The 57671-nt window shown below is 32.0% G+C and carries 64 protein-coding genes (2 of these 64 only partly in view); 41 read left to right on the top strand and 23 right to left on the bottom strand.

From position 1 onward, the window contains the following. From murI to hemG, 6 genes are all read right to left on the bottom strand, one after another. On the bottom strand, positions 1-110 hold the 5' portion of the coding sequence (gene murI / locus GFV01_RS05630; RefSeq protein ID WP_160565480.1) for a glutamate racemase. It extends 712 nt beyond the left edge of the window; the window shows 110 of its 822 coding nt (coding positions 1-110); the start codon lies at positions 108-110; its stop codon lies beyond the left edge, outside the window. 28 nt (positions 111-138) lie between these two features. Further along, positions 139-1272: a radical SAM family heme chaperone HemW gene (gene hemW, locus GFV01_RS05625; protein WP_160565478.1), complete on the bottom strand. Its 1134-nt coding sequence runs from the start codon at positions 1270-1272 to the stop codon at positions 139-141. Positions 1273-1625: 353 nt separating this feature from the next. Next, on the bottom strand, positions 1626-2363 hold the full coding sequence (locus tag GFV01_RS05620) for a uroporphyrinogen-III synthase (protein ID WP_105297371.1): 738 nt from the start codon (positions 2361-2363) through the stop codon (positions 1626-1628). Between the two features lie 6 nt (positions 2364-2369). Further along, entirely contained in the window at positions 2370-3011 is a 642-nt protein-coding gene (locus GFV01_RS05615) for a DUF4271 domain-containing protein (protein ID WP_158254223.1), read from the bottom strand. A 24-nt stretch (positions 3012-3035) separates the two neighbouring features. Continuing rightward, positions 3036-3911, bottom strand: a complete 876-nt coding sequence (locus GFV01_RS05610; RefSeq protein WP_105297373.1) for a carbon-nitrogen hydrolase — start codon at positions 3909-3911, stop codon at positions 3036-3038. A gap of 68 nt (positions 3912-3979) precedes the next feature. After that, positions 3980-4519, bottom strand: a complete 540-nt coding sequence (gene hemG, locus GFV01_RS05605) for a menaquinone-dependent protoporphyrinogen IX dehydrogenase (RefSeq protein ID WP_160565476.1) — start codon at positions 4517-4519, stop codon at positions 3980-3982. Positions 4520-4673: 154 nt separating this feature from the next. Between hemG and GFV01_RS05600 the strand changes: the two genes are divergently transcribed. Then, positions 4674-5300 (top strand): hemolysin III family protein, encoded by a 627-nt coding sequence (locus GFV01_RS05600; protein WP_160565473.1) that lies wholly within the window; start codon positions 4674-4676, stop codon positions 5298-5300. Positions 5301-5307: 7 nt separating this feature from the next. Beyond that, positions 5308-5907 (top strand): dephospho-CoA kinase, encoded by a 600-nt coding sequence (coaE, locus tag GFV01_RS05595; protein WP_160565471.1) that lies wholly within the window; start codon positions 5308-5310, stop codon positions 5905-5907. Here coaE and GFV01_RS05590 read toward each other — a convergent pair. Next, on the bottom strand, positions 5900-7114 hold the full coding sequence (locus GFV01_RS05590) for an RsmB/NOP family class I SAM-dependent RNA methyltransferase (RefSeq protein ID WP_160565469.1): 1215 nt from the start codon (positions 7112-7114) through the stop codon (positions 5900-5902). The genes coaE and GFV01_RS05590 overlap by 8 nt on opposite strands. A 130-nt stretch (positions 7115-7244) precedes the next feature. Here GFV01_RS05590 and GFV01_RS05585 point away from each other — a divergent pair, with 130 nt between their 5' ends. From GFV01_RS05585 to GFV01_RS05570, 4 genes are all read left to right on the top strand, one after another. Then, complete coding sequence (locus GFV01_RS05585) at positions 7245-7949, top strand: alpha/beta hydrolase (RefSeq protein WP_160565467.1); 705 nt, start codon at positions 7245-7247, stop codon at positions 7947-7949. A gap of 117 nt (positions 7950-8066) precedes the next feature. Next, positions 8067-9032 (top strand): PorP/SprF family type IX secretion system membrane protein, encoded by a 966-nt coding sequence (locus tag GFV01_RS05580; protein ID WP_160542301.1) that lies wholly within the window; start codon positions 8067-8069, stop codon positions 9030-9032. Positions 9033-9048: 16 nt separating this feature from the next. Further along, positions 9049-9573, top strand: a complete 525-nt coding sequence (gene idi, locus GFV01_RS05575) for an isopentenyl-diphosphate Delta-isomerase (protein ID WP_160565465.1) — start codon at positions 9049-9051, stop codon at positions 9571-9573. A gap of 19 nt (positions 9574-9592) precedes the next feature. Beyond that, positions 9593-10003 carry a secondary thiamine-phosphate synthase enzyme YjbQ gene (locus GFV01_RS05570; protein WP_160565463.1) on the top strand — a complete coding sequence of 137 codons (411 nt, stop codon included), beginning with the start codon at positions 9593-9595 and terminating at the stop codon, positions 10001-10003. A gap of 45 nt (positions 10004-10048) precedes the next feature. Here the strand turns inward: GFV01_RS05570 and GFV01_RS05565 are convergent, their stop codons facing one another. Genes GFV01_RS05565 through GFV01_RS05555 form a run of 3 tightly spaced genes read right to left on the bottom strand, consistent with a single transcriptional unit; the run spans position 10049 to position 12466 of the window. Beyond that, positions 10049-11287 carry a hypothetical protein gene (locus tag GFV01_RS05565; RefSeq protein WP_160565461.1) on the bottom strand — a complete coding sequence of 413 codons (1239 nt, stop codon included), beginning with the start codon at positions 11285-11287 and terminating at the stop codon, positions 10049-10051. Positions 11288-11298: 11 nt separating this feature from the next. Then, positions 11299-12018 (bottom strand): iron-sulfur cluster repair di-iron protein, encoded by a 720-nt coding sequence (gene ric, locus GFV01_RS05560; protein WP_160565459.1) that lies wholly within the window; start codon positions 12016-12018, stop codon positions 11299-11301. Between the two features lie 7 nt (positions 12019-12025). Continuing rightward, on the bottom strand, positions 12026-12466 hold the full coding sequence (locus GFV01_RS05555) for an Rrf2 family transcriptional regulator (RefSeq protein WP_160565457.1): 441 nt from the start codon (positions 12464-12466) through the stop codon (positions 12026-12028). Positions 12467-12829: 363 nt separating this feature from the next. Here GFV01_RS05555 and GFV01_RS05550 point away from each other — a divergent pair, with 363 nt between their 5' ends. From GFV01_RS05550 to GFV01_RS10275, 22 genes are all read left to right on the top strand, one after another. After that, entirely contained in the window at positions 12830-13219 is a 390-nt protein-coding gene (locus tag GFV01_RS05550; protein ID WP_105297385.1) for an Rrf2 family transcriptional regulator, read from the top strand. A 48-nt stretch (positions 13220-13267) separates the two neighbouring features. Then, positions 13268-14743, top strand: coding sequence for a nitrate/nitrite transporter (locus GFV01_RS05545; protein ID WP_160542295.1), 1476 nt, complete (start codon positions 13268-13270; stop codon positions 14741-14743). A gap of 34 nt (positions 14744-14777) precedes the next feature. After that, positions 14778-16133, top strand: a complete 1356-nt coding sequence (locus tag GFV01_RS05540) for an MFS transporter (RefSeq protein WP_105297387.1) — start codon at positions 14778-14780, stop codon at positions 16131-16133. Positions 16134-16149: 16 nt separating this feature from the next. Continuing rightward, complete coding sequence (locus tag GFV01_RS05535) at positions 16150-17205, top strand: respiratory nitrate reductase subunit gamma (protein WP_160565455.1); 1056 nt, start codon at positions 16150-16152, stop codon at positions 17203-17205. 47 nt (positions 17206-17252) lie between these two features. Next, positions 17253-19475, top strand: coding sequence for a molybdopterin oxidoreductase family protein (locus GFV01_RS05530; RefSeq protein ID WP_160542292.1), 2223 nt, complete (start codon positions 17253-17255; stop codon positions 19473-19475). Positions 19476-19485: 10 nt separating this feature from the next. Next, the gene (locus GFV01_RS05525) at positions 19486-20055 is read left to right on the top strand and encodes a 4Fe-4S dicluster domain-containing protein (RefSeq protein WP_105297390.1); all 570 of its coding nucleotides are present in this window, start codon (positions 19486-19488) and stop codon (positions 20053-20055) included. 14 nt (positions 20056-20069) lie between these two features. After that, complete coding sequence (locus tag GFV01_RS05520) at positions 20070-20576, top strand: Rieske (2Fe-2S) protein (protein WP_105297391.1); 507 nt, start codon at positions 20070-20072, stop codon at positions 20574-20576. A 4-nt stretch (positions 20577-20580) separates the two neighbouring features. Beyond that, complete coding sequence (locus tag GFV01_RS05515; RefSeq protein WP_105297392.1) at positions 20581-20853, top strand: hypothetical protein; 273 nt, start codon at positions 20581-20583, stop codon at positions 20851-20853. Continuing rightward, entirely contained in the window at positions 20846-21829 is a 984-nt protein-coding gene (gene moaA / locus GFV01_RS05510; protein WP_160565453.1) for a GTP 3',8-cyclase MoaA, read from the top strand. The genes GFV01_RS05515 and moaA overlap by 8 nt, the downstream gene beginning before the upstream one ends. 38 nt (positions 21830-21867) lie before the next feature. Next, on the top strand, positions 21868-23061 hold the full coding sequence (locus GFV01_RS05505) for a molybdopterin molybdotransferase MoeA (RefSeq protein WP_160565451.1): 1194 nt from the start codon (positions 21868-21870) through the stop codon (positions 23059-23061). Beyond that, positions 23049-23372 (top strand): winged helix-turn-helix domain-containing protein, encoded by a 324-nt coding sequence (locus GFV01_RS05500; protein WP_160565449.1) that lies wholly within the window; start codon positions 23049-23051, stop codon positions 23370-23372. The genes GFV01_RS05505 and GFV01_RS05500 overlap by 13 nt, the downstream gene beginning before the upstream one ends. Before the next feature lie 2 nt (positions 23373-23374). After that, positions 23375-23941, top strand: a complete 567-nt coding sequence (locus GFV01_RS05495; protein ID WP_160565447.1) for a molybdenum cofactor guanylyltransferase — start codon at positions 23375-23377, stop codon at positions 23939-23941. Then, positions 23938-24168 (top strand): MoaD/ThiS family protein, encoded by a 231-nt coding sequence (locus GFV01_RS05490; RefSeq protein ID WP_160556462.1) that lies wholly within the window; start codon positions 23938-23940, stop codon positions 24166-24168. Before GFV01_RS05495 ends, GFV01_RS05490 begins: the two co-directional genes overlap by 4 nt. 20 nt (positions 24169-24188) lie before the next feature. Next, positions 24189-25274, top strand: a complete 1086-nt coding sequence (moeB, locus tag GFV01_RS05485; protein ID WP_160565445.1) for a HesA/MoeB/ThiF family protein — start codon at positions 24189-24191, stop codon at positions 25272-25274. Positions 25275-25286: 12 nt separating this feature from the next. Then, positions 25287-25724, top strand: a complete 438-nt coding sequence (locus GFV01_RS05480; RefSeq protein WP_105297399.1) for a molybdenum cofactor biosynthesis protein MoaE — start codon at positions 25287-25289, stop codon at positions 25722-25724. Between the two features lie 4 nt (positions 25725-25728). After that, entirely contained in the window at positions 25729-26418 is a 690-nt protein-coding gene (locus GFV01_RS05475) for an MOSC domain-containing protein (protein WP_160565443.1), read from the top strand. Positions 26419-26449: 31 nt separating this feature from the next. Beyond that, positions 26450-27709 carry an alginate export family protein gene (locus GFV01_RS05470; protein WP_160556468.1) on the top strand — a complete coding sequence of 420 codons (1260 nt, stop codon included), beginning with the start codon at positions 26450-26452 and terminating at the stop codon, positions 27707-27709. Positions 27710-27726: 17 nt separating this feature from the next. Then, positions 27727-28635 carry a bifunctional molybdenum cofactor biosynthesis protein MoaC/MoaB gene (gene moaCB, locus GFV01_RS05465; protein WP_160556470.1) on the top strand — a complete coding sequence of 303 codons (909 nt, stop codon included), beginning with the start codon at positions 27727-27729 and terminating at the stop codon, positions 28633-28635. Positions 28636-28650: 15 nt separating this feature from the next. Next, positions 28651-29415, top strand: coding sequence for a molybdate ABC transporter substrate-binding protein (gene modA / locus GFV01_RS05460; protein ID WP_105297402.1), 765 nt, complete (start codon positions 28651-28653; stop codon positions 29413-29415). A gap of 4 nt (positions 29416-29419) precedes the next feature. Next, positions 29420-30097: a molybdate ABC transporter permease subunit gene (gene modB, locus GFV01_RS05455; RefSeq protein ID WP_160565441.1), complete on the top strand. Its 678-nt coding sequence runs from the start codon at positions 29420-29422 to the stop codon at positions 30095-30097. An 8-nt stretch (positions 30098-30105) separates the two neighbouring features. Continuing rightward, complete coding sequence (locus tag GFV01_RS05450; protein WP_160565439.1) at positions 30106-30762, top strand: ATP-binding cassette domain-containing protein; 657 nt, start codon at positions 30106-30108, stop codon at positions 30760-30762. 154 nt (positions 30763-30916) lie between these two features. Continuing rightward, entirely contained in the window at positions 30917-31129 is a 213-nt protein-coding gene (locus GFV01_RS10275; RefSeq protein WP_160556474.1) for a hypothetical protein, read from the top strand. Positions 31130-31278: 149 nt separating this feature from the next. Here the strand turns inward: GFV01_RS10275 and GFV01_RS05440 are convergent, their stop codons facing one another. From GFV01_RS05440 to GFV01_RS05420, 5 genes are all read right to left on the bottom strand, one after another. Next, entirely contained in the window at positions 31279-32061 is a 783-nt protein-coding gene (locus GFV01_RS05440) for a GIY-YIG nuclease family protein (RefSeq protein WP_160565437.1), read from the bottom strand. Between the two features lie 55 nt (positions 32062-32116). Further along, positions 32117-33379: a Y-family DNA polymerase gene (locus GFV01_RS05435; RefSeq protein ID WP_160565435.1), complete on the bottom strand. Its 1263-nt coding sequence runs from the start codon at positions 33377-33379 to the stop codon at positions 32117-32119. A gap of 1 nt (position 33380) precedes the next feature. Continuing rightward, entirely contained in the window at positions 33381-33797 is a 417-nt protein-coding gene (locus tag GFV01_RS05430) for a LexA family transcriptional regulator (protein WP_105297408.1), read from the bottom strand. A gap of 279 nt (positions 33798-34076) precedes the next feature. Next, positions 34077-34730 (bottom strand): response regulator, encoded by a 654-nt coding sequence (locus tag GFV01_RS05425; protein WP_160556480.1) that lies wholly within the window; start codon positions 34728-34730, stop codon positions 34077-34079. Between the two features lie 308 nt (positions 34731-35038). Beyond that, on the bottom strand, positions 35039-36085 hold the full coding sequence (locus GFV01_RS05420; protein ID WP_160556483.1) for an alpha/beta fold hydrolase: 1047 nt from the start codon (positions 36083-36085) through the stop codon (positions 35039-35041). 660 nt (positions 36086-36745) lie between these two features. Between GFV01_RS05420 and GFV01_RS05415 the strand changes: the two genes are divergently transcribed. From GFV01_RS05415 to GFV01_RS10170, 12 genes are all read left to right on the top strand, one after another. Beyond that, on the top strand, positions 36746-37261 hold the full coding sequence (locus GFV01_RS05415; RefSeq protein ID WP_160556484.1) for a ClbS/DfsB family four-helix bundle protein: 516 nt from the start codon (positions 36746-36748) through the stop codon (positions 37259-37261). Between the two features lie 824 nt (positions 37262-38085). Next, positions 38086-38238 (top strand): hypothetical protein, encoded by a 153-nt coding sequence (locus GFV01_RS05410; protein WP_160556486.1) that lies wholly within the window; start codon positions 38086-38088, stop codon positions 38236-38238. Between the two features lie 222 nt (positions 38239-38460). After that, positions 38461-38637 (top strand): hypothetical protein, encoded by a 177-nt coding sequence (locus GFV01_RS05405; protein ID WP_160565433.1) that lies wholly within the window; start codon positions 38461-38463, stop codon positions 38635-38637. Positions 38638-38749: 112 nt separating this feature from the next. After that, positions 38750-39013: a hypothetical protein gene (locus tag GFV01_RS05400; protein WP_160565431.1), complete on the top strand. Its 264-nt coding sequence runs from the start codon at positions 38750-38752 to the stop codon at positions 39011-39013. Between the two features lie 576 nt (positions 39014-39589). Next, positions 39590-41515 carry a type VI secretion system Vgr family protein gene (locus GFV01_RS05395; RefSeq protein ID WP_160565429.1) on the top strand — a complete coding sequence of 642 codons (1926 nt, stop codon included), beginning with the start codon at positions 39590-39592 and terminating at the stop codon, positions 41513-41515. Positions 41516-41558: 43 nt separating this feature from the next. Further along, entirely contained in the window at positions 41559-42626 is a 1068-nt protein-coding gene (locus tag GFV01_RS05390) for a DUF2931 family protein (protein WP_160565427.1), read from the top strand. Between the two features lie 3 nt (positions 42627-42629). After that, positions 42630-43739 (top strand): DUF2931 family protein, encoded by a 1110-nt coding sequence (locus GFV01_RS05385; RefSeq protein WP_160565425.1) that lies wholly within the window; start codon positions 42630-42632, stop codon positions 43737-43739. 34 nt (positions 43740-43773) lie between these two features. Further along, entirely contained in the window at positions 43774-44874 is a 1101-nt protein-coding gene (locus tag GFV01_RS05380; RefSeq protein WP_160565423.1) for a DUF2931 family protein, read from the top strand. Then, the gene (locus tag GFV01_RS05375) at positions 44874-46505 is read left to right on the top strand and encodes a phospholipase effector Tle1 domain-containing protein (RefSeq protein WP_160565421.1); all 1632 of its coding nucleotides are present in this window, start codon (positions 44874-44876) and stop codon (positions 46503-46505) included. The genes GFV01_RS05380 and GFV01_RS05375 overlap by 1 nt, the downstream gene beginning before the upstream one ends. Then, on the top strand, positions 46483-47250 hold the full coding sequence (locus tag GFV01_RS05370; protein WP_160565420.1) for a hypothetical protein: 768 nt from the start codon (positions 46483-46485) through the stop codon (positions 47248-47250). The genes GFV01_RS05375 and GFV01_RS05370 overlap by 23 nt, the downstream gene beginning before the upstream one ends. After that, a complete protein-coding gene (locus GFV01_RS05365) occupies positions 47238-48884 on the top strand; it encodes a DUF4280 domain-containing protein (protein ID WP_160565418.1) in 1647 nt (548 codons plus the stop codon). The genes GFV01_RS05370 and GFV01_RS05365 overlap by 13 nt, the downstream gene beginning before the upstream one ends. A gap of 328 nt (positions 48885-49212) precedes the next feature. Beyond that, entirely contained in the window at positions 49213-49338 is a 126-nt protein-coding gene (locus GFV01_RS10170) for a hypothetical protein (protein ID WP_255448945.1), read from the top strand. A 31-nt stretch (positions 49339-49369) separates the two neighbouring features. Here the strand turns inward: GFV01_RS10170 and GFV01_RS05360 are convergent, their stop codons facing one another. The 8 genes from GFV01_RS05360 to tssD form a co-directional block, all read right to left on the bottom strand. Then, positions 49370-50446: a PKD domain-containing protein gene (locus GFV01_RS05360; protein WP_160565416.1), complete on the bottom strand. Its 1077-nt coding sequence runs from the start codon at positions 50444-50446 to the stop codon at positions 49370-49372. Between the two features lie 651 nt (positions 50447-51097). Further along, the gene (locus tag GFV01_RS05355; RefSeq protein ID WP_160565414.1) at positions 51098-51904 is read right to left on the bottom strand and encodes a hypothetical protein; all 807 of its coding nucleotides are present in this window, start codon (positions 51902-51904) and stop codon (positions 51098-51100) included. Positions 51905-51914: 10 nt separating this feature from the next. After that, positions 51915-52469 (bottom strand): imm11 family protein, encoded by a 555-nt coding sequence (locus GFV01_RS05350; RefSeq protein WP_160565412.1) that lies wholly within the window; start codon positions 52467-52469, stop codon positions 51915-51917. A 14-nt stretch (positions 52470-52483) separates the two neighbouring features. Next, on the bottom strand, positions 52484-53029 hold the full coding sequence (locus GFV01_RS05345; RefSeq protein WP_160565410.1) for an imm11 family protein: 546 nt from the start codon (positions 53027-53029) through the stop codon (positions 52484-52486). 15 nt (positions 53030-53044) lie between these two features. Continuing rightward, on the bottom strand, positions 53045-54073 hold the full coding sequence (locus GFV01_RS05340; RefSeq protein ID WP_160565409.1) for an AHH domain-containing protein: 1029 nt from the start codon (positions 54071-54073) through the stop codon (positions 53045-53047). A 1-nt stretch (position 54074) separates the two neighbouring features. Continuing rightward, entirely contained in the window at positions 54075-54434 is a 360-nt protein-coding gene (locus tag GFV01_RS05335; RefSeq protein WP_160565407.1) for a DUF4280 domain-containing protein, read from the bottom strand. A gap of 13 nt (positions 54435-54447) precedes the next feature. Continuing rightward, a complete protein-coding gene (locus GFV01_RS05330; RefSeq protein ID WP_160565405.1) occupies positions 54448-56391 on the bottom strand; it encodes a type VI secretion system Vgr family protein in 1944 nt (647 codons plus the stop codon). Positions 56392-56439: 48 nt separating this feature from the next. After that, complete coding sequence (tssD, locus tag GFV01_RS05325; protein WP_160565403.1) at positions 56440-56832, bottom strand: type VI secretion system tube protein TssD; 393 nt, start codon at positions 56830-56832, stop codon at positions 56440-56442. Between the two features lie 313 nt (positions 56833-57145). On the opposite strand from tssD, the gene GFV01_RS05320 reads away from it, so the two are divergent. Next, positions 57146-57671, top strand: the 5' end (the start) of a protein-coding gene (locus GFV01_RS05320; RefSeq protein WP_160565401.1) for an NACHT domain-containing NTPase. Its footprint extends 1298 nt past the window's final position; 526 of the gene's 1824 nt are visible here — the first part of the coding sequence; the start codon lies at positions 57146-57148; the stop codon falls past the right edge of the window.

Genomic DNA, 57671 nt, shown 5'->3' with positions numbered 1-57671 from the left:
CCGTAATAAATTAGACTTTCATGAGGTAACAATCGTTTTATTTCCTTCGCAATAGTAAGTCCTCCCATTCCGGAGTCAAAAATACCAATAGGTCGATCTTCTTCTTTCATTGATGCAAAAATAAGTGTTTATAATTTATTAATCAATGAAAAAAAATTGGGCAATAATTCCATCCGTAAAAAATAAAGATTCCGGATGAATGGTTACTATTTGATTGGATATTCTTACTTTTTTAGTTGCTTCCAGTTTCTTTAGTTCTTTATAAAAGTGTTTCATCAAAGAAGATGAAAATTCTTTCTCCAATTCATCGATATTGATCCCCCAGAGGGTACGTAGTCCCAACATGATTTTTTCATTAAAACGATCTTTTTCACTAATTACCTCTTCCTCATGGTTGAGTATATTATTTTCGATTGCTTTAAGGTATTTTATATTATGGGAAACATTCCAGCTTCTTTTATCTTTTCCATTATAAGAGTGGGCAGAAGGTCCTATTCCCAAATAAGGTTTATTTTTCCAATAGGAAGTATTATGTTGAGAAAAAAACGTTTCTTTACCAAAATTTGAAAATTCATATTGGATATACTTATGCTCAATTAATTTATTTCTAAGCATTTCAAATTGAATCGCTTGTTTTTCCTCATCAATAGGTGGAAGTTTATTTTTTCTGATTTGAGCTTCAAAAGCGGTTTTTGGTTCAACTGTAAGCGCATAGGATGAAATATGAGGAATTCCTAGAGAGATAGCTTTTTCAAGAGTATACATCCATCTTTCATGGGTAGTAGTTTGTGCCCCATAAATCAAATCTATCGTAATATTATTAAAACCAATATCTTGAGCGGATCGAATAGATTGAATTGCTTCATCCGCATTGTGGTTTCGATTCATAAATTTGATATCCTCATCAATAAAAGATTGGATCCCGACACTTAGTCGATTTACAGGAGTTTGATTTTTGAGGAAGTGAAGATATTCTACAGATAAATCATCCGGATTTGCCTCAAAAGTAATTTCCTTTGTTTCAGACATATCGTAATGTTCCTTAATTATAGTAAATAAGTATTCAAGTTCTTTATAATTAAGGATTGAAGGAGTTCCACCACCAAAATATATGGTCTTAATGGGGCTAATCAATTCATTTTTTCTTAAAATCAATTCTTTACCTATAGCTTGTATCAATTGTGATTTGTAGTTGAATTGAGTTGAAAAATGAAAATTACAATAATTACATTTTTTTACACAAAAAGGAATATGAATATAAAGTCCCGACATAGTAAAATCATTGCAAAGATATTACAACTCAAGGAAATGTTGAATCATTTTAATTAATTTAACTTGTATTAATAAATTTTTTTAAGCAAATGATTACGTCATAATATTTGATAAATAGTATAATGAAGATTAAATTAAGTTATAAAAGTAGTAAGTTAAAAAAATGTGTATTATCAATGAATGAGTTTTATTAGTGTCGTAAGCTAAAAAGGTAAATGTGCCTTACAAGTATTTAAATAGGGAACAAGTAATGCAAAGTTAATATGTAAGTAAGAACGAAAATAAATTTTATCTATACAGTAAAAAAAAAGCTCAAATTTAATTTTAAATTTGAGCTTTATATATTTTATAAATTATTGTAAAAAATCATCCAAAGCTTTTGCCATTGATGGACTTTCTTTGGTTGGTGCAAAGAAGTTAACAGTTAATCCTGCTTCTTCAGCAGCTTGTTTGGTGGAATGACCAAATATACCGATACTTATGGAATCTTGTTTAAAATCTTTATAATTATCAAATAAGGATTTGATACCGGAAGGACTAAAAAATACTAAAGCATCGTATTCTTTAATATCTTTAATTTGTGAAGCCACATCGCTACTTACTGTACGGAAAAGTATAGCTCGGGTATAATCTACTCCTGATTTGTCTAATGCATCAGGGATATCCTGGTTAAGCACATCAGAAGTTGGTAAAAGATATTTTTCATTTGGGTTCTTCTTCAAAAGAGGAATCATATCTTCCGCCTCTTTCTCTCCAAAATAGATTTTTCTTTTTCGGTATACAATATATCTTTGAAGATATAAAGCAATAGCCTCAGATTGACAAACATATTTCATGGAATCAGGTACCGTAAATCGCATTTCATCGGCCAGTCTAAAAAAATGATCGATCGCATTGCGGCTGGTAAATATGATTGCGGTAAAATTAGAAAAATCGATTTTTTGTAATCTAACATCTTTTGCATCAGCGCCTTGCACATGGATAAAAGGACAAAAATCAATTTTTATTTTATGCTTTTTTTCAATGTCAAAATATGGTGAACTATCGCCAGCGGGCTTTGATAGAGAGATTAAAACGGATTTTATTTTCATAATAAATTAAAATTTATCTCCTAAAAACACTAATTTTAAAACATATAGTGCCGGTAAGATTTCGAAAGCGCAAAGGTACAAAAATTCATAATAACCAGGAAGTTTTATTTGATTTTTAATGAAGAACATCAGCCAAATCCATTCTGTAACCAGTAAAAATGATAGCGTTCCTACCACAAGATAAGGAGCATATTGAACCGAAATATCTGTATAATATATTGTAAAACAAAGTAGTATTGTAATAAACAATTTGATAAACAAAAAGATAAATCGATTATTATAATTAATCTGATATTCTTTGTTTTTTCCTAATATCAAAAGAAAGCCGTTTCCTAACGTATAAGAAGATACTTGATATATGGTTAAAATTACAAATAATGAGATTAATTTTAAAGCTTCCGTATTATAAAATGGAATTACTACCGTAAAAAAAGGAAGAAGAGTTAAAGCCAAAATAACCGTATAAACAAAACTACATATAGCAACATACAAAGTAAAATTCTCATTTTCGGTAGGTATGGACCTAAAACGGAAAATGGGTTCATCTTTAGGAATTAATAAAAATCTCGAAATAATCAATAATAGTAAAGATCCTAAGAGAATAAAATTTACCAGATTGTCCCCTAAAGGTATTTTTGTTATTTCCAAAATTTAGATGATTTATTCTATAAATTAATCTTCATCAATAAAACGTTTGGTAATAGGAGAATAAGAGTCAATACGACGATCTCTTAAAAAAGGCCAATGCACTCGGTAACTGTCAGATTGTTCGGTTTCAATTTCCACGACCATAACCTCTTCATTTTCATGAGAAGCTTGTTGTAAAATAGTGCCGAACGGATTAGAAACAAAAGATCCACCCCAAAATTTCATAGCGCCGTCTTGTTCATATCCCACACGATTAACACTTACTGTATGCACTCCGTTGGCAATAGCATGACTTCTTTGAATGGTTTGCCATGCATTATATTGTTCGATGTTGGTGTCTTCATCTTGAGTAGAAGCCCAACCAATAGCTGTAGGATAAAATAGAATTTCAGCACCCAATAAAGCCGTAATACGAGAAGCTTCGGGATACCATTGATCCCAACAAATTAATACTCCAATTTTAGCATATTTGGTCTGAAAAACCTTGTATCCTAAGTCACCCGGAGTAAAATAAAATTTTTCATAATAAGCAGGATCATCAGGAATATGCATTTTGCGGTATTTTCCCAAATATTGACCATCGGCATCAATAATTGCAGTAGTATTATGGTATAATCCTTTGGCTCTTTTCTCAAAAAGAGAAGCAACAATGACAACATTTAATTCAGCCGCTATTTTTCCCAATCGGTCCGTAGTGGGGCCGGGAATAGTTTCAGCTATTTTAAAATTATCGTAATTTTCAACATCACAAAAATACAGGGATGTAAATAACTCTTGAAGACAAACTATTTGAGCACCTTGTGAAGCTGCTTTTTTAATTCCTTCAATTGCTTTCTCTATGTTATTCTCAATATTATTGGAACAGCTGGATTGTACCAATCCGATTTTTACTTTTGCCATTACTTAAAAATATATTTTCAAGGTTTTTTCACTTACAAAAATAAGTTATATTTTATAAATTATAGTGCTCAAATGGCATCAATTTGAGAATTAAACTCGTTGGCAAAAGTTTTAACCTGTTTCCAATCTGTGTATTCAATTACGGTTGAAGAATCTGTAGGACCTTTAGTCATTGTCATAATAAGCTGAATCATGAGCCTGTCGAAAGTTGAATAGGCAGGATAATTTAATAAGCCACCAAATAAACCTATAAGGTTTGGTTTCCATTTAATTTTATTTAAAAATTTTTTAGCGTATGGATTATTTTCAACCAATCTTCTTTCTTTATTTCTCGATATTAAACTTATTGAGAAAAAAGCATTTGGCATCGAATTTAGTTCTTGAGAATGAGTATTGATATATTTTTTTACTTTATTTCTGTGGAATCCATACCGAATACTAGCCCCGATAATTACACCATCAAAGTTAGAAAGAGAGGGAATTGGATCATTAATTGATACTATAGTTACCGTCGCCTTTAAATTAGCTGCAATGAACTTGGAAATTTTAATGGTATGACCATCGGTAGAAGAATATATAATCAAAACTTTTTTTTCTTTTGATGACATATGACAATAAAGTTTTTAGTGACTGCAAAATTACTCATAATAAATGTAATAGCCGGTATGTATGAATAAAGCTTTTATGAATAAGAAGTGTTAAAAATTACAAAATTAAATTTCAGATAAATATATTTAGTAACTTTGTTAAAAGTTAAAGGTAATGACTCAAATAGCCAGAGATAAACAAGAAATTTTAAATACTATTTCGCATGGAATGGGAATTATATTGGGTATTGTCGGACTAATATTTCTATTAGTAAAAAATAATAATAGTAGTTTATACAGTACCTTAAGCATTTGGACGTTTGGTCTTTCGCTCATCATCTTATATACCTCTTCAACCATCTATCATTTTTTTGTGAATGAAAATTGGAAGAAAAAAGCACGCGTTTTAGATCACATGAGCATATTTTTACTGATTGCAGGAACATATACGCCGATTTGTCTGATCACATTGGAAAAAAGTTCGGGATGGACGCTTTTTACTATCGTTTGGACTATAGCAGCTTTAGGTATTATCATGAAAATTTTTTTGACCGGTAAGGTTGATAAGTTATCTTTACTTCTTTATTTGGTTATGGGTTGGCTTTTGGTGTTCGACATAAAGAATATCGCAAATTCAATGACTTTTCAGGCTTTGCTTTTTTTAGTTCTGGGAGGAGTTTTGTACACTCTGGGAACTATATTTTATGCAAGGGATAAGATGCCTTATGCTCATTTTATATGGCATTTATTTGTTTTAGGAGGAAGCGCATCCCATTACGCTATGGTATACTATATTATATAAATTATTAATGAAAATAGTTGGATTAACAGGAGGAATGGGGGTAGGAAAATCGACGGTAGCCAAATTATTTGAAGATTTTGGTTTTCCGGTGTTTAATTCCGATACAAGAGCAAAGGAACTAATGGTTGAAAATGATGAGCTCAAAAGGAATATAATTTCACTTTTAGGTCAAGAGGCTTATGAAGGAGACACATTAAACCGAAAATATATAGCAAAAAAAATCTTTACCGATAAAGAACTTCTTAAAAAGCAGAATCTTTTAGTTCATACTGCTTTGCAACACGACTTTCAGTTATGGAAAAGTAAACAGAATGCCCTATTTGGAATCAAAGAAGCAGCCATTTTATTTGAAAGTGGTTCTTACAAAGATTGCGATTTTACGATAGCTGTTACTTCTCCCGATTCTCTACGGATGCAAAGAATACTATCCAGAGATCATTTATCCGAAACTGAAGTTAAAGAACGTATTCAACATCAATGGCCTCAGAGTAAAATTGTAAAATTATCCACCTTTCATATAAATAATGATTCGGATTATGAAAATTTAAAAAATCAGGTCATTCAAACCGTCAATATCTTAAAAAGTAAATGCAAACAGACTAGCTAGTTCGGACGATTTTAGCCATATAAAACCCATCAAAACCACAAACGGATGGCATCAATTTTTTCTCTTCAATCAACTGATAATTGGAGTTTTCTTTCAAAAAGTTTTCCACTTGTAAAGAATTCTCAGATGGTAAAATGGAACAAGTTGCATAAACTAAGATTCCGTCTTTTCTAACAAGTTTGGAATGGTTTTGCAAGATTTGTCTTTGTTCCTCTCTAACACGGCTTATAAACTCTTCATTTAGTTTCCATTTAGCATCCGGATTACGTCTCAAAACACCCAAACCGGAACACGGAGCGTCAATGAGTACTCTATCTGCGCTATTTTCAAGTCTTTTTAATGTTTTAGAATCTTCAATAAATTTAGTTTGTATATTGTGAGCACCATTTCTGCGAGCTCTTTGTTTTAACGTTTGCAATTTCCATTCATGAATATCCATGGCAATAATTTGGCCTTTGTTTTCCATTAAAGCAGCAAGTTGTAAAGTTTTACCACCGGCTCCTGCACATGAATCGATAACTCTCATCCCGGGTTTTACGTCAACAAATTCTCCCACTCTTTGTGAAGACGCATCTTGAATTTCAAATAAACCGTCTTTAAAAGCTTGTGTTTTGAAAATATTTTTCTTCTCTTCCATTATAAGAGCATTTTTGTATCCCCTGATAAAATCAACGGTTATATTTTCTTCACTCAAAACGTCTTTAAGTTCTTCAGCTGTGATTTTAAGAGTATTAGCTCTTAAGATGGTTTGTGCCGGAACGTTTAAAGCTTTTATTTCTTGGCTCCATGAATCGCCCAATTCTGATTCCAACACTTTTTGCATCCATTCAGGAATAGAATATTTTATGGCTAGAGTGGGAAAAGGAAGTTTAAAACGATCCTTTATCTTTTTTATATATACTTTTTCGAATTCAGGAAAAGGTTGAAGCTCAATTTTACTACGGAGTAAATACGTGGCGATTATACTATCTATAGATTCGGGAGATAGCTTCTTATTTGCAAAAAATTCCAATTGGTTTTTCCAGCGTATAATCTCATAAAATGATTCAGAAACAAAGCCACGGTCTTTGCTGCCCCATTTTTTATTGAATTTCAGAGTTCTTTCCAGCACCTTGTCCGCGTATTTATTTGGCTCGAAAAAACTTTCTTCTAAGGCTTTATGTAAACCTATTATTAAATTTCTGTGTAACTTTATCTTTGGAATCATTTCGTATGAAAATATTTGCAAATATATAGGTTAATTATAACATGTATCAATAGTTAAGCTAATGCATTGCACAATAAAAAATACATTTGTATTATAACAGTAATTACTTAACTACAAAATAAATAAAACTATGAAGGTATATTTCATTCCGGGATTAGGGGCAAAATGTCAATGTTTCAAGTTCATTAAGCTACCTGAAGGATTTGAAAAAATATATATTGAATGGCATCTTCCTGAAAAAAATGATAGTTTATCTACTTATGTCCGAAAGATGTCAGAAAAAATAGATCAATCCGAGCCTTTTATATTAGTCGGCTATTCTTTTGGAGGCGTCATTGTTCAAGAAATGAATAAGTTTATGAAACCTGAAAAAACCATACTGATAGCAAGTATGAAAGATAAAATCCAAATTCCTGAATTATTCAAAATCTTAAAGAAAATTAAATTCGCAAAATGGTTTCCCATGAAATTTTTTACCGGAAAGAAAATGCTTTCATATGCATTTATGAGATCCGTTTATTTTAATACGATACCATCCAAAAAACAAAAAAGAAATCAAATTAAGTTAGAAGAATTTATGGTAGATTTAAATTCAGAGTACTTTAAATGGTCCATTGATCAAATTATAAATTGGTTACCCGAAAAAGAATGTGAAAAAATATATCAAATTCATGGAACAAAAGATATTATTTTTCCATTTAAGAAGATACATACCAGTTATGCTACTACCCAACAACCCCATCTTGAAATCGTAGAAAAAGGATCCCATCTTTTAGTATTGGAATTACCAAAAAAAGTGAATAAAGCATTAGAAAATATAATATTAAATGAATAAATAATAAAAATTGATGAAAAAAAATTTAAAACTTTAGTAATACGTAAAATATTTCTTTTTTTAGTAAGTTTGTACAATATATAAATGTTTATTTAGATTCTAATTTAATAATTGCTAATGAGATCATTTCGACTTTTTTTATTTTTAATGCTATCATTTTTTCTAACTAAAGTAAAATTATATGGTCAACAAAGTATCCCTTTTGATCAACAATATCTTTTGTCGGATAAAGTGTTGATTAATCCGTCGTATACAGGATCTACTGATGATATTGTATTAAAAGCTACGTATCATCAACAATTTAGCAATTTTAATGAAAGTCCGAATACCCAAACCATCAGTACCCATTTCAATGCTTTTGACAGGGTAGGATTAGGGGCTTACTTTTTTAGGGATGAAAACGGTCCGATTACACTAACAGGAGCTAATATTTCTGGAGCCTATCATATTCCTTTAACGGATGAAGAGAACAGATCGGAAAGTCAGTTTTCATTCGGTACTTCGTTCAGTTTTTTTTCACAATCATTTGAATATTCCAAATTGAGACCCGAAGATGCGAATGATCCTCTATTATATGGTGATAAATCTGTATTTTTGCCTTACCTGAATTTAGGGATGTCTGTAGCCTATGAAGGTTTCTTTGCAGGAGTTTCTGTACAAGACATACCTTTAGGAAAAAACAAACCGGTGGTAAACTCCATTGAACCTTCACCTTCTTGGTATTATTTGAATTTAGGCTATAATTGGGAATTGGTGGAATCCTTTTTTTTAGAACCCTCATTTATGATGAGCTTAAATACAAATTCCGAAAGAATGATGGATTTAAATTTGAAAGCTAAATATAAAGATGATTTCAATGCTTTTGCTTTAGGAGTTAGTTACAGGACAGCCAAAGATTCTCAAGTTAGCGGCGGTCTATCCGTAACACCATTTTTACAAGCAGAATTAGGCAGGTTAAATTTTACTTTTGGATATAATTTTGGAATTACAGACGTATTCAAAAAAGGAGGTGATGGATTATTGGTAGGTTTAGGATATAATATAGAAAACTTTATAAATCCACAAGGATTTCGTTACAGATAGAAGAATTTTTGAAAAGATGACAGAATACGTAGTTTTAGTGAATGAGAAAGATGAGATAGTAGGTGAAATGGAAAAGCAAGAAGCCCATATAAAAGGTAGATTGCATCGAGCATTTTCAATATTTATTTTCAATAAAAAAAAGGAACTTTTAATTCAACAAAGAGCAAAAATAAAATATCATTCCTCATTGAAATGGACCAATACTTGTTGCAGCCATCCTAGAATTGGTGAAAGTTATATGGATGGAGCGCATCGGAGACTTAAAGAAGAATTAGGGTTTGATTGTGAATTGCACAAAAAGTTCGATTTTATTTATAAAGCAGAGGTAGGAGATGGGCTTATTGAACATGAATATGATTATGTTTTCATAGGCCAATACGATGGAGAAATAGTTATCAATCCCTTGGAAGTAGAATCGATAAAGTGGATAAACTTAACCGATTTAAAAAAAGATATTGATTTACATCCCTCTAGTTATACTGAATGGTTTAAGATTATATTTGACAAATATGAAAAATATATTGAACATTACACTGGTTAATTTTTAATCAATAAATCCGATGGTATCTCAAATAGAAATTGTTTTAAAAGAACGAGCCAGAGGTTTTCATTTGATCACGGATGAAATCATCAATAAATTACCGCACCTTCCTCCGGTCGGAATACTCCATCTTTTTATTAAGCATACATCTGCAGGCTTAGCCATCAATGAAAATGCCGATCCCGAGGTCAGATTCGATCTAGAAAATATTTTTAATCATATAGTTAAAGAAGGAGAACCTTACTATACCCATATTTATGAAGGGGAAGATGATATGCCATCCCATGCTAAATCCATACTTTCAGGAGCGAGTGTATCGTTACCAATAACCAATGGAAAACTTAATTTAGGAACTTGGCAGGGTTTATATTTATGTGAATTTAGAAATAGAGGAGGAAACAGAAAACTGGTTGCTACTATATTAAGCTAGTTCAGCCTTTTTTAACCCTTTTTTAATTTTTTATTATTCGATTCTTTACTGGATTTGGCTATTGCTTTTTAAAGAAAGATTAGCTTGATATAAATACATCAAATATAATCCAAAACTTAAAGGAAATAACAAGCTGATACAAGACAAAACACAAGAATAATAAGGAATTGAACCTTTATCTAAATAAAGGTAAAATCCCTGTATAAATAATAAACCTTCCGAAATAAAGAAGAAAAGTAAGAAAAAGAAAGTACCGATCTGTATAAGATTATTTCTGCAGTTAATCCATTGACATTGTATCAAGAGTAAAACAACAGCTAAAGTTGTATACATTCCAAGAACTTCCAAATGTATAAATCCTATACGTAAATTTTTAATTTCATGAGATAATTGAGCCATTTCCGGTACTAAAAGAAACAGTTGGAGAACGTTTTTTGCAACAAAGGAAATTACAAAACAACCGTATAAAAGATATAGGATATAATCATTTTTTTTACTAATTTTTACAAAAAAAGGATGAATATACTTTAAATACAATACTAAAGCGGCAATGTTACAAAGAATCCCTAAAGAGTATACAAAATAAATATAAATCGAATGAAAATACCAGCTAAGAGGTAAGCCAAATGTTAAAAGTATACCTCCTAAAATCAAAATATAAAAATACCTGGCAATTTTAGGCGGAATCCTTAAAGATTTTATTGTAATCAATCGTAATAATAAAGCCAAAGAGCCCAATAAAAACCAACCATTGATTTGGAAATGTAGATAAAATTGTATGCAAATAGAATACAATACAGAGTTCTTACCTAATGTTCCCATTGTAATCCCCAGTCCCCAAATACCAAAAGAAGATATGAGCATACAAGTTAATGCAGATCTAAGAAAAATAGAACTTAAGTCATTCTCTTGAGTAATACTCTTAAAAGTTATAAAGCAGAAATAATAAGAACATAAAATATGTATAACGGAAAACAATATAGAAAACAAGCCATAGCCTTGAATCGGAAAGCTCAATAACATTCCCAAAATAGTTGATTGAGTAATCCAAAATAAGGCAGAATAGGAAGATAAATTATTTTTATTTTGAGGGATAAAATACAGATAGATTAATACATAATATATTTGATACAATCCTCCCAACATAGCAATATGAGAATGAGTATGTAAAAAATTACCATATGGAAAACGTACCTCATAGTATTGAAATATCCTGAGTAAAAATCCCAGAACTCCGGCAACAAATACATTTAAAAAGCTTACAATAATCCACTTTTTAATCATCGTTTGTATTCTTAGTTCATAGAAGATTCCAATTGTATAGCTTTAGGAAATAAAATATTATTTTCCAAATGAATATGTTTGTGTAAATTTTGCTCAAATTCATCCAGCATAGCAAAAGATACACGATACGTATTGCAAGCCTCCATGGGAGGAGTATAATTTTGAGTTAATTCGCAAATTCTTTTAAATCGTTCACCTTCAATGTCATGATCGTGCTTCATCATCTCAATAGGATTTTGGACAGTACCAAAATGAGGAGTTACAAAGGGTAAATTTTTATTTTTAGCTTCATTCAATTGACGAATAAAAGGAAATAAAATTCTTTCCTCCTTTTGTATATGTGCTTCTAAATCGTTTACAGAGGCTTCAAATAAATGATAAACTTCCACTAATTCGGGATGCCTAAAACCATGAACTTTCTGTACTTTATTTAAAAACTTTAACAATGAGGGGCTTTTTTCACGAATATATTGATGATGGATTTTTTCAATATAATCTGCCAATAAATCCAGCGGCCAAGATTTAAAATCAATGTTTTCCTCGCGAACAGCTATTGCTTCATTGAGTTGATCGGTTAATTCTTTGATATCAATTGATTTTTTATCACAAGCTTGTTCGATGGTTCTGTCTCCTTTACAACAAAAATCGATACCGTATTTTGAGAAAACGGAAGCTGTTTGATAATTTTCAGCTACAATTTCTCCAATAGTTGCATTCCAATTATGTTCCATATTATAATTAATTTGTTATTTTTAAAAAAGTTAAACCGGAAATTACATCCCTAATCATATCTTCAATACTGATTGATTGGAGAGTATCCTGTAATTGATTCCGAATAGCCTTAAATTTATGGTGAGCAGGGCAAGGGTGATTCTCCGAGCATTTGGGTAATCCCAATGCACATCCCGTAAAAATTGAATCTCCATCAATAGCCGATACAATGTCGTATACTTTAATTTCCGATAAAGAATTAATAGGAATACTAAACCCACCCGAAGGTCCTTTATGGGAAGTAATTATATGATGCCTAACTAAAGTTTGTAAGATTTTAGCGGTAAACGCCTCCGGAGAATTAATTTCTGCAGAAATATCTTTCAAACCCGGTTTATTTCCTTTAAAAGATTGGGCACCAACAAATATCGTCGCTCTAATAGCATATTCACAGCTCTTCGAAAACAATTTCTAGATATTTAAATTGTGCCAAAGGTATAAAAAAAATAATAAAGGATAAAAATATCTTTTATTATATAGAAAATTATCAATATTTATATGGGATAAAAATGCTTGATTTACAGAATAATAAATTAAATTAAGGTAAATTTTGATATATAAATTGCAAAATAAATATAAAACATTAATACATATATCTTAAAAAAACATAATAAAATTAAATGGTATATTAAGTTAATAAATTGAAAATGAATCAGTTATTTATAATCTTTTTAAATATTGAAGATAATAGGATATAAAAGTCTTATTATAATTTTTAAATTTGTATATTTGTAGAAATAAAACTATGTTTAATTTCTGCATTAGAAAATAATGTTTTCAAAAACAAGTGAATACGCAATTAAAATTATGATATATCTAAGTGCTAACAGTACAGTAGATAATTTGCGTCAAGTCAAAGAGGTAAGTGAAGCATTAGGCACTCCCGGGCCATTTACTGCTAAAATTTTGCAGCAATTGGTTAAAGCGGGTTTATTGTTTTCAATGAAAGGTAAAAATGGCGGGTTCACTTTAAGCAGAGAACTGGGTGAAATCAAGATTTCTGATATAGTTATAGCAGTTGATGGAGAAAAATCTATAAATCGATGCCTTTTAGGTTTAAAAGATTGTTCTTCAGAAAACCCTTGTCCTTTACATCATAAATTTTATAAAATTAAAGACGATTTTAAAAAATATGTTTTGGATTCAACCTTAGAAGTCTAACAATTAACTATTATACAACTATTAACTATTATTAAACTACTTTATTAAATGAGCACTAAATTACTTCAATCTCACAAAATACTTTTTTTAAATACATTAGCCTTTACGGTTTGCTTTGCCTGTTGGACACTCAATGGTGTTTTAGTAACTTACTTAGTAGATAAAGGCATATTTGATTTTTCAGTGGTAGAAACGGGATGGCTATTGGGAATTCCTGTTTTAACAGGGTCACTTTTACGACTACCTATCGGAATTTTAACGGATAAATTCGGCGGTAAATATGTATTTGCAGGTTTACTTCTGTTTTGTTCCATTCCTTTATTTTTACTGCCTATGGCCAAATCCTTTTGGGTATTTGCTTTATTAAGTTTTTTATTTGGATTTGTCGGAACAAGCTTTGCTATAGGAGTAGGGTATACCTCTGTTTGGTATCCTAAAGAATGGCAAGGAAGAGCCCTGGGAATTTTTGGAATGGGAAATGCCGGAGCAGCTTTAACCACTTTTTTTGCGCCGACTCTTTTAAACTATTTTTCAAAGAATGATCCCGATAACGGATGGAAAATGCTTCCGATAACTTATGCAACAGTGTTGTTGGTTATAGGGATTTTATTCCTACTATTTGCCAAAAATAAAAAACCTGCCGGAAATGCTAGAAATTTGAATCAAATGTTATCTCCATTAAAAAAAGGGAGAGTATGGCGTTTCGGTTTGTATTATTTATTAGTATTCGGTTTTTTTGTAGCTTATTCTCAATGGTTGGTTCCCAATTTCATGAACGTTTACGGAACGTCTCTAGTGGTAGCAGGAATGTTTGCTTCTTACTTTAGTCTTCCTTCAGGAGTAATAAGAGCCTTTGGGGGATATCTTTCAGATAAATTTGGAGCAAGGAAAGTTATGTATTGGGTATTAGGCTCTTCTGTCGCATTAAGTTTCTTATTAATGTTCCCTAAAATGGATATTTATACGGATGGACAAGGAGTTTCTGCAGCCAAAAAAGGAATAGTAACTAAAGTTACGGCAAATAGCGTAACTGTTGATACTAAAGAATATGTAATTAAAGAAAAAGAAGATAGAGCAGATAAGAAAAAAGATATATTTCCAACTAAAGAATCTTGGCAAGAAATTGTTGTAAAAGAAAACCAGCAGGTTAATAAAAAGGATTTATTAGCCAAAGGAATTACTGAAATCAGTTTTGATGCAAATATGTGGGTTTATTTAGTATTGGTAATATGTATAGGAATTTCTTGGGGAATAGGAAAAGCAGCAGTTTACAAACATATACCTGAATATTTTCCTAATGAAGTTGGAGTTGTAGGAGGTATGGTAGGCCTTATCGGTGGACTGGGAGGATTCATCGGACCAATTATTTTTGGATATTTTCTTAATTATACAGGATTGTGGACCAGTTCTTGGATATTAATATTTATTATTTCATTAACCTGTCTAATTTGTATGCACAGAGTTATATTAAAAATGACTCGTGAGAAAATGCCTGAAATTTATAATGATATAGAAAAAAAATAAAAGAATCAAATTATAACTTAAAATAAATTCAAATATGGGTACATGGCTAAAAGAATGGAAGCCTGAAGACAATAATTTTTGGGAATCTACAGGTAAGAAAATAGCTTGGAGAACATTAACAATAACTACAATATCCCTAACATTATCATTTATCGTATGGTATTTAATGAGTGGTATTGTAACTAAACTTCCGGGTATAGGTTTTAACTTTACTGAAAAAGAGCTATTCTGGTTAGCTTCACTTCCCGGATTAGCAGCCGGAACTTTACGTATTGTCCATACTTTCTTAATCCCAATTTACGGGACAAGACATACCGTTACATTTTCTACCTTAATAAAATTAATACCGGTAATCGGTATAGCTTTAGCAGTAATGAATCCCGAAACTCCATTTTGGGTATTTGCTGTATTGGCTTTTACAATGGGATTCGGAGGTGGAGACTTTTCATCTTTTATGCCTTCAACCAATATGTTTTTCCCGGCTCGTTTAAAAGGAACAGCTTTAGGAGTTCAAGCAGGTATTGGTAATTTTGGAGTAAGTATCGTACAATTTTTAACTCCGGCTTTACTGGGAGTAGCCATTGTAGGAGCTCCGGAAATTTTAAAAACTACTGATCCAATTACTCATGAAGTAACGACCAAACCGATTTATCTACAAAGCCCGGCTTTAATATATGCACCGATACTAATAATAATGACTTTAGTTTGTTGGTTTGGCTTACGAAGCATCCCTTTAAAATCATCTTTTAAAGAACAATTAGGCATTTTCAAAATCAAACATACTTGGTTTTGTACAATTACCTATTTTATGACATTCGGTACTTTCTCCGGACTTGCAGCAGCATTTCCGTTAATGATAAAATCATTATATGGAGACTTTCCGGGAGCTCCGGACCCGTTAAAATATGCATTTTATGGTCCATTAATCGGTTCTGCTAGTAGAGTAGCTTTTGGATTCGTTGCAGATAAAGTAGGAGGAGCCGTATTAACAACAATTACAGGTCTAGGATTTGCCGGTTGTATTGCAGTTATGATTACTATGGGATTGGTAGCACCAACTTCCATAGATCAATTTCCTTTATTCTTAGCTATGATGTTAACCATATTCTTTTTCTCAGGAATGGGAAATGCGGGAACTTTCAGACAATTTCCTATCATTTTCAAAGATAACCCGGTACATTCTGCTGGAGTAATAGGATGGACAGCAGCTATCGCAGCCTACGGACCGTTTATATTTTCAATGATTATTGGAGCTGAATTACAATCATCTAAAGCTTCAGGATTGAAAAGTGTAAATTCTTTTTTCTGGGGAATACTTATATTTTCACTTTTAGCAACTGCTATAAATTGGTATTACTATCAAAGAAAAGGAGCTGAAAGACCAAGCTAAATAAATCATAAAAATTATGTTTAAATCATTTAGTACACTTAATAAACCGGCATTGTTAAAAGCAACTATTGCTACACTCTTAATTATTGCCTTAGTTTTTATAGGTTCGCGCAATCTTCAAAATTTTGACGCCGCATTAATAGCCTATTTATTTGGAGCTGTCTTTTGTGTATTTGGAGTAACCTATCGGTATTCCATTTGGCTGCAACGTCCGCCAACTAAAATGTATTGGAGACGTTCTTGGCAGTTTTTTTTCAGTAAGCATTTTATCGCTTATGCAATAAGAGGGCTTAAATTATTTTGTCAAAATATACTTTTTCAAAAATTTATATACCCTAGAGGTAGAACCCGATGGATAGGACATTTTATGTTAGCCACCGGTTGTTTGATCGCATTTTGTATAACCTTTCCGTTAACTTTCGGTTGGATACATTTTACCTTAGAATCAGGTTCAATGTCCACCTATGAAGCTCATATGTTTGGTTTTAAAGTAATGGATTTTCAATTAGGATCTTTCTTTGCTTTTTTAGTATTTCATGCTTTGGTTTGGTGTTCTATATTAGTTATCATCGGTTCAATTATGATGATGAAAAGAAGGCTTACCAACGGAGGCTTAATAGCTACGCAAACATTTGACGGAGATTGGTTACCGCTACTTTTGTTGATAGCCATATCATTAACAGGAATAGGAATTGTTTTCGACTATACCTATTTGGACGGAAAAACCAATCAATTCATGTCAGTTTCTCACGCGGTTACTGTGATATTATTTTTAGTATGGATGCCGTTTGGAAAATTTTTCCACATATTTCAACGTCCGGCGCAACTAGGTGCCAATATATATAAAACAGAAGGTATAAGACAAGGTATGGCGGTATGTCCTCACACCAAAGAGGAATTTGCTACCAAAATGCACGTTAATGACCTTAAAACTGTTACCAAAGAATTGGGATTTGACTTTACCTTAGAAGACGGTAGCAGTCATTTAGATTATAGCCCGGAAGGAAAACGATCTGCCCTTGCAATCGCTCACTTCAAAGCTAGAAAAGAATCCGGTAGTTTCTTCGGATAATAAAATAGAAACTATAGTAATTAAAAAGATAAAATAAAATTAATTATATGGCTAAATTACCTGTAGATGGAGATAAAATTATAGAGCAATTTGGACCTCATAAAAATTATACACCTAAAGAAGGTTTCAAAGGAATTTCAGATCCGGATAAACTTGTAAAAACACATTGTTGTTTTTGCGGAATGCAATGTGGTATTCAGCTAAAAGTAAAAGATAATAAAGTAATCGGATTCGAACCTTGGAAAGAGTTTCCTTTTAATGAAGGAAGACTTTGTCCAAAAGGAGTTCAGCGTTATCTACAAGATAATCATCCGGATCGATTACTTCATCCGATGCAAAGGGTTGAAAACGAAGGTTTTAAGCCTATTTCTTGGGATGATTCATTTGACAAGATAATTTCAGAAATTCATAGAATTCAAGGGCAATATGGAAACAATGCCTTTGCTATGCTTTCAGGAGTTTCACTAACCAATGAAAAGAGTTACATGATCGGTAAATTTGCTCGTGTAGCTTTAAAAACAGCTAATTTGGACTACAACGGAAGACTTTGTATGGTTAGTGCCGGTGCAGGTAATAAAAAAGCATTCGGAATGGACCGATCTTCCAACAGTTGGGCAGATTTAAAACATGCGGAAGTTATCATGGTAGCCGGAGCAAATGTGAGTGAAACGTTTCCTACTTTAACTTATCGACTTTGGGAAGCCAGAGATAACGGTGCAAAGTTAGTGGTAGTCGATCCAAGAGTAACTCCGTTTGCCAGAACTGCAGACTTACATTTAGATTTACGTCCGGGTACAGACTCTGCTTTATACGGAGCTATACTTAAAATCTTATTTGACAACGATTGGGTAGACCATGAATTTATTGAAAAACACACTTCAGGTTTAGAAGAAACCTTACAGTCAATTCAAGATCATACGGTTGAATGGGCTGAAGAGGTAACCGGTGTTTCAGCAGATAAAATACGCAAAGCAGCCGAGATATGGGGTAAAGCCAAAACCAGCTTTTTATTACATGCCAGAGGAATCGAGCAACATTCCAAAGGGGTAGATAATGTAGTTGGATGCATTAATTTAGTGTTGGCAACCGGAAGACTTGGAAAGCCTTATTGTGGTTATGGTACCATAACAGGTCAAGGAAACGGACAAGGAGGTAGAGAGCACGGACACAAATGTGATCAACTTCCCGGAAACAGAGATATAGAAAATCCTGAAGACAGAAAAGTAGTTTCCGAAATATGGGGAATCGATGAAAAAGATTTACCGCACAAAGGATACAGTGCTTGGGAAATTATTGAGGCAATCCATAGAGGAGAAATCAAAGGACTTATATCCATTTGCTTTAATCCTTTAGTTTCTTTACCTAATAATAATTACGTACGTTCTGCCTTAGAAAAATTAGAATTCTATGTAGCTATAGACTTCTTTTTAAGTGAAACCGCACGTTATGCCGATTTAGTTTTGGCAGGATCCCTGCAGGAAGAAGAAGAAGGTACGGTTACCACAGCAGAAGGAAGGGTAGTTCGTGTGCGTCAATGTGTAACTCCTCCGGGAGATGCCAGAACCGATACCAGTATTATTTTGGAATTAGCCAGAAGGTTAGGAGTAGAATCTTATTTCCCGTATAAAAACAGCGAAGAAATTTTCAATGAATTGAGAATAGCTTCCAGAAACAGTAGAGCTGATTATTATGGAATAACTTACGATCGAATTGAAAAAGAAATGGGAGTTTTTTGGCCTTGTCCCGAAATAGGACATCCGGGTACTCCTAGGCTTTGGGAAGATTATAAATTTAAAACACCTGATGGAAAAGCACATTTCAATCCGGCCCCTTATCGCTTATCTTCAGAAATGACCGATGAAGAATATCCGATTATTTTAACTACAGGACGGGTTGTTTCTCAATATCTAAGCGGTACGCAAACCAGAAGGATCGGAAAATTGGTAGACCAATATCCTGAACCTTTATTAGAAATACATCCTAATCTTGCACAAAAATACGGTATACAAGATAGTGATTTAATTCGAGTAGTAACTCGAAGAGGAGAAATGATAGTTCCTGCCAATGTTGTAGAAACCATCAGAGAAGATACCGTATTTATACCGTATCACTGGGGAGGAAAACATTCGGTGAATCAATTAACAATATCAACTTTAGATGCTGTTTCCAAAATGCCCGAATTTAAAGTATGTGCATGTAAATTAATTAATACAGGTAAAAAATTATCAAAAGAAGAAGAATCCAAAGCATTCCAAAGTTCAATTGGATAAATTAGAAAATATGGTAAGTACAGAATATAATAAAAATGTAGGCTTTTTCGTGGACATGCAAAGGTGCATTGGATGTCATGCATGTGAAATGGCGTGTGCTGAATGTGAAACTAACGGACAGGACAGTATGATCAATATCCATTATGTTGATCGTAAACATACCATACAAACCACTGTACAGGTTTGTATGCATTGCGATGATCCCGTTTGTGCTAATGTTTGTCCGGCTGATGCCATAACCAAAGATACTTTCGGTGTGGTACATTCAGCGAATACTTCCCGTTGTATCGGATGTTCTAACTGCGTAATGGCTTGTCCATTTGGAGTACCTAAAAAAATGGAAGAAGCAGAACTAATGATGAAATGTAATATGTGTTACGACCGTACCAGTGCAGGACTAAAACCTATGTGCGCAACCGTTTGTCCAAGTGGAGCACTATTCTATGGAACTTTAGAAGAAATAGAAGCAAAACGTCCGAACAGTACACCGGTGAATAAGTTTATTTTTGGTAAACAAGAAGTAGTTACCAAAGTAAATATTATGATGCCTAAAGGAAGTACCGAGTTAAAAGTTCACTAATAATATTGAAGAAAATGTCAAAAAAAGATAAAGAGAAACCCATTTGGAAAACAGATTTTCCTATAAAGCAGGATGAAGCAACGCATGTTTCAAGAAGAGAATTTGCAAAGTTTTTATGCCTACTATCCGGTGGATTGGCTATAGGAAACGGTGCAATAGCTGCTAAATCTTTATTATTTCCTAAAAAAAGGCTGGATGAAGAATATTTTGTTTGTAATTCAACAGAAGTTCCTATTGGAAAGATGAAAGCCTTTGTAATTAATGAAAACCATAAAGTACCCTATATTCTTATACATTTAGGTGAAGATAAATGGAGATGTTTTGAACAAAAATGCACTCATTTATCTTGTGCGGTATTATATGATCACGATCAAAATAAAATCGTTTGTCCTTGTCATAAAGGGTTTTTTAATCCTGAAACAGGAGAAGTACTGCAAGGTCCGCCGCCAAGACCCTTACCACAACTGTCTGTTGTAATAAGAGATGGAAAAGTATACGTAACAGATAAAGATAAAGCCTAAGAATATGAATAATTTCAAAGAAGTTCAAAATTCAGCAAATTCAAATAAAATTAATACATTAATGTCTGCAATTATTGTTATATTAATATTAATTTTAACCTTGCAGGTATGGATGATGTATGGAGCATTGAACAATGCGTTAGATGATAACCAGGCGTTTGCATGGGCAACATTTGGAGGTTCGGTTTTTCTTTTCTTCTCGGCTGTCTTTTTACTAAGATATTTACCGGAACCACCTAAAAATCTAAAAAAAGATCCGAATAATAAATATGAATAAACTAGTTGATAGTTATAATCGAATTCATAATTATTTGAGAATTTCTCTTACAGACAGTTGTAATTTCCGTTGTATTTACTGCATGCCCAATGAAAAAATGCAGTGTTTGCCTTACGGAAAATTAATGAGTCCGGATGAAATTTTCAGCATAGCTAAAACGTTTACTAAATATCAAATAAATAAAATACGTCTTACCGGAGGAGAACCTTTGGTAAGACGTGATTTTGAAGAAATAGTTAAAAGGTTGTCTACTTTACCGGTAGAATTGAATTTAACAACCAACGGGGTGCTTTTACATAAGTATGCGGATTTATTAAAAGAGATAGGATTGCATACAGTAAATATCAGCATTGACAGTTTACAAGAAGAAAAATTTAAATTCCTTACAAAGCGTAATGCATTCTCTCAAGTTTGGAATAATATTTTACTTTTCGTAAACCGAGGTTTTCAGGTTAAGCTCAACACAGTACTAATGAAAAATGTTAATGATGACGAAATAAAAGATTTCATCTTATTAACCAAAAATTTTCCAATACAAGTTCGTTTTATAGAATTTATGCCCTTTAATGGAAATCAATGGGAAAAAAATAAGGTAATTACTATGGACGAAATGTTGGATGAAATAGATTCTCATTTTATTTATGAGAAAATTCAGGATCACAACCACGATACAACCAAAAAATTCAAAGTTAAAGGTTATGAAGGAACTTTTGCCTTTATAACAACCATGAGTCAACCTTTTTGTCAAGGATGTAATAGAATGAGAATTACCGCTGACGGAAAGATGAAAAATTGTCTCTTTGGAAAAGATGAATTTGATATTTTAGGAACCTTACGAAAAGGAGAAGATATTGAACCGCTCATACAATCCTTTCTAAAAAACAAACATAAAAAAATGGGAGGTCAATTTGAAAATTTTGTAAAATTAAACCCCGAATATCTTAAAAACAGGAGTATGATTAAAATTGGCGGTTAACTTTTCTTTTCGATATGCTAAAAAAAACCTATTGAAACATGAATGAATTTATAACAGTATCTGAAGCGAGAACCCTTATTTCTAACGAAATACGTACTATATGTCCCATTCGTGAGAAGAATTTGAGCGATTCTTTGCATTCGTATATAGCTAAACCGATATATGCACCCATAGACGTACCGAATTTTACCAATTCAGCGATGGACGGATACGCTTTTTGTTATCAAGATTGGATGGATAAAAATGAAATAACGGTTAAATACGTCATACAAGCGGGACAAACTGAATTGCCAACTCTAAAGAGAGGAGAAGCAGCTCGAATATTTACCGGAGCAATGATTCCGATCGGCGCAGATATAGTAGTCATGCAAGAAAAAGCAGCCGTTGAAAATAATAAATTACTAGTTCAAAAAGGAGAATTTCAAGAAGGAGATAATATACGCCCCCAAGGTTCTCAGACAAAAATGGGAGAATTAGTGGCAGCCGAAAACACATTGATCACGCCGGGCGTAATAGGTATGTTAGCAGGTTTTGGAATTGAAAAGGTACACGTTTTTTCCTCACCTAAAATTGGTATTATCGTTACAGGGAATGAATTAGTTACGGCAGGAACCCCTTTGAAAAAAGGACAAATATATGAGAGCAACTCTATTACGTTGCAATCTGCTTTAAAAGAAATGGATATTTCAGTTGAATTTATAGTAAAAGTTTCTGATGATAAAGAAAAAACATTTCATGAAATCCAAACAAGAATACCGGAAGTTGATGTATTATTGCTTACAGGAGGTATTTCTGTAGGAGATTATGATTATGTAAAAGAAAGCTTAGAAAGAGCAGAGATACATCAACTTTTTTATAAAATTCAGCAAAAACCGGGTAAACCTCTGTATTTTGGTAAAAAAGAACAACATTATGTATTTGCCTTACCCGGTAATCCCGCATCCGTTTTAACGTGTTTTTATCAATATGTTCGTCCTTTCTTAAAAGGATTGAAAGGAGAAAATCATATTTTCAATTCCTATGAAGATGCCCAGTTGCTAAACGACTTTAACAAAAAAAATAAACTCACTAATTTTTTAAAAGGGTATTTAGAAAATGGAGAGGTAAGCATAACATCCTCTCAAGAATCTTATAAAATGAATTCATTCAGTAACGCGAATTGTGTAGTGGAAATATCGGGAGAGGAAAGAATGATCCGTCAAGGGGAAAAAGTTACAGTATGGAGAATTTAAAAATAGAAGGATATATTTGGTTAGAAACTACTCACGGCTTAAAAATAGGCAGGGGACGGGCCGAATTATTGAACAGTATTGAGGAAACCGGTTCTATAGCCGCAGCCGCCAGAGAAATCGGTATACCTTATAGAAAAGCATGGGGAATGATAAGAGAAATGAACGAATATTCCAATACACCGCTGGTTTTTAAAAATCTGGGAGGTAAAAATGGGGGAGGTGCTTTCTTGACTAAAGAAGGGAAAAAAATTGTGGAAGAATATAAAAAAATAAACGGACAGTTTAATTTGTTTAAAACCAAAACTTTATAACAATGGAAGCTTATATCCTTGCAGGCGGAAAAAGTACTCGCATGGGAGAAGATAAAGGTTTGAAAAAACTAAACGGAATTCCTATAATACAATACAGCATTGAAGTTTTATCCCAATGTTTTCCATCGGTTAAAATTAATACGGATAAAGAAGAATATAAGCAATTCGGTTTAGAATTGGTTGCAGATAAGATTAAAAATAAAGGACCATTGGGAGGAATTCATGCAGCATTAGATCACTCAAAAAAAGATGTATTTGTTGTAAGTTGTGATATGCCTTTTATTACCCCCGAAGCAATTAATTATCTAGTTAACAACCTCAGTACTAATTTAGCCACCATAGCAAGTTATAGCGGAAGAATTCAACCATTGTTTGGAATATATACCTATGATGCACTACAATTTATAGAAGATAAACTAGCCCATAACCAATTAAAATTAAAGGAATTTATTATAGAATCCGAATCTAAAGTAATCGACCTAACTGAGATAATTAAAAAAGATATCTTTTCAAATATAAATACCCAAGAAGAATTTAAGAAAATCGAAAAAAATTTTAAAACAATATGAATATTAAAATTTTCGGGAAATTAACCGATATTTTTCAGAATGAAAAATATCAACTTAATGATAAAGTTAATACTGTTTCAGAGCTTAAAGAAATATTGGAAACTTATTTTCCTGAATTAAAATCTTTAAATTATTTGATTATTGTTAATAACCAAAATGCAAAAGAAACAGACCCGATACCGGAAGGTGCAGAAATAGCTTTACTTCCGCCATATTCCGGAGGATAAAAATTTAATTTAATCAATCGATGGATTTTAAAAGATATAACAGACAAATAATTTTGTCCGGATTTGGTATGGAAGCCCAGAATAAACTTTGTAAGTCTCGTGTATTGGTGGTGGGAGCAGGAGGATTGGGTTGCCCCGTGCTTCAATATTTAACTTCAGCTGGAGTTGGACAATTGGGAATTGTTGATTATGATACTGTTGAATTAACCAATTTACATAGACAAATTTTATTCAAAGAAGGCGATATAGGAAAGTTTAAATCGGAAGCAGCAAAAGAAAGGCTTGAAGAAATGAACTCAACTATTAAAATTAACTCCTTCACGGAAAAGGTTATTTCAAAAAACGTATGTAAACTTATAGATTCCTATGAAATCGTTGTAGATTGTACAGACAATTTTCAGGTACGGTACCTTCTTAATGATATTTGTACCTTAAAAAATATTCCCTTAGTATATGGAGCCATTTACCAATATGAAGGTCAAGTTTCTGTATTCAATGTGGAAAAAGATAAAATGAAAACCAATTATAGAGATTTGTTTCCTGATCCACCCAAACCTTCAGAAGTTCCAACCTGCAATGAGACAGGAGTTTTGGGCACTCTGACGGGTATAATTGGTACTATACAAGCCCAAGAAGTTATAAAATTAATTACAGGTATCGGAGAACCTTTAGTACATAAATTAATGATATTTAACATCTTGTATTATAGTACTCGAATTATTAATTTTGCCGAGTCGGAAAAAAATTCAACTCCAAAAAATGAAGATGAATTTAAAGCAATCGATTATGAATGTAGTTGTGGAATTTTTTCATCCGAAAATGAAATTGAAAATCTTTCCCGGTTGGAAGAAGTACTTTCCAATGAAAAATCGATACTGGTTGATGTAAGAAATGAAAATGAACTACCCAAAATTTCCGGTTTCGATTATATACAAATTCCGTTGTCTGTGATTGAAGATAATATACCTATTATTGAAAAATATGACACAATTGTATTTGTTTGTAAAACGGGAATACGCAGCAGCCGAGCTGTCCAGATAGCCAAAGAATTGTTTCCCAATAAAGCTGTATGGCATATTCGAAACGGAATTGACACGATTTTTTAAATAGAAAATTATATGAAAAAAATATATCCATTTTTAGAGGGAGCTATACCCGCAGAATTTATTTCTGAAAGTATTCAAAGCCATACTCATAAAAAAGATATTGGAGGACATAGCATTTTTTTAGGACAAGTTAGAGCAGATATAGTTGAAGGAAAGGAAGTTGAAGGAATAGAATTTACCGCCTATCAAGAAATGGCCGTTGAAAAACTTTCACAACTACGGGAAGAAATATTTTCTAAATATGATTTGTTGTGCATGCATGTATATCATAGCCTCGGTTTGGTAAAAAAAGGCGGAATTTGTCTTTTTGTTTTTACATCATCTAAACATAGAAAACCTGCTATGCTGGCTTGTGACGAATTAGTTGAGAGAATAAAAAAAGAACTTCCCATTTGGGGTAAAGAAATATTTAGCGATAACAGCTACCAATGGAAAGAAAACAAACAATAAAACCATGAAAAAACCTTTAATTAGCTCTTTACATGCGGGTAAAATACAACGCTTAGCTAACACAGAATATCAAAGCGCCATTAACAAAAAAAAAGTTACCGATTCGCAAAAGGTATCCAAATTGGGATTAATTAATGATGAACAGAGTGATAAGATCAATCATGGAGGAGAAGAAAAAGCGGTACATCAATATGCCTTTGAAAATTATGAATATTGGAAAACGTCTTTGCCTGAACTTCCTTTATTAGAAAAATCAGGAGCATTCGGCGAAAATATTTCCTCATTAGGAATGACGGAAGAGATGGTCATGATCGGAGATATTTATAAAATCGGCAGCTGTGTGTTAGAAGTTAGTCAAGCCAGACAACCGTGTTGGAAATTAAACTATCATTTTCAATGCAGTGATATGTCGCTTAGAGTACAAGAAAGTTTAAAAACAGGATGGTATTATCGTGTATTGGAAGAAGGAAGTTTAAAAGAAGGAGATACTATTGAGCTAATAGATCGGCCATATCCCGAGTATAGTTTAACCTATTTATTAACTATTTTATATAAAAAAGAAAATTGTTTAGATAAGGAAATTTTAAACAAATTATTAAAGATAAAATCATTAGCACTAAGTTGGAAAAAAATATTTAGCAATCGTTTAGAAAATGGAACCATTGAAAATTGGGAAAAACGATTGTTTAAATAGAGAAAATTAATTATTAACTAAAATTAAATTTATGAAACACAAAAAAATTTGTTATTTGTTGTTTTTTAGTTTAGGGAGTTTAAGTCTCTTAACTGCACAGAAAATTAAAATTGACGGAGAACTGAGAACCAGAGGAGAATTAAGAAGTGGTTTTCGTAAGCCTTTGGCAGATTCTTTAGATGCTGCTTATGTGAATAATTTAAGGGTACGATTGGGTGCTACTTATTCTGAAAAAGATTATAAAGTTAAAATTACTTTACAAGATACGGAAACGTACGGATCAAATGGAATAAATAAAACCGGAAATAATTTAGGAGTATACGAAGCTTGGGCAGAATATTTCTTTACCCCTGAATTTTCAGGAGTTTTAGGACGTCAAATTTTAGAATATGACGACAAGCGTCTTTTTTCATCCGGTAATTGGAGCAATACCCCTAATGCACATGACCTTTTAAAATTAAAATACGAAACTTCTAAATTTAAAGCACATGTCGGAGGAGGTTGGAACAATGCGGCAGATGTCCTTTATGAATCTGTGTATGACAAAAGTTATAAATCATTATTCTATACTTGGTTATATAAACCAATTGGAAAATTTACAGCTTCTGCCATATGGGTTAATGAAGGATTCCAAAAAGGAGAAGTTCCTGAAGAAGTAAAAACTTCTATCTTTAGAAATACAGTAGGAGCTAACTTTGGATTAGATGATCGCAGCATTCCTTTTTCATTTTATGCAACCGGATATTACCAGTTTGGATATGATAGATCTGACAGTAAATTAGATGCTTCTTTATTAGCTTTGAAAACTAAGTATAGATTCTCCGATTTCATTTCAGCTAACGTAGGGGTTGATTATTATTCAGGTTCCAAATCCACGTTATCAAAATCTAAAGATCACACCTTTAATAAACTTTATGGTGCTAACCATTCTTTTAATGGATCTATGGAGTATTGGGCAACCTTACCTAAGCAAGGGTTACTTGATTTATACGGTGGAGTGTCTGTAAAAGCTAATTCAAAACTTAGTTTTGACGGAGGATTCCATACTTTTTCAACTGCTGAAAAAATGGATAACCGAAATAACAAAGGCATAGGATCTGAAATAGATTTATTGGCAGATTATACAGTTTCTCAAACATTATCTTTACAAGCAGGTTGGAGTACTTATATGAAAAACAAAGGAACAAGAATACTAAAAGATCAATTGGGGGTTGATACCAAGTTTCCACAATGGGCTTATATCATGATTACTTTCAAACCGGTATTCTTTTCAACCAAAGCAGAAAAATAATTTAAAAAAATAAAAAAGTGGTAAATATAACGCATAAAAGTAATTCTTTACGAAAAGCCATAGCTCAAGCGGTGGTTAAGGTGGGATCTCAACAAACTATTCAAACTATTAAGGATAACAAAGTTCCCAAAGGAAATATTTTTGAAATGGCAAAAGTTGCCGGATTATTTGCGGCAAAGAAAACAAGTGACATGATTCCTGATTGTCATCCGCTGCCCATAGAATATACTTCCATAACCTATGAAATGAAAGAGTTAGAGATTTATATTTATGCTGAAATACATACCATTTATAAGACAGGAGTTGAAGTGGAAGCTATGCATGCGGCATCGGTAGTTGCCCTAACGATGTATGATATGCTTAAACCCATTGATAAGAATGTCGAAATCCAACAAATTAAATTACTGGAAAAAAGAGGTGGAAAATCAGATAAAAGAAATTCATTTGATTTACCATTAACTGCATCCATATTGGTTTGTTCTGACAGCATTTCTAAGGGTGATAAAAAAGACCGTGCTGGTAAAGTAATTATGGAAAAACTTCAAACCATAGGAGTAGATGTTTCCGATTATGAAATTATTCCGGACGAAAAAGAGGATATACAAACCAAAATTAGAGAATATCACCGGAAAGGAGTAAATTTAATTTTAGTAACCGGCGGTACCGGATTATCTAAGAGGGATGTTACGCCTGAAGCGGTTCAACCTTTACTGGAAAGAGAAATTCCGGGAGTGGCTGAAGCGATAAGAAGCTATGGGCAAAATAGAACGCCTTTAGCCATGTTATCCAGAAGCATAGCCGGATTAATCGGAAATACCTTAGTAATTACTATGCCGGGTTCAACCAAAGGAGCAGAAGAATCTATGGATGCAGTTTTTCCTTCGATACTGCATATTTTCAAAATAATTGAAGGAGCACAACACTAAAAATTTTATATAATCATGAAACGTAAGCTAGTTTTTTTGCCGATATTACTATTTTTATTCGGCTTAATATCTTGTACAAAAGAACGTAAAGCTACTATTGCCGCTGCTGCTAATTTAAGATATGTACTGGAAGAAATTAAAGAACAATATCTTAAAGATTACCCGGGCGCAGATCTCCAAATTACTTATGGATCTTCAGGAACTCTAACCCAACAAATTATTAATGGAGCCCCTTTTGATCTCTTTATGTCTGCAGATACTAAATTTCCCGGCAAATTAGAAGATCGAGGGTTAACTTCTGCATCGGCAGTTAACTATTGTTACGGAAGAGTAGCCATGTGGAGTTCTACATTGAATTTATCGCAAGGATTGTCAGCCGTTTTGTTACCGGAAGTTAAAAAAATAGCCATTGCTAATCCGGACAATGCTCCCTATGGTTTAAATTCTGTTAATGCACTTAAAAAGGAGGATTTATACGATAAAATAAGTAAACGTATTGTATGGGGAGAAAATATTAATCAGACGGCTCAATATGCATTTTCAGGAAATGCAGAAATAGGGTTTATTGCTTTATCGCTGGCCTTAGCACCCGAAATGAAAAATAAGGGGCACTATTATGTATTACCGGAAGATATATGTCCACCGATAGCACAAGCTGCCGTACTTATAAACGGGTGGGAAAAAAACGGTGAAGCTTCTCGTTTCTTGGATTATATCATCAGTTCCAAATGTGACAATATTTGGAAAAAATACGGATACGGTTTAGCAAAAAAAGATTAATTAATTGAGCGAAGATTTTATAAACACTCTTTGGCTTACAGGTAAGTTGGCAACTCTATCAACCCTTTTCTTATTGTTTATAGGGTTGCCGGTTGCCTACCTGTTGGCATATACGCATTTCAAAATAAAACCCCTGGTAGAAGCTTTGATCTGTATGCCTTTAGTTCTTCCTCCCACGGTATTGGGTTATTATTTATTGGTGGCCTTTAGTCCTCAAAACATGCCGGGCGCTTTTTTAGAGAAACATTTTAATACCAGATTAGCTTTTACTTTTGAAGGCATAATTATAGCAAGTATTATAGCAGGTTTGCCCTTTATGATACAATCTATTCAAAATGGATTTTCTTCTCTTCCTGTAAGTTATAGAGAAGCCGCCTATACTTTAGGAAAATCCAAAACAACTACATTTTTCAAAGTTTTATTACCTAATATAAAGCCTTCTCTTATCACCGGTGTAGCATTAACTTTTGCGCATTGCATAGGAGAATTTGGAATTGTGTTAATGGTTGGAGGAAATATCCCCGGAGAAACTCGTATAGCTTCCATTGCCATATACGATCAGGTACAAGCATTAGATTATAAAACCGCAAATCAATATTCATTTATTTTATTTTTAATTTCATTTATATTGCTTACTCTCATTTATAGCATTAATAAAGGGTTTAAAATTAAAACTATATAATTTTCTTAATGATATATATTGATATTGAATATAGAATTTTAACCTCGGAAGGAAGTCGTATTCTATCTGTCCAAACTGAACTTCCCGAAAACCAATTAATATGTATTTCCGGGCCTTCGGGAATAGGAAAAACTACACTTCTTAGAATGATTGCCGGTTTAACAAAACCCGATCGGGGAATAATTCAAGTAGGAGATCGCATTTTCTACGATTCTTTAAATAACATAAATTTAAGTCCGCAAAAAAGAAACATAGGTTTTATGTTTCAAGATTATGCTTTATTTCCTAATATGACGGTGGAAGAAAATATATCTTTTGCACAAAATAAAGTAAAAGATAAAGCATGGGTGGATACTCTAATTAAGTCTTATGGATTAGATGCTTTACGAAATCAGAAACCTGATAAACTTTCAGGAGGACAAAAACAAAGAACAGCTCTTGCAAGAACTTTGGCTAAAAAAGCGGATCTATTACTTCTGGATGAACCTTTGTCTTCTGTAGATTCGACGATGAGGATAAAACTTCAAAACGAAATTTTAAAGACACATGCTGTTTTTGGTTCTACTACCTTAGTAGTTTCTCACGATCAAGACGAAGTTAACAAAATGGCTCAGTGTGTTTTATATATGGAATACGATCAAATTCGACTAATCAAGAATTCTTAGAATTATACTATATTTTATTTTATTTTATCTTTCTTGTATAAAATACATGTATTTTTATTAAAATTCGTATATTTTTTTAGAAATTTGTATCTTTGTGTGCACTAAATAAATTTTTCACAATATAATTGAAAAATTAAAACTAACTTCTAGATAAATGAAACTATTAATTTTTCTTTCTTCTTTGCCGGGATTTTTAACAATTACTTTTATTATTTTAAAACTTTTAAATATTATAGAATGGTCTTGGTTGATAGTTTTTTCGCCTTTATGGTTTACTTTTTTATCTAGTATGATTTTTATTTTATTATTAATTTTTCATGTAAAAATTTATAAAAGATATCTTGAAAATTTTTTTAAATTAAAATAATTATTAGGTAAAATAATATAACACTAAAAACGATTTATTAAACGTAAACAATTGTCTGTCTGTATTTAATAGAGGCAAAAAAGTACATTACCGGTATGGAAATAATTACTGATTGAAAACAAAATTATTAGGTTTGTAGTAAACATGTTTTATTTTTTTTTCAAATAACTTCTTAAAATTCTTCTCGCATCTTTGTTATCCGATTTAGGCATAATAAACGTTAACGGATCTTTTCGAGATCTTTTCGGGCAGAATCCGAATCCTTTATAAATTCCGTTTTCAATTAAAACTAATCCCTTTTCATCCTTTGTTCTTCCCGGAAGTTTTAATAATAAGGTTTCTTGTGGAAAAGAATTTTTTTCTAAATATTGATGCACACGCTTGTTATAATCATCTACGGGTTCTTCATTAACGCAGGCGCCTAAACACTCGTGTAGCGTATATTGGAAACATTGGGCTTTGGATTTATACAATCCGTTTATTTTTTGGCAAAGTTTATAAGTTTCCGTAATGCGGAATAAATCTTCTTTTCCTTGCTTTAAGCTCAAGTAAGAATTAATTTCCTGTGATCGGTTATCTATTTTTTTCAATTGTAAAGATATATACCCTTCTTGAGTTATTTCGGGATATAAACCATAATAAAAAATGTTGTGCCTTTGCGCTCTGTTATAAATAGGTTTATGGTTTTTTATTTCCTCAGATTCCATAAGCAGCGCAATTAATTCGCTTCCTGTAGGTTCATACCTGACCTTGGAAGCAAAGTTTTGTATTTTTACCGATTTGCGGTCGGTACAGGTAAAATGTTGGCTTAATCTTTTTTTGATATTATTGCTTTTTCCGATATAAATCAATCGTTCTTCATGGGTATAAATATAATATACTCCCGGAACGGTGGGTAAATCGGTAACCATCTTTTTTAAATCCTCACGCATATTCACTCTGTTTTTTTATAAAATTATCATCGGATGATATTTAGCCGGATCTTCCTTATACTTTAACTTGTATAAGTTCCCTCATATCGGTAGAGAAACGTTTAGAAAGTCGGGTCTGCTTCATCTTCCAAGTCCTTTTAATATCTTGACAACCCAATTTCAGTTTATCTTCATGGTATTTATGGTTCAACTTATCCATAATCTTCATAATAGGTTGGTGCTTCAGGTAATAATCCTCGTCAAACAAAGAAATTTGTCTTTCCGATTCAGGGATTAGACCGGAAACAATAACTCCTGCTTTTTTGTATTGATACCCCTTTTTATATATGGTTTCCAATGCTTTTTGAGCGCATTTACTTAACTCAATAGCTGAATTGTGGGGATTAGACAGCGTTAAAGTAACAGCGGGGTGATGTTGAATTAAATCGCCCCTATAGAAATTTGTATGCAGGAATACAGTCACATAATTACAACAACTTTGTTGTGCGCGTAATTTTTCTGAACATTTCACGGCAAAGGTAGCTACTCTTTCTTTTAAATCTTCTAGTTTGTCGGTCATGTAATCGAAGGTGCGGGTAGTGGCAATGGACTTTTTACGAGCCGGCAAATCTATATCCAGCTGAGGAATTCCCTTTAATTCATTGATCATTCGGATTCCTACTATTCCCATTTCTTGACGTATAAATGTTTCCGGAAGATTAACCAATTCATAAGCCTTACGAATACCTTTTGCCTGAAATCGTTTGTTTAATCTTCTTCCAATTCCCCATATGTCTCCAATATGCAACCACTTGAGTGCTTTTTCAATTTTTTCGGGAGAATCAATAACATATACATTATGGGTTTGCTCAGGATATTTTTTGGCTATCCTGTTAGCTACTTTGGCAAGTGTTTTAGTAGGAGCAATTCCTATGCTGGTAGGAATGCCTACACCCTTAAGTATATATTTTCTTAAATCTAAACAATGTTCCCGCAAATTCAATTGCATATAGCCGTTAAAGTTCATAAATGCTTCATCGATAGAATATATTTCAACTTCTTTGCAATAACGCCCGATGATATTCATTACACGGTTACTTAAATCACCATACAGAGGAAAATTGGCGGAATAGAGGAATATTTGATTTTCTTCAAATACTTTTTCATATTTAAATGCAGGAGCTCCCATAGGGATGCCGAGGGCCTTTGCCTCATTGGAGCGGGCAATTACGCAGCCGTCGTTATTTGAAAGCACACAAACAGGTTTACCTGTTAAAGAGGGATTACTCACTCTTTCGCAAGAAGCATAAAAGTTATTACAATCTAATAAAGCGTACATGCTATGAAAATTTTATAATGGTATGGGTAAGTATTCCCCAAATAATAAAATCTTGATCAGGAGTAACCCGGATCGGTTCGTATTCCTTGTTTTCCGGCAGGAGAATAATTTCTTTTACTATTCCTTTTTCCTTTACTACTTTTAGTCTTTTTAATGTAAATTCCCCGTCTATATAACATACGGCAATATTGCCGTTTTTAGGTTCCAATGCTTTATCCACGATAATAAGATCTCCGTTATAAATCCTCATATCTTTCATAGAATCCCCATTTACTCGTGCCAAGAAAGTGGTTTCGGGATCTCTTATTAATTCGTCGTTCAAATTAATTCGTTCCAAGTGAAAATCATCTGCTGCCGAAGGGAATCCGGCTTTGATGTCTCCTGCAAACCATAAAGACAAATTATCTTTTCGCTTCATAAATGCAAATTTATTATGAATTATGTTGAAAAAGAAGCGATAAAATAGCAATTTGATTGATATTTAGATAATATCAATGATATATCCTTAATAAAATAAAGGCATATTTATGAGGTGCTAACTGTTTCAACAATCATTTATATACCGAAAGGATATAGGGATCGGATATTTACTGTTTAATTGATGGATTTCATGAATATATGCATTAAACTTTCATATGTAATTGAAAATAAATCAATTAGTTTGTAAAATATTTTTTAATAAATTTTACCGTACGATTTATATTAAGTTCCAATCTGAAAATAAAGTAAGTAAATGTAAAGTAGTAGCAGCTCCGGCATGTTGTCGAATCGATACCAATCTTTTATTTAAATAACTTTCACTGTTGGGATATACCTTTTCTGTTTTGAATTTGACTGAAATTTCAGGTACATTCATACCAACCGATAATAGGCGCACTAATTCCAGGTCGTTGTTTGTGAACTCAAATAATCCGCCTTTTTGAGATTTGTTGGAATACAGGTATATTTTATTTTCATAAACATCTTCTATAGCTTTCTTTAATTCTTTTGCACTTTCTGCGCTTTTCGTTATAAAAGCATCTATATTATATTTTTCAAAAAAAGAATTAATAATAGGCTGTCTGTCTTCAATGGAAAAAACAATAATTTTAAGATCGGGAAATTCCTCTTTGGCTACTTTAATAAGTTCTTCCCCTGATGTAATGGCATGTTCTTGATTAGGGTCAAATGTTAAGTCTGTAATTAATAGTCCATAAGGTAAATTATTAGAAAAAGACTTTCGAATTTTAGAAATGGCATCATCACAATAATTTGCTTGGTCAATATGAGGAATATTTAGTTCTTCAACTATCTTTTTAACAGCAAAATTATCGTTAGAGAAATTCTCTGCAATAAGAATCTTTTCAAACATAATAAAACTTTTTAGCGTTGTGTTGTTGTCTTTGTATTGCCTGCAAAAATAAGATTATTATTTTAAAATTCAGGGATAAAATTTTACACTTTTTTAGTAGAGATTAAAAACGAAATAAGGAAAAGGGTTTTGAGGATATCATAACAGTAATAGAAGTTAAGTCATGTTTTTTAAAGATTAAGTAACTTATATATAATTATCGGTGATTTTTTTCTAATTTTATTGAAATGATGTATATAAAAATGGCAAGGCTATAAAATAGTTTTTATATACTCTTGCCATTTATGAAATTTTTTTAAAGCTTCTGGTTATTTTACTAAGAAATTACTTATTTGGTCAATCAATTGAATATGAATATTTGCACGCTCATTCGTATCAAATTGACAAGTAGGAACTTGATCCGGTCTGTCTTTTTGAAATAGTTCAATTGCATTGTTTCTGCAGATAGCCATAAAACTGTAATGGGTAGCTTTATTCAAAGGTATGTGCTTAGTTGTTTTTGACGGTAAATATTTAGTTAAATAACCGGTTTCTAATTTTGCCGGTATTCTTTCTACAAATGGTCCGGCGGAATACACTAAAACCGGAATTTTTATTTCCGATAAGCTGGACGGAATAAACATGCGGCCAAATCCTATATCTAAAATTACAGCTTTTTTGATACGGGAATCCTTCATGTCCTTGTCTAATTTTAAAAAATCTGATGTTTCATCTAAGTCTTTCATTTGCTCATTAAAAACATCACATGCCAACATGATAGGATATTTACGGCATTCTTTTTTGAAAACTTTAGCAGAAGATTTACCACCAATAGCTTCTACTGCAGTCCATCCTCCATAAGAGTGCCCGATAATAGAGATATTATTAGCATCTATATGATCCGAAAATTGTTTAGTTTCCAATAAATAACTGATCGTACGGCGAATATCTTCCGGACGGGCTAACATATTTCGAGCAAGTTGCGGATCCATATCTTGCAAGGTAGTTCCGGGATGATTAGGCATTGCCACAATAAATCCCCTTTTACTTAAAGCTGCAGCTAACCAAACATGATTATCCCAAGACCCATTCAGTCCATGGGAAAAAATAACCAAAGGAAAGTTTTTATCGGATATTTTCGCATCATAAATTACACTTTCGCCAATGATATATTCATTGTCTCCAATTCTTGCCATGGGATGTTTTGCTGAAGTAGGATATACTAAAGCAATTTGAAGCGGTCGTGAATTATCATTTAAATTTAATTCACGAAATCCTGCATTATAACTATTATTATTATTTGAGATTGATTGGGCAGAAAAATTGATAATAATAAATAATAGACATAAGAAGCTTAAGGTAATTTTATTTTTCATTTTCATTTTTATATATTAAATTATATTTATTCAATAATATTTATCGTAATTATTTTAATCGTATCCGGTTAGTATAATATAATTACTCCTAACCAGGCAGTATAGTAATTATGCTTAATTATAAAAATTGGTTTTTATTAGAAAAAAAATCTATAAATAAGGTAATCCAAATTTTATCAGGTTAGATAAAATAAGTTTACTGATTAATTTATGAACATTCTTTTTTAAAGTCATAATCATTCATATAAATCATTTTAAAATTAAATTATTTATACACAATAATACTTATAAATTTTAAAATAATTTTTTAAAATTAATAAAAATATATAAGTTAAACTCCTGATAATTGTCATTTTTGTGTTTATTTATATATTATTGTTATTGTGTTTTTTGATTGAATCGGTACGAAATATTTTACTCGTATTCAGTAAATATTTTTTATTATTTAATTATAAAAAAAATAATTTTATTAAACTAAAAAATAAATTTTTATATTATAAATTCGAGTGAATAAGTGTAAATAACCATATTTTTATATTTTAAAATGTATAAATAACTTATATATATTGAAAAAATGTAAAACAAATAAAATATTGTATATTTATTTTCATATATTTGAAATGAAAAAATGAAACATTTTAATAAGTTAAAAAAAATAAAATGAATTACGAGAATAAACAGCATCTATTGGATGACATAAATAAAACTGCTAAGCTATTTATTGATGAATTCAGTGAATTATCCGAATCAGATAAAGATAAATTAATAGATGGAGTGGATCGAACTCCAAGTCAAATGATTGCTTATCAATTAGGATGGATGGATCTTGTCAAGTCTTGGGATGATCTTGAACTCGCTGGACAAACCCCAACATTACCAGCAGAAGGCTACAAATGGAATCAGTTAGGCACATTATATCAACACTTTTATAAGATTTATGAGGATTATTCATTACAAGAACTGATTAAATTATTTAATGAGAAACTTGTTATCTGGAATAATTGGATTAACTCATTAGATGATAGTACACTTTTCATAAAAGACTCGCGTAATTGGACTAAACCTTTTCCTCCAGCATGGACTGTTGCACGATTTATCCATATTAATTCTGTTGCACCATTTAAATCCTTTAGAACTAAAATTAGAAAATGGAAAAAATTAAATTCAAATCAGTAAAATCATAACATTTATTCCCAAAAAGATAAGGAACTGTATGGCTTTTTCAGAACAAGAAAAGAAACACCTTTTAGAACTAAAATAAGTTGGTGATAAAATCATAGAAAGATTACAACAGATGGGATTCGATTCATTTGAAAAGTTGCGTAGTACTACCTTAGATGAAATACTGAGTATTTATACTAATATAAAATATAATTTAATGATATTAATATCAAAAAGTAAGTATTTAAATTCTAAAAGAAAGGCATGTTAGCCGGTATAGGTTAATTCGATTAATTCAATTAAAAATTTAATCAAAAGCGTTGGCAATAATTATTTATAAATAAAAAGCATACATCAGGATAATAGAAATGATATATGATCAGTCATGAATTTAATATATCCTGCTTGAAATATGAAAAATTAAGTAAAACGATTATAATATTGATTTGCACATATCAGATAGAATATAGGTCATTTCAATAAGAATTATAAAAAATAGAAATTAAAATAGAAATTAAGTAGGTGCTAATCTTTTAAGAATAGATAATCCTAAATATAGGGAACGCAGTAGTGAATGAAACTAATTCATTTAAAAAAAAATAATTACGGAAAAATTTTCCTATTATTGACTAGGATTAGATTGAATGTGTTTTTATAGCAAAAAACTGGTTCGTTTGTTAATTCATATATGGCTTAAAATAAAAAAATGATACAATGATATGAGATAAAAAATAAATAATCAATAAGAGAATCTGCTAACCACTCGAAATTCAATCAAACTAAATTTAAACTATTAAAAAGTAATACTTAAGAATAAAACTCAAAAATTAGGTGAATTTTTGAAAGGATTGCTATACAAAATGATCATATTTGGGGCAACACCACAAATAGGTGAAAAATGGAATTCTTTATTTCCATTAGAGATAGTTGCGTATGTTGAAAAAGGAGTAAAGATATTTTCAAATAAATATTTTTTATTAATAAGAATGTAAAGAATTTATCGCTAAAAGATTCTAACATTTAAATAATAAAAAAATGAACCCAATAAAGCCTATTTCAAGACAAATAAAGGGAGTATATACACCACAAAAATAAATGCCATCCATCTCTCCGTACCCGTAGATGGTACTAATCTCGTTGAGCATAGAAATAACAATACAAAAAAAAATTTCTTATACTGCTTATATGATATATATAATATCAGATGTATTAAGATGTTTTCCGAAACTATAGCCGTTAAACGTTCCAAATTTTTTCCGAAAGTGGTAGAATACGAATCCATAAATGCAAAATTTATGTTAGACAAAGAGATCAATGGGCAAAAGAAAAATATATCTTGTGTAATTAAAGATTCGGATGAAAAAAACCTGAAGAAATTCAAGAAATTATGATAAATGCAAATTTTCTGACTATAATACTTCCATCTTTTTTAAAGAAACCAGATTAATAGAAGCTCAACTCCAATATTTAAGACGTTTGATTTCATTTCTGATTTATAAAAATTTGGCTAAAAGACACCGCATACAGGGAAGTTTTATGATCACTTCGCTAAAAGATAAAGATTTAATTACAGATGCCCTATTTTTGAATTCATCAATGAGTATAAGTTTAGATAAGTTAAAAAATATTCCGATTGTAAAAAATAATGAAAAGTTTTATAAAGTTATTATGAATTTAACCATGACATTTGAAGAACATGTACTTAATAGTACTTTAGCATCCGATTTTATAAGTGAAATAAAAAGTAAAATTGAAAATTTTAAATAACTTTTAATTAAACATTTGATCTACACGTCAACAAAAAAGAAAAAAGTAACAAATTAGAGAAAAATTATAATCCGGCTTAAAAATTATAGTTGTCTATTGACAAACTATTTCTACAAATTTACTTGAAACTTTTTTCTTATAAAGAAAGATTCAAATTTAGACCTTACTATAAATCTAATAATGTAGTACATCCGGACGATTTATTTAGACGCCGATTTATCCCTCATTAATAAATGAAAACTAGTACTATCGATTTCGTAATGTAAACGAATTAATCATTTAATCCAATAATGAATTTTTATCCGTAAAGATGATATCATGAACTATATTTAACAAAAAAGAGTAAACAAGGAATAAATTAATGTTTAACGTTTATAATGAATATAAAATAAATACTTTTTAAGCATATCTTTTACAATAAACCGTTAATAATTGGAAACTATTTAAATTATTTATGAATGGTATTTTAATAAAAAATAAAATAAAAAATATTTTATTTGGTTTAAAAATATCTTTATATTTATCCTGTATATATATTTATATATCTATAAACAAACTAACTAAAACATTCCTGTCATGAATCCAATTATGCCGGATGAAGGAGAATCCTTCAAACTATTAACTCAAAAAGAAATAGAAGAAGCTAAACAACAAAAAGGAGTTATAGCTGCCTATGGAGGAAGTAAACAACAACTCTATGGAAATTCACATTTGGTTCATATTGAAGTACAAATAAACGGAAATCCGTTTTTTTCAAATACCTGTATACATTTGAAGCTAATTCAGAAAATCAATGCAGATCATGAATTTACTCTAACCGCTGATCACGGAGAATTCGATGAATCCAATGCCTATTTGCTTCAGAATTCAAAAAAATATTTGGGAAGTCGCATAACTTTTAGTTTCATACAATTTGGAAAAATTGTCTCCGTATGGACAGGACTTATATCAAGCATATCCTCCAATAAAAAAGACGGGATAAATAAGATTATCATTCGAGGAAAAACTCCGGCTTTTCTAATGGAAAATGGAATTCATTGCCGAAGTTTTGAAAATCAAACCTTAGAAGAGATTATACGAGAAGTTTCCCAAGACTATCCAAAAGATATAGTTTCGTTTGATTGCAATCCCAACCTTAAAAACAAATTACCCTATACCGTTCAATACAATCAAAATGATTTTCAATTTATAAAAAATCTCGCCGTAAGATATGGAGAATACTTTTATTATAACGGAGAAAAATTTCAATTTTCTTCATGGGGCAGCCGCATTGTTGAATTGACCGAGGGCGAAGATATATATGACTATGAACTTAAACTGGAAACCAAACCTCAAAAATTCTCTTATGCCGTTTACGATCCCATACAAGGAAAAGATTACACGGTAAACTCTGAAAGAGAAAACCTCCAAAAGTCCACAAATCCCTTTCAACAATCAGCCTTTAATTCCAGTCAAAATTTGTTTACCAAAGCACCTACCGCACATTACCATCATAGTCTTTTACACAAAGGACAGGTTGAAATAGAAGAGGCGATTATCAAACAAAAGGTTAAACAACAAAATTTGGTATATATAGAAGCCACTTCTAATAACCCCGAACTACGGATAGGAGATATTGCCAAAATAAATATTTGGATGCCCGGGCATGAAATCTTCAAAACAGGTAAAACCCCCATTGAATCCTACCGAATAACAGAAATAACTCACGAATTTTCAGATGGAGAAGGATATACCAATACCTTTATCGGGTTACCCAAAGAGGTAACCGTTCCTGCGTATTGTGATGAATACGAATATCCGAAAGCCCCCCTGCAACATGCCGTCGTTACAGATAATAAAGATCCCTTGCGAATGGGAAGAGTGCGCGTACAATTTGTTTGGCAGAAACCCGACAATCAGCAAACCCCTTGGATTCAAGTGATCCAACCCCATGCCGGATCAGGAAAAGGTTGTTTTATGAATCCCGAAATAGGAGAAACCGTATTGATAGCCTTTCAAGGCGGCAATGCCGAAGCGCCTATCGTAGTAGGAACAGCATACAACGGAGGAGAAATTGCGACCTATTACACAGCCGAAAATGACATTAAAGTCATACAAACAAGAAGCGGAACCCAAATACTGTTTAATGATGCAGAGGGTAGCATTTTAATAACCGATCCCGGAAAAAGCAGCTGGTTTATGGACGGAAAAGGAAATATTTCCGTAAATGCCCCTAATAATATGAATTTTACCGTAGGAAATGATTTTACGGTTACCATAGGGAATAATTTTCATGTACAAGTAGGAAATGACAATCATTTGGAAGTAGGGAATGAGCACAAACATATTTCTCATTCTTATACACAGAGGGTGTTCGAAAATAAAAAAATTACGGTTAACGGAGAATTAACCGAAACAACAGCCACTTCCACCTATAAAATAGTAGGAGGGGATCTTTGGATACAAAGTTCAGGTACAGCAACAATTTTAGGGGCCATTGATGCAAGAGTAAATAAAGGATAAAAACAAGGTGATTCGAATAACAACAATATATAAATTCCTACTCATGCTTTCATTTATATTCAACAGCTGTCAGGATAAAAATAAAAAAACTATGAAAGAAGAATTTGATTGGAAGGAATCTGTCTCCTGTCCTTTAGGTTATCCGGTAGACGTATTTATGGGGGGACTTGAATTAACTGATGGAGGATATGCCAGCCTCTTTTCTGGCTTACATACAGGTAGGAAAGGTTGGGGAAGTTTAGGAAGGAGTATGAGTCATGGAAAAAAGCCGTTGCCCAAACGATTAAATGTTATCTGGATCTCATTTGTCGAAAAGACCTTTTATCATGTAGATGCGGAACTGGATTATGAAAAAATAGCCACGCTTTTTAGAAAGGGGTATTATCTCCCCTCTATAAATAAAGATAAACCCGAACCATTTAAAGAAAATTATTGGACTATCAATGTAGGCTTTGCCCCTGGAGGAATGGCAGTGGTTTGGGTAGCAGGAGCAGCTCGTCAAATAGAAGTGGGCAGATACCAGGGAGTAAAAACAGAAATACCCAAAGAGCAAGTAGAAAAATTAAAAGACGAACCGATCTACAGCATGCTACGGCCGGAATATCAAGAATCCATAATGAAAAATCCTGGGATCATCCCTCAAGAAGTGCAAGATGCTAATAAAGACAAACCCATTCCTTACGGGTTATGGGATATTTACAGGAAAAAATATAATTGGAAAATAAATTATGAACTACCCAAAGAGGCAGAATTGGATGAGATGACGTATGAATTCTATAACGGAGAAGAAACAAATTTATTTGGAGACTATCAAATAAAAAGATATCAAATACCAAAGGAATTGCACTGGAACTATGAAGAGGAAAAAGCCATACCTAAACAAATAAGCTTTCGTTGGAAGGAAAAAGTAAAAGAGAACTGTGGAGGATATATCAAATTTAATGAAGATCAAATATTTAAAGCATTTGAAGATATGACACAGGATAAGGCGGAAGGGGTACCTCTACAAATAACCATACGAATCACCCATACCGGAGATGATGCCTCAGTATGGTTGGAAGGAAATGGAAAAAGCATCGGGTTGTATAAAAGTGAGGTAAAAATATTTTAAACAATGATATTAAAAATAAAAAATTATTTCCTGGTGGCCATGCTTCAACTGCTTTCCGTGGTGGTAAGCTGTCAGGATAAAAATAAAAAAACTATGAAAGAAGAATTTGATTGGAAAGAATCTGTTTCCTGTCCTTTAGGTTATCCGGTAGACGTATTTATGGGAGGATTAGAATTAACTGATGGAGGATACACTAGTTTATTTTCTGGCTTACATCCAGGGTTAGGTGGATGGGGTAGCGAAGGAAGAAGTATGAGTAGTGGAGTAAAGCCGTTACCCAAACGACTAAATGTTATCTGGATCTCATTTGTCGAAAAGACCTTTTATCATGTAGATGCGGAACTAGATTATGAAAAAATAGCCAGTCTTTTTAGAAAGGGATATTATCTCCCCTCTATAAATAAAGATAACCCCGAACCGTTTAAAGAAAATTATTGGACAATAAATGTAGGCTTTGCCCCTGGAGGAATGGCAGTGGTTTGGGTAGCAGGAGCAGCTCGTCAAATAGAAATAGGCAGATATCAAGGAATTAAAACTGAAATACCCAAAGAGCAAGTAGAAAAACTAAAAGACGAACCGGTTTACAGTATGCTTCGTCCGGAATATCAAGAGTCGGTGATAAAAAATCCTGGGATCATCCCTCAAGAAGTGCAAGATGCTAATAAAGACAAACCCATTCCTTACGGGCTATGGGATACATACAGGAAAAAATATAATTGGAAAATAAATTATGAACTACCCAAAGAGGCAGAATTGGATGAGATGACATATGATTTTTATAACGGAGAAGAAATAAATTTATTTGGCGACGATCAAATAAAAAAATATGATATCCCGAAAGAATTACATTGGGATTATGAAGATGAGAAAGCCATACCTAAACTAATAAGCTTTCGCTGGAATGAAAAAGTAAAAAAGAATTGTGGAGGGTATGTCAAATTTAAAGAAGATCAAATATTTAAGGCATTTGAAGAGCTGAAACAGGGTAAGGCGGAAGGGATACCTCTACAAATAACCATACGAATCACCCATACCGGAGATGATGCCTCGGTATGGTTGGAAGGAAACGGAAAAAGCATCGGGTTGTATAAAAGTGAGGTAAAAATATTTTAAAATGGGAAACCATTAATTATATAAATATTTAACAATGAAACTAAAAATAAAAAATCATTATCTGATAGCACTGCTACAACTGCTTTCCGTAGTGGTAAGCTGTCAGGATAAAAATAAAAAAACTATGAAAGAAGAATTTAAATGGAAAGAAACCGTCTCCTGTCCCTCAGGCTATCCGGTAGACGTATTTATGGGGGGACTTGAATTAACCGATGGAGGTTATACAAGTTTATATTCGGGAGTGGTAGATCATGCAGAATGGGGTAGCGAAGGAAGGAGTATGAGTCATGGAAAAAAACCGCTGCCTAAACGACTAAATGTAATTTGGATTTCATTTGCCGAAAAGACCTTTTACCATGTGGATGCTGAGTTGGATTATGAAAAAATAGTAGGACTATTTAGGAGAGGTTATTATACATTATCCATGGTTAAAGAACGACCAGAACCATTTAGAGAGGATTATGGTACTATTAACGTAGGTTTTGCCCCGGGAGGAGTAGCCGTAGTTTGGGTAGCGGGAACAGGCCGTCAAATAGAAGTGGGCAGATACCAGGGAGTAAAAACGGAAATACCCAAAGAGCAAGTAGAAAAATTAAAAGACGAACCGGAATACAGCATGCTACGGCCGGAATATCAAGAATCCATAATGAAAAATCCGGGGATTATCCCCCAAGAAGTGCAAGATGCCAATAAAGGCAAACCCATTCCTTTTGGACAATGGGATAATTATAGGAAAAGATATAATTGGAGCATGAAGCTCGATATACCAGATAAAGGGTTGTCTAATAGAATAACATGTTTTTCATATAATGGGGAAATGGAGATTTTATTTGGAGATTATCAAATAGAAAGATTTAAAATACCGGAAGAGTTGAAATGGAATACGCCAAGAAAAAGAAGTATACCAAAAATGATAACCTTTAGTTGGATAACAAAAGAAAACAGACTAAAATCAGGAGCAATAACTTTTAATGAAGCCCAGATATTTAAGGCTTTTGAAGAACTAACTCAGGGAAATACGGAAGAATCAATACAATTAACCATACGAATCATTCGGACAGGAGATGATGCCTCGGTATGGTTGGAGGGAAACGGAAAAAGCATCGGATTGTATGAAAGTGAAGTTGATATATAATGGGAAAAACCTTTGTATTTAACAGCGGAGAGGCCCGATCTGAACCGGGAGAGCTTCAACTAACCTATGGATTATTTTTTGACGGAACACTTAATAACCGAGAAAATACCCGAATATGGAAAAAGGTGCGAGGGATAGACGGGTATGGAAATCCCACCGAGGAAGAAATTAAAATATTCGAGCAAAATGCCCGGAAAAAAAAATTTTTAAGCAGAAAACGAATAGATAAAGAAAGTACCAGTTATTTAAATGATTTTACCAATGTAGGCAGAAAATCATTAAGTTGTAAGAGAGATTATACTATTTATATAGAAGGAATTGGTACCCAAGACAAAAAGGAGGATAAACTTCAAGGGTATGCTTACGGAAGAGGAGAAACTGGAATACTGGGAAAGGTGACTAATGGTTGTGATTCTTTAGCTGAAAAAATTAAAAAAGCAAAAGATTCTGTAAAGAAATCAGATGATATCATTTCCGTACAAATATCCGTAGATGTCTTTGGCTTTAGCCGAGGAGCTGCCGCCGCACGCTATTTTGCTTACAATATTCAAAAATTAGCATATTTAGCGAAAGTAAAAAACGGTAAATATTATGATCATGAAGGAAAAGAAGTGCCGGAAGCCTGGGTAAAGAATGGAAAACTGCCCCAAATGGGTAATTTAGGAACAGCCTTATTAAAAATGGGATTTAGTCATGAGCTGATCGACAATACCTTTATTCATTTACGTTTTTTAGGAATCTATGATACAGTAGTTTCTTACGATCCGGATGCCTTGCTTTTACCGAATTTCAAAAGTAAAATACATAAATTACATTTAGATGAATTAGGAAGACCACAAAAAATCGTTCATTTTACCTCGTTGGACGAGCATCGGGAATATTTTCCACTTACCCGCATTAAGCCGGGGACTAATCGCATAGAACGCAATTTCCCGGGAGTTCACAGTGATATAGGAGGCAGCTATTCCAACTATACCGAAACCGGCAGCGAAAACCTGTTAATCGAAAAAAGGCCAAAATATGAATTGGAAAAGCTTATAGACTATCGAGCAGAACTGATCCAAGGCGGATGGTACACTCCGGAACAATTAAAAATAGAACCCAAAATGGTAACCAAGCACAGCCATTACAGCTTAAAAGGCGAACGGAACCTAAGGAAAGAATACAGCTATATCTTTCTACACCTGATGCGTGAAGAATCAGAACCCTATATGGGGAAGTATTATATGCCCGGCGAAATGGAGAAATACAGTCTTTCGGGAAACAAGATCCTGGAACAGGCCAAAGAGTATCTACAGCTTTATACCATGAAATGGAATGAAGACTGGGTATTGAAAAGCGAAAAAGAAGAAAAAAAACTCAACCAAGCCACTCCAACAAAAGAAATCAAGGATAATTACTTGAATCAAGCAGACAAGAAGATACCAACAGAAGAAAAAACAGAAACTAACCACCAACCAATCGAAAAAGAATTAGAAGAAATATATGTCACCGATTCCGATCGATTGCTAAAGAAAATAAGAAACTACTACTTGCATTGGTCTTCCCATTGGGGAGAATTGGGCAATACGCCCAATAAAAGCAGAAAAAGAGAATATTATAATGCCGATGGAACCGTTGACACCAATTGAAATAAAAATGCAGCCGGGAAAAACGTACTACTACCGACTCACTACAAGTTTTATGGATCAAATGAATCATGGAAAAGGTAAGGAAAAACTTTGGACCAGAAATGTCGGAGTCTTATTTACCGGAAAAACCCGTGAACACTTTCACTTTCAAATTCTGTGTTTTCGCACGGAATTAAAGTTGGAAAAAGCCATACCCCAATATAATTTGCTTCGGGAAATCTCCTATCTTTTTAACGATATACGTATTTGTGTTAATGAGAAAGGAGAAGCCGTTAAGCTTAAAAATCTAAAAAAAATACAGGAACGTTGGAACACAGAGCGGAGAAAATTGGAAGCTTATCATAGTGGCTCTTCTATTGAATTGTACTTTGATTTTTTAAGCCGTTTACTTCAGGATGAATCAAGAATGATCGGCTACTTGTTAAGTTATGAAATGTATGGAATGTTTTTTAACGGAAGCCGTATCGGAAATTTAAAAAATGAAAATGATACGAAGTATCCAAGAAAAGTAAAACATCCACATTGGAATAAAGTTTTTGCGGAAGAATGGAATGAAGTGAAAGAAAGGGAAGGAGACATAAAAAAATGCTTCCACGTAAAAGGAAAACCATGGCAGACAAAAGAGACAAACACGACTCTATATGAAGGCAGCTATCTCTATTCTTCGGGGCTATTGCATGAGGGATATTTGGATATAATTTATGAAAATCAACTTAAAAAATACAGAATAGTATGGATTGGTTAAAAAAACTCTTTTCGAACAATAAAGCAAACCATTTTCCCACACCACAAGATGCGTCTCGAAGTAGTAAAAAAGCTTGGGACAAGGAGTTTGAAAAACTTCCGATTATGGGAAAAACAGCTACTTCCGAGGATAAGCAATGGAATGAAATTAGCCGAATGGAAGAAGAAAATGCCCGGATACTCGAATCAGATAATGCAGAAAGAGAAAAAGAAAGGCAGAAAATATGGGATGAATTAATCGTTATTGACGGAGCAGAGCTGGAATGTCCGCTATGTACCAATCCCAAAGGAATACTTAAAGTAAATTTAGATACACCCACTACACAAGAAAAGAAAACAGCAACCATAGAAGAGAAAAGTTCCTTGAGTCTTGTTTTTCGGGGAAACTGTAAAAAAAGCCCGAACCATTCTTTTCCTTGTCACGTATCCATGATAACGGGAGATTGGAAAAACACAGGAAGTATGAAAATCCAAGATCGGCCGCCTTTATTGCTCAAAAGCACGATTCCTTGCCATTATGGCGGAGTAGATATAAAAATTATCGACAGCGGTCAAATCAATAAACCTGAACTCAACATGGAAGGAGCCCCCATACCGATTCCCAAAAAGAAAATAAAAATAAAAGCCCTTCAAGATCAATATACAGTAGTGTTGAAAAAGGACGGAACTTTATTCGGCCCAAGATTTCCCAATCTGGAATTTGAAATTACCGACGGAGCACCCGGGGAATCAATTGATATTCAGGTGGCAAAGGTTGATCCTTCTTTATTAACAAGTACGGTAGGAATATCCGACAGTTGGGATAAAAATAAATTACCTGTGGAAAGGATTTCGGTGAAAACGTTCAGCAGCTATTCTCATGAAGAAAACCCTTTGACTTTAGATGCTTCGGGTAAGGCTTCTTACAAAATGCCGTTAGAGTGGTGGAGAGATTTAGCCAGACAGCCGTTACACGAATTTTCAACCATGAAAATTTATTTTAAAGTTTTATCTTTTTCACACCCCTCAAAGGTAAATGAAGAAAGTATAGTTCATTTTGTGGAGGTTAGTAATAATTTAATTGAATTACGAACTATACAAAATGTTTATACAGAAAACGCTTTGGGTTTGCCTGTAAAAGATTTTTCGGCAGAATTTGTGGTTAAAGAAGCAGGTACCACCGAAATGTATACTTGGGTTCAAAGGAAAAAAGGTGGAATGGGAATATGGGATGTAAACAAACGGATGACCCGACCGATTATTGAAGAGCATGATCAAAAACAAATATGCCATTATCCGGAATGGACCTTAGACAGAATTAATTTAAATCCGAGATATGCCGATGGGGTATATCCAATTTCAAACGGAGGAAAAACGGCAACTATAAAAAAACAATTATTTTCACAATCGGTTAATTCTAAGTTTCCTTGGGCATATACACATATTGATTTTGATACAAGAATCCATCTAAATTTTGATGTACCTGATGCGATCAACGTTATTCGTTTGCCGGATAATACTATCAAAGGAGCGATTCCCACGCCGGAGCCGCTGCCGTTAGCAAATATTTTTTGGAATGCCCGAATCTTACAAAGTTGGAATTCCGCTCAAGCTAAAACCCTTGTTTCTCATCCTGCTGTATTTATTGGTCCTTAAGAGGATTAAATGTTGAAAAAACTAGTCTTTAAAAAGTACTATGCAGCTAATTTGAACGTTATTTTAAGAAACAATTTAACTAATTAACAAAAAAATGAGTCATCGAAATTCTGATAAAATTTCCATCATACTAAACAAGAAAGAAGATAGATTTACCCAAATAAAATATATTAAACAATAGGAACAATCAGATTTTAAAGATTTTAATATAACTAAAAAAAATTATTTAGAAGACAACCGGCTGCAATTACTGAATTATTTAATTATGATTGAGTTGAATATCAATCTTCTCTAATCGAAAGTTTTAAAAATTCTATGTTCGAACTTTTTGATTATAATTAGAAGACAACATTCTACGGTTTGTTCTTTGAATGAAGCGGCTAACCGATGGGTAAGTTGGAATCGTGAAAGAGACAGTCGTATCGAGCAAAAATTGGAAATGATTGACAGTTAAATAAATTAAAACTCGAAAGTAGATTTTTAATCTACTTTCGAGTTTTTTTGATTTTGCATCTTATTATTATAGATTCTATACAATTCTTTTTATTTTTTACGAGTCGTAGTGATTTAATTTTAATTTTTTTATTTTTAATTTTTTTACAAAACTCTGAAAATGTAATTATTTCATTATTATGAATTACCGGAAATTCATAATTATTACACGTATATTTTCCAAAGTCTTCCATGGTTTTCGTCTGTTTTGAAACATCCAGTAATAATAATTCGAATTGATTTTCAGAAATTGAGGGAGCTGAAGTATTTTCTGTTTTAGTTTTGCTCTTTTTAGAAGAACTATCCATGGGTTGAAAGGGAATGGATTCTAAAAACTCCTCAAATGGATCTTTTTGAATTTTACCCGGAGGTAATGTATAAACAATCTTATTTTTATTTTTAAAATTTTCTTTGTACGTTTTATACATTTCGGCGGTTAATTTTTTAGGTATCACGATAATATCTTTACTTGCAATATGTGTCATATCCCCGTTGATCACCAAGGTCAATCTTTTTTTTCCGGGTAAGCTATAACTGTATACAGGATATTCCTGTGTAGAGTCCATTTGTCCTGATTCTCCAAATGACCATTCCCAAGAAAAAGCTTCTCCAATATATTCATAATAGATATCGAGGGGTTCATCTACTCTAACTACACTTGGAACAACAATTTTAGGAATTTTTAAGGAATCTGTGATCCTATCACCGGGATTAATCTCAATTGTTTTTTGCAATTTACAAGTGCCATTAACGTGTAAGGTCACAATGTAAGTTCCGGGATTCTCATAGGTATGCACGGGATATTGATCCTTTTTTTTCTCAGTATAATCTCCAAAATCCCAAACCCAATTTTTGGCACCGGGGGTAAGATCTTTAAATTTAATAGATTCCCCAACTTGACTGTTTTCAGCTATAATTTCAAAATTAATTTGATTACATTCCTTTTGCTTAGAATATTTATAGTATAAAAGTAAGAGACCAATTATAATACATGTTGAAAAAACTAAAAATATTCGTAAATCTACTTTATGTACATAATAAGTCAGAGTATTCCTTAATTTATAATTCATAGTAGTTAAAAATAATAGTAAGTATTGCAGCGAACTTAGTTAAAATTAAATATATATATAAAATATAAATAAGTATATTTAATAAATTATAAATATATATAATTAATTATTTTATGTCAAAAATAAAAATAAAAATTTAAAATTATTTTTAACCCATGTTATTTTATAAAATAAAAATTTAACGACTGGTTATGAAGAAGAGTAAATTAGGCTTAATCGCGCTAAAATATATAAAGCAAATGTATGGATGTGAAATGTAAATTTCATTTAATTAAAATATAAAAAAATTTAAACTCATTTTCATATAGTATATAAATTTTAATCATTTTAACTATTTAAATTATGATTATTACTTTGTATCAAAATCCATTTTATTATTTTAATAATTATTAAATTTAATTAATATCTAAAAATAGTGTTTAATTTGATTTTTTTTCTTATTGATTAGTGTTTTCAGGTATGTATAAATCTTCCTACTATTTGAATTTGATCATCAATTTTATCCATCTCAATTATGTAAAATAAACTTTTTTATCATGCTTTGAATTTATTATCTAATAATGTTGAATCCAATTAGGCAACAATAATTATAAAAAAAATAGTTCCCTGTTTAATTTAAGTTGAATTTTTCAGAGTGTGTAAAACCTTATATTAATCAAATAAAAAAGAGCCGGATGGTTTATTATTTTCTTTTTCATTTGAATCATCAAGGTAAATATTGTTTTTTTTAGCATATTCTTTCCAAATTTCTTTTTCTTTTATTATCCATTCTTCCTTAGTATATTTTTTTCCTTCATAAATTTTATAGTCATTTTTTTCATTATAAGATTTGCTGACTTCTTTATCAATTTTATTTGAATCGATCTTTACTTCGCCGGTGTGTATACCTCTAAGGAGCATTTCTTTAGGTGAAAAAAATACTTCTTGTCCATATTTCCACTCATCAATCATTTCTTCTTGACAATATTCATTTAGAAAACAAACGCCATTTCCTATTTTTAACATAGGCTTTGTTTGATAGATATCTAACCCTAGACCATATTCACCCCATTCTTCAAAATAGGCGGGGGCTTGTTTATCATATTCATTTTCATCATAATCATGATCGATTTCATTTGGATCTCCATCAACTAATTTAACTAATTCCGGAATAAATTTATATCCGGTTTCTTTCCATAAATAAATACCTTTCATTGTGTTGGATGGTAAAGCTTCCCTTTCTTTTTTATTGGTTGGCGTATAAAATTCGGCATCAAGTATTTCAATGACGCAGTGTACTTTTTTTCCAATGTAGTTTTGAATAGGTATGCCGCGTCGTTCTTTAATAATATAAGACTTTCCCGATTCGGATATGGCAATAATCTGATGGGCAAATATTTTACCGTCTTTTTCTAAAGTAGGAATAGCTTTTTTAATAGTGAGGGCTAAGGTATTATATACGGGGGATTCGATACTCATTTTTTAATAATTAAATATCACTGGTTACATATTCGGCATCAGTTAAATGCAATCCTTTTAACTGATTCAAATAGAATAATTCAATTATTTGTTCGGTTATTAATACCGTATAGGGTAATTCAGGGATTCGAAATATGGGACAAGTTATTTTTTGAGGATATATACAGAGAACATCATATTCCATAATCTGACCGCCGGGTAGGGCAGTGTATTCTGAATTTTCTTTATCCAAGCAATCGGTAGTATGAATGATATTAAGTACATAATAATCGCTGTCGTCACTACGTAGTTTTAAAATTTCCACCGTTTCATCTAATAATGGTAAAAGGAGTTCATAAACACGTTGGTTAACAATATAGACACCTATATCCATGATATCATAAAAATCCATATCAATTTTAGGTTCTTTTTTTAAAACCATAAATTCTTCCCATTCTTCTTTTACAGATAGGAAATTTGTTATTTTTTCTTCGGCAAGGAGCAAGAATTTGTCTTGCTCCTCTTGTAAAGGAAATTCTAATTGGGTTGCATTATTTCCATCAATACTCAGTTCATAAATTATCATAAATTTATTATACTTTAATTAAACATTCCCTCATATTCTTCAATATTTATAAATTCAACACCGGTTGGATTTAGTTTTTTGATCTCATCAATTACCGATTTATGATATAAATAAATTCCTGGGTCTTCTAATAATCTCCATCCCAGACGTTTATTTAACGGTATTTTTTTTAAAACTTCTCTATCTAAGACATATTCATTTATATAGTACATATCGCATTCTTCATCGTATTCGTAATCTGATTTCTCTTTATCTAAGGCTTCGTAAGTATTATCATCAACGTATATGCAGTAATAATCTTCAATATAGCCACCTTTTTGGTCTGACAATTCTATAGGAACGATACGTACACCTTCCATATTCATAGCCAACATTACATCTGCTATTTTTTTAGTAACAAAATCTTTAGCGCCTGTTAAATAATCGGCTAATATAGGACGACGAGGCAAAGGATTACCCAATTGAGCCTCTATAATTTCTTTACTTTGATCTAAGAGATCAATCATTGGGTATGCTTGATCTTCTTTACTTTTCATAAAATAATATTCAAAATCTTTCATATTTTATTTTTTATCTTATTTGAATCCTTGAAATTTTTCAATTTTTTCTTTTTCTTTGTAAAAATTATAGGTAGTGTGATTCCGATAATGATTTTTCATGATTGTACCAGCAGTACAAGTAAAATCAGCTTTTTCCAAATAATTACATGCTTTTTCTGAAGAATAAAGTATACCCCAAAATTTTTTAGTAGAAGACTCTTCAAAACTCTGCACGCTCTTTAATCTTTTTTTTAAAAATTCTTTTTTTTTAGGCAAACGATCAAATCCACAACAACCAATATTTCCCTTTGAATAACTAAAACCGTCTGAGGTTATAGTCCATTTAAAATCCCTTACTTTTCTAAAAATAAACATGCTAAATCTATCCATAGTAATGATAAATTTCTTGGATGTTTCTATAAAATTATTTTCTACTTTAGGTTTATTATCTTCATTTTCACCACATACTAATTTTATCATATATTTTTCACAAACTTTATTTACTAAATCTTTTACATGTTTTTCATAATTTAATTTAACTAATTCATCTTCTGGATTAAAGACAGGAAAAAGAGGTATTATTTCTTTTTTAATTAATTTTTCATCGATTTTATCATTAGGATTTTTTTCTCTACTAATAATAAATGTAGCTTCATGACCACCTTTATGTAAAGGTACCCCAAAAGTACAGGCAACTTCCATTATCGAAGGTAGTAAAACTCCATTATTTCGATGATTAATATTGTAACCTAGCATATAAACTAAACCTTGATATCTTTCATTTTTACTTAATGAATCAGTTGTAATTAAATGATGAGCCTCCATACCATTACGGTTTTTTTTAGATTTTTTTTTTGAAGGATCTGGATAATAGAAGGGATGATTTTCAAATTTACCCCCATAAAATTTATTTTTTCCATTTGTTCTTTTTATAATATGATTTCCTAAATCCACCCCATTTCCTTTAAAAACTCCTGGAGGTATTATATCACGTTTATGATTATCATCATCTAAACTATGACCACACTTAGGACATTTTAATGGTTCTTTTTCTTTATTTGACATACTATTGACCTGTTTTTTTTATAGTTATTTTTCCGAATGCTCTTGGACAAATAAGAAAGGAGCTTCCTACTATAACTTCCTTACCTTTTATCGTTTTTTTGGAATACGTACCTTTCCATGGTCCGTTTGGTACAAATGTGCAGAGACACCCCGGAGGAGGAACGGCTTTATAAGGTTTACAAGTACCAAATGTTGCAACCGGGGGTATCAAATTGGCATTCGTACAATCATATTTTGTGGCTGCACATTTGTTTTTTATAAATACGGTATTATTTGAAGTTACATTTAGTTTAGCTGATACATCCCCCATAGAGCATTTTATAGTTGCTCCGTCTACAACAAATTCATCATTTTTTCCCATAATTGTAATGATTTTAATTTTCTTTTATTTTTGAACCTTTGATCACAGCTTTGCTTTTACCTTCTACAAAAGCTTCTTTACTTGTCATCATAGTTTTCTTTTTACCGTTAATTTCTATATTATTATCTGACATCATTTGCACTTTCTTTTTTGCCTGTATATGAGCATTTCCTTGTGCATTTAGTTTCATGGATGAACTATTACCGGAAAATAGATCAAGATTTTTCCCACCTTTTGCTGAAAGGCACTTTCCTGCAATAAATTGGGTATCTTTGGCAGAGGATAGCACAGATGTTCCGGCAGAAAACAAAGTAGTAGTCACACCGGATTCCCCGGTAATCGTTGCTCCTGCGCTGAAGTTAATAGCTCGTTTTGCTAAAATATTGATATCGGTTGCCACTAAATTTATTGTGGAATTGGCCGAAACATTGATTGAGTTAGTAGCAGTATCAATCTCAAATATATTATTTTCTTTATCAAATATTTGTATTCTCTCTTTATCATCTGTGTCATCTACTTTTATGGTATTTCCTGATCGGGTTTTAAAAACTTTTAAATAGTTTTTGGGAGTATGTACCCCGCTCATTTGCTTTCCGTTATATAGAGATCCTGTAACAATAGGCATTTCGGCATTATTGCCTCGAAATGATATTTGTACTTCATGTCCAATTTCAGGGATTACATGAAATCCTTGTTCATTCCCCCCATGTCCTTGTAATAAGCGGATCCAAGGGGTTGTTTCATTATTGTATTTTTGCCAATAAAAACGAACTTTTATACGGTTTTGTTTCAAAGGATCATTGTTGTCTACCACCACCGCACTCTGATCTTCCGCCTGCGGATAAGCTTGAATGTCCCAATAGGGAGCAACTTGCTGTTCTATAGGGATACCTGTAAATTGATTTTTATATCCTTTGGCAGTATAAATATGGTCTATTTGAGTAATTAAATAACTTTCTATAGGGGTACCCGAATTTATTTGTTTCCCATATTCAGGAATATGTGCTAACATTTTGGCTATATCTCCCAAACGTAGTTGGGCATGGGTAGTATTGGCGGTCACCAGTACCAGATTTTCCAATGATTTTTGATGTGCTGTCAGTTTTTGTTCCTGGATTAGACTTTGTTCTTCCGATAGAGTATCATAATATACCGATGTAGGTATTTTCGTATAAACTCTATGTGCCTCATTTACGGCTTTTTCCTGTAAGAGATTTACATGAGAACTAGCCGATTTGCTTTGCTCGGATTGTACTTCTGCAGTTTGAGGATTGTAATTTTCATATATTAAATGTTGAGGAGCAACTCCTACTTCTATATTGTATTCCAAATAATCTCTTCCTTCTTTCAATTCAATCTTTTTTTGATTGCCACGACCAAAAACAAGTTGTGATCCATTCCAGAATAAATATTCTCCGTAACGTTTAGCCAGCCTTTGAATAAATTCATAAAGGGTTTCGTTGTAACTGATGGTATAAGGGATTATTTCCGTTTTATTGGGTTGGCAAATAAAATCTACTTTGGAGCCGGTATATTCTTTGAAAGCCTCCTGTAAAATGTCTTTAAGTGTTTTATTATGATACGTACGACAAGCTTTTTGACTGTCAAGAAGTGCACTGTAGGATTTTCCGCTTATAACGATAAAAGGATATTTATTATTTTTTCGATAATTTACATGGGTTATAAATCCTGAAAAAAGACTCTCATTTGCACCTTTTCTTCGAAATTGTATGGTTATCTCTTTTCCTAAAAGTTTGATAGAATTTTTAAGGGGATAAGTAATTTTATCGCTAAAAGCTTCACTGGGGCAATGTAGCTCAAAAGTTGTATGCTCCAGCATCGATTGATGTATATGAATGGTAATACCATGCTTTTTGGATATTTCTGTACCGTTTATAGTAACTAAGGCAAAAGTAGAGTTAGATTCTCCGTATCCGCTTCGATGATAAGTCGTCATTAATTTATGGTTTTAGTAATTAACTATAATATTATATAAAATAAAAATTTACATTGTCCAATCGTTTTGATATTCCAAGTGATTAAATGCAAGGGAACGGGCTACCAACGTAAAAGTGATACGCATGGGCTGATTATCATCAGCATTAAATTTTTCCTTAAATTTTATACAATACGCTTTTTGGAATTTTACTTCCATTAATTTACTTATGGCATCTCTACGAAAAAAAGTAATTGTACCATCTTTTTCTTTATCAGGAGCTATTATCCATTCTAAAAGTCCGGTGTTACCACGGCTTTCAATGGTTAATTTAATTTTACCTCCGGTTACTTCTCCTGAAGGTTTAGTAGTAGAATCTGTTGGTTTTTTAAAGTCGTAATCACACTTTAAAACGGTATATGTTTCACCGTCGAGAGTTAATTTTGCTAAAAATGAAGACATATTAAATGAATTATGATTTATTAATTTATCTGCAAATTAGTTATTTATTTTTAATAATAATATCAAATATGATAAAGTTTATGTTTTAAAATATATTATATAAGTATTTATATGTCTATTAGGTCTAAGATAATAGTGTGTATAAAATTATATATATTTTGATGTATGAAGTTTATCTATTGTAAATAAAAAATTTAACTTTATTAAAAAAATATAAAATTTTATAAAATTTAGTAAAAAAAATAATTTTATCCGGGATTGTTTTTTTAATTTTATTCTAAATAAAATTTTAACTAATTAAAATTAACTTTTTATGGATTTTTCTGTTGGAGCAAAATTAATTGAGACTTTTAAAGATCAATTATTAAATTTAGGTAACAATATAAAAGATGAATATCTTTTTATATATAAAAATGGACTTATTGATTATATAAATAATTTTTATGAAAAATATTCATCAATTAAAACATTTATTTACAGAGATGAAAAAGTTAATTTTTATGATATTTATTATCCGATAAAAATTCGAAATTATGAACAATATCTTAAGGAAAATGATTTTGATGAAATATTTAAAAAATATCAATATTTAACAATAATAGGTAATGCTGGAAGTGGTAAAAGTATGTTAACAAAACATATTTTTCTATCATCAGCAGAAAATTGTAAACATATACCGATTATTATAGAATTGAGAAATCTAAATGATTGTAAAGAAACAATTGAAGAATATGTTACTAAAATTATAACACAAAATAAAATATCACCTAATGATAAAATTACAGAAAGAATTTTAAAAGAAGGTAATTTCATTTTTTTATTAGATGGTTATGATGAAA

The organism is Apibacter sp. B2912 (assembly GCF_009827835.1).
GTDB lineage: Bacteria > Bacteroidota > Bacteroidia > Flavobacteriales > Weeksellaceae > Apibacter.
This window is presented reverse-complemented; position numbering and strand designations above follow the sequence as displayed.

Excerpts from the sequence above, each read along its gene's own strand:
- GFV01_RS05430 (WP_105297408.1), bottom strand. The coding sequence starts at position 33,797 with ATGAAGCGAAAAGATAATTTGTCTTTATGGTTTGCAGGAGACATCAAA.
- GFV01_RS05525 (WP_105297390.1), top strand. The coding sequence starts at position 19,486 with ATGGTAAGTACAGAATATAATAAAAATGTAGGCTTTTTCGTGGACATG.
- GFV01_RS05395 (WP_160565429.1), top strand. The coding sequence starts at position 39,590 with ATGAATCCAATTATGCCGGATGAAGGAGAATCCTTCAAACTATTAACT.
- GFV01_RS05340 (WP_160565409.1), bottom strand. The coding sequence starts at position 54,073 with ATGTCAAATAAAGAAAAAGAACCATTAAAATGTCCTAAGTGTGGTCAT.
- GFV01_RS05620 (WP_105297371.1), bottom strand. The coding sequence starts at position 2,363 with ATGAAAATAAAATCCGTTTTAATCTCTCTATCAAAGCCCGCTGGCGAT.
- GFV01_RS05550 (WP_105297385.1), top strand. The coding sequence starts at position 12,830 with ATGTTTTCAAAAACAAGTGAATACGCAATTAAAATTATGATATATCTA.
- GFV01_RS05385 (WP_160565425.1), top strand. The coding sequence starts at position 42,630 with ATGATATTAAAAATAAAAAATTATTTCCTGGTGGCCATGCTTCAACTG.
- GFV01_RS05515 (WP_105297392.1), top strand. The coding sequence starts at position 20,581 with ATGAATAATTTCAAAGAAGTTCAAAATTCAGCAAATTCAAATAAAATT.
- GFV01_RS05440 (WP_160565437.1), bottom strand. The coding sequence starts at position 32,061 with ATGCGTGAGGATTTAAAAAAGATGGTTACCGATTTACCCACCGTTCCG.
- GFV01_RS05415 (WP_160556484.1), top strand. The coding sequence starts at position 36,746 with ATGAATTACGAGAATAAACAGCATCTATTGGATGACATAAATAAAACT.
- GFV01_RS05505 (WP_160565451.1), top strand. The coding sequence starts at position 21,868 with ATGAATGAATTTATAACAGTATCTGAAGCGAGAACCCTTATTTCTAAC.
- GFV01_RS05335 (WP_160565407.1), bottom strand. The coding sequence starts at position 54,434 with ATGGGAAAAAATGATGAATTTGTTGTAGACGGAGCAACTATAAAATGC.
- moeB (WP_160565445.1), top strand. The coding sequence starts at position 24,189 with ATGGATTTTAAAAGATATAACAGACAAATAATTTTGTCCGGATTTGGT.
- moaA (WP_160565453.1), top strand. The coding sequence starts at position 20,846 with ATGAATAAACTAGTTGATAGTTATAATCGAATTCATAATTATTTGAGA.
- idi (WP_160565465.1), top strand. The coding sequence starts at position 9,049 with ATGACAGAATACGTAGTTTTAGTGAATGAGAAAGATGAGATAGTAGGT.
- GFV01_RS05425 (WP_160556480.1), bottom strand. The coding sequence starts at position 34,730 with ATGTTTGAAAAGATTCTTATTGCAGAGAATTTCTCTAACGATAATTTT.
- GFV01_RS05420 (WP_160556483.1), bottom strand. The coding sequence starts at position 36,085 with ATGAAAAATAAAATTACCTTAAGCTTCTTATGTCTATTATTTATTATT.
- GFV01_RS05450 (WP_160565439.1), top strand. The coding sequence starts at position 30,106 with ATGATATATATTGATATTGAATATAGAATTTTAACCTCGGAAGGAAGT.
- GFV01_RS05345 (WP_160565410.1), bottom strand. The coding sequence starts at position 53,029 with ATGAAAGATTTTGAATATTATTTTATGAAAAGTAAAGAAGATCAAGCA.
- GFV01_RS05480 (WP_105297399.1), top strand. The coding sequence starts at position 25,287 with ATGAAAAAAATATATCCATTTTTAGAGGGAGCTATACCCGCAGAATTT.
- modA (WP_105297402.1), top strand. The coding sequence starts at position 28,651 with ATGAAACGTAAGCTAGTTTTTTTGCCGATATTACTATTTTTATTCGGC.
- GFV01_RS05390 (WP_160565427.1), top strand. The coding sequence starts at position 41,559 with ATGCTTTCATTTATATTCAACAGCTGTCAGGATAAAAATAAAAAAACT.
- GFV01_RS05470 (WP_160556468.1), top strand. The coding sequence starts at position 26,450 with ATGAAACACAAAAAAATTTGTTATTTGTTGTTTTTTAGTTTAGGGAGT.
- GFV01_RS10275 (WP_160556474.1), top strand. The coding sequence starts at position 30,917 with ATGAAACTATTAATTTTTCTTTCTTCTTTGCCGGGATTTTTAACAATT.
- GFV01_RS05365 (WP_160565418.1), top strand. The coding sequence starts at position 47,238 with ATGGATTGGTTAAAAAAACTCTTTTCGAACAATAAAGCAAACCATTTT.
- GFV01_RS05580 (WP_160542301.1), top strand. The coding sequence starts at position 8,067 with ATGAGATCATTTCGACTTTTTTTATTTTTAATGCTATCATTTTTTCTA.
- GFV01_RS05565 (WP_160565461.1), bottom strand. The coding sequence starts at position 11,287 with ATGATTAAAAAGTGGATTATTGTAAGCTTTTTAAATGTATTTGTTGCC.
- GFV01_RS05585 (WP_160565467.1), top strand. The coding sequence starts at position 7,245 with ATGAAGGTATATTTCATTCCGGGATTAGGGGCAAAATGTCAATGTTTC.
- GFV01_RS05370 (WP_160565420.1), top strand. The coding sequence starts at position 46,483 with ATGGAACCGTTGACACCAATTGAAATAAAAATGCAGCCGGGAAAAACG.
- GFV01_RS05405 (WP_160565433.1), top strand. The coding sequence starts at position 38,461 with ATGTTTTCCGAAACTATAGCCGTTAAACGTTCCAAATTTTTTCCGAAA.
- GFV01_RS05545 (WP_160542295.1), top strand. The coding sequence starts at position 13,268 with ATGAGCACTAAATTACTTCAATCTCACAAAATACTTTTTTTAAATACA.
- hemW (WP_160565478.1), bottom strand. The coding sequence starts at position 1,272 with ATGTCGGGACTTTATATTCATATTCCTTTTTGTGTAAAAAAATGTAAT.
- GFV01_RS05535 (WP_160565455.1), top strand. The coding sequence starts at position 16,150 with ATGTTTAAATCATTTAGTACACTTAATAAACCGGCATTGTTAAAAGCA.
- GFV01_RS05380 (WP_160565423.1), top strand. The coding sequence starts at position 43,774 with ATGAAACTAAAAATAAAAAATCATTATCTGATAGCACTGCTACAACTG.
- GFV01_RS05330 (WP_160565405.1), bottom strand. The coding sequence starts at position 56,391 with ATGACGACTTATCATCGAAGCGGATACGGAGAATCTAACTCTACTTTT.
- GFV01_RS05475 (WP_160565443.1), top strand. The coding sequence starts at position 25,729 with ATGAAAAAACCTTTAATTAGCTCTTTACATGCGGGTAAAATACAACGC.
- GFV01_RS05350 (WP_160565412.1), bottom strand. The coding sequence starts at position 52,469 with ATGATAATTTATGAACTGAGTATTGATGGAAATAATGCAACCCAATTA.
- GFV01_RS05375 (WP_160565421.1), top strand. The coding sequence starts at position 44,874 with ATGGGAAAAACCTTTGTATTTAACAGCGGAGAGGCCCGATCTGAACCG.
- GFV01_RS05355 (WP_160565414.1), bottom strand. The coding sequence starts at position 51,904 with ATGAGTATCGAATCCCCCGTATATAATACCTTAGCCCTCACTATTAAA.
- coaE (WP_160565471.1), top strand. The coding sequence starts at position 5,308 with ATGAAAATAGTTGGATTAACAGGAGGAATGGGGGTAGGAAAATCGACG.
- GFV01_RS05590 (WP_160565469.1), bottom strand. The coding sequence starts at position 7,114 with ATGATTCCAAAGATAAAGTTACACAGAAATTTAATAATAGGTTTACAT.
- GFV01_RS05610 (WP_105297373.1), bottom strand. The coding sequence starts at position 3,911 with ATGGCAAAAGTAAAAATCGGATTGGTACAATCCAGCTGTTCCAATAAT.
- GFV01_RS05540 (WP_105297387.1), top strand. The coding sequence starts at position 14,778 with ATGGGTACATGGCTAAAAGAATGGAAGCCTGAAGACAATAATTTTTGG.
- GFV01_RS05570 (WP_160565463.1), top strand. The coding sequence starts at position 9,593 with ATGGTATCTCAAATAGAAATTGTTTTAAAAGAACGAGCCAGAGGTTTT.
- GFV01_RS05495 (WP_160565447.1), top strand. The coding sequence starts at position 23,375 with ATGGAAGCTTATATCCTTGCAGGCGGAAAAAGTACTCGCATGGGAGAA.
- GFV01_RS05490 (WP_160556462.1), top strand. The coding sequence starts at position 23,938 with ATGAATATTAAAATTTTCGGGAAATTAACCGATATTTTTCAGAATGAA.
- GFV01_RS05500 (WP_160565449.1), top strand. The coding sequence starts at position 23,049 with ATGGAGAATTTAAAAATAGAAGGATATATTTGGTTAGAAACTACTCAC.
- ric (WP_160565459.1), bottom strand. The coding sequence starts at position 12,018 with ATGGAACATAATTGGAATGCAACTATTGGAGAAATTGTAGCTGAAAAT.
- GFV01_RS05435 (WP_160565435.1), bottom strand. The coding sequence starts at position 33,379 with ATGTACGCTTTATTAGATTGTAATAACTTTTATGCTTCTTGCGAAAGA.
- GFV01_RS05520 (WP_105297391.1), top strand. The coding sequence starts at position 20,070 with ATGTCAAAAAAAGATAAAGAGAAACCCATTTGGAAAACAGATTTTCCT.
- GFV01_RS05530 (WP_160542292.1), top strand. The coding sequence starts at position 17,253 with ATGGCTAAATTACCTGTAGATGGAGATAAAATTATAGAGCAATTTGGA.
- GFV01_RS05600 (WP_160565473.1), top strand. The coding sequence starts at position 4,674 with ATGACTCAAATAGCCAGAGATAAACAAGAAATTTTAAATACTATTTCG.
- hemG (WP_160565476.1), bottom strand. The coding sequence starts at position 4,519 with ATGTCATCAAAAGAAAAAAAAGTTTTGATTATATATTCTTCTACCGAT.
- tssD (WP_160565403.1), bottom strand. The coding sequence starts at position 56,832 with ATGTCTTCATTTTTAGCAAAATTAACTCTCGACGGTGAAACATATACC.
- GFV01_RS05360 (WP_160565416.1), bottom strand. The coding sequence starts at position 50,446 with ATGAATTATAAATTAAGGAATACTCTGACTTATTATGTACATAAAGTA.